Consider the following 57671-nt stretch of genomic DNA (forward strand, 5'->3'; position numbering starts at 1 on the left):
CACCTATATGCAAAAATAGTTTAATAGATAGTTGTACGAATCATCCCCATATTTTAACATAACTAGTAAGATGCTTCTAAAACAGGAAGAAGGACGTGGAAAGAACTTGTTGGATACGATCGAGGACTTCTTTGAAGACTTGGAGAGGAAAAGAAAACAGGCTGAGTACAACCGGGATGCAGATGAACTTGAAGCGTATCTTGCTGCCATCAAAAATGCCATGGGCACGTTTGATGACGGGGTGTTTCATTTTGAAACGAGCCATCAGCAGTATGCAGATGAATGGACAGGGCAGGCAAAGCTTGCCTATGAAAGCATCCATGCGGAAATCCGTTCTGTTGCTTTTCAAATAGATGATGTCAAAGATGAGCTGTACCAGGAACTGAGAGGGGAAATTGCAAGACTCAGACATCTTGCAGATACTTTCGCATAAAGAAAGATCCGCATTCACGGGATAAAGGAGAGGTAGCTATTCATGGAAATAAAAATCAGACCGGAAGAACTTGAAACATTCGCAAGCCGAATTGACAGGTCCCGCTCTTATACCGGTGATGCATTGGATCTTTTAAGCTGGGAATCAGCAAGGCTGCGCTTCACATCTGTCGCCAGAGTGAGCACAGCTCTCGATCTTCAGGAAGAAATCAGGCACTTGGTCAATCGTTTTCATACATTAACCGAAGATGCCAAGAAACATATTGAAAATACTGCGTCGGGCATGAGGGAAGCAGATGAGGCCGCAAAAGCATCTGCTTCTTCGGGCTGGGGCGGTTTTTTCTCGGGGCTGTGGGACGGAGCAAGCAACGGCCTCACAGATGCATGGGACGGGCTTGTGTCCCTGTTTGAATGGGAAACGTACGAAGCGATGTGGGAGGCGATTATCCATCCCCTTGAAACCCTTGAAACGATGTGGAACACGCTGACTGAAGCGTGGGAGACAAAAGTGATCAATGGAGATGTGTACAGCCGGACGGAATTTTTTACATATGGGATTGTCTCCATTGGGCTTGGTCTTCTTGGAGGAAAAGGAATTGACAAGCTCGGCAAAGCCGCCAAGCTTACTAAAGTGCCTGACGAGGCGCCGTCTGCCCCCAAAGTTACAACTGTCACTCACGGCATGGACACAAGTTTTGATTTTGCGAAGCTTCCGCAGGGAAAAGGGTTTGCTGCAGAGATTGGCGAGGTGCTGGATGAGGCTGGACTGACGAAGGATGAGTTTTTAGACCTACAGTCATCCTACTATAAAGATCTTACGCCTGAAGAACTGGACAGCATGCATCGTGTGCGGGAGGCGGTTCCGCCTGTCACAAGCACGACTGTCCTGCAAAAAGTCATTGACGGGGACAAGCTTGCTTTATATTTATCCGGTGATATAACAGATGTCGGCGGATGTATTGCCAAAATGGAAGATGTCAGCGATATAGTTTCATCTGACGATATGTACCATTCTCTTAGAATGGACTATCCGAATACTCCGTTTGCGCCGGACAAAGAATATGCCGTTATCCGATTTACAACGGATCAAAGCGACCGGCTCAAGATACCTTATGCGGAGGAAATGAACAGTCCTCATGCAGCCAAACCGAACGAATACATCAGCTATCCGCAGACAGGCCATGGATTTACAGCTGCCGAGAACGGGAAAATAGTGCCTGAATACGAAACCATTTACGGCAATAATGCTCGTCCAAGCGCCGCAGAAATTTATATTGTAAGGGACGGCACAGAAGAACTTGTCGGCATGTACGATAAATATGATCAGCGATTTTATAGCATAGAGGAGTTAACCAGCGATGATTAAAAAAGGAGAATACGGGATTTACAAAGGCGAGGAATACTCGATTATTCCCGAAGGAAGCGGAAAAGTGACTCTTCGGACGCGTGATAAAGCTTCTGCTCAGAACGGATTTCAGGCAGCGGGGCTAAAAAAGAACGTATTCATTAAGCAAATTGACCAGTCAGAGCTTGAAAATGCGTATGAATACAAGCTGTCTGCCAACTACCGCGGCCAGGAATTTGCGATTGAAGGTGTAAACGAAGAGAACGGAACGATTATCCTCAAGTCGATGGACCCTGAGTCTGTCGACAAACTCGGCTTTTCTTCGTTAGGCAAATATGAATACATCAAAAAAGTAAGCGTGGATGACGTCCAGATTCAAGAAAAGAAAAGTCCGATTCTGGGATTCGGCGAAAAATGAGCACACCATTCAACACCTTAGAAAAAGCATTGATCGATGCCATGAGCAGCAATGAGAAAGTCGCCGGTTTTTACGACGTTTTAAAAGACAGCAGCGTTTGGCTTGTCCAAAAGCAGGGCCTCCAAAAGAACAGTCCATTTTCCCTGGATCACGTCCACATCATGGAGAAGAAACAAAAAAAACTTCTTCCGGTCTTCTCATCGGAATTCCCCATCCGGAAAATGTTTCAGAAAAACATGGCTGTTCAGGTTCCGTTCAGAGAGCTTCTGCAGATGCTTGATGATCAGACGGGAATCATCCTGAACCCTGATACTCCCCTCTCAAAGCTTCTCATTCCGCAGGAACTCGGAATGATGAAGAGAGGGCAAAACTATTTTAAATAGCATTCAGCCAAAAGAGAGAGGAATCTCTCTTTTTGTTTTTATAAGAAAACGGCTAAAACAAAATAAGTCTTTCGTATGATGATCTTCACAAACGGCAAAACAATTCAGCGGGTATTTTCTAATTTCAGCCAATTATGTCGGCGTAAAACCCGTATTCATCGTATTTGCTGTGCTGTTTTTGGATGAATATCCCACTAACTAGATCGATAGTCGGTGTGAAACCCTCAGAAAAGGGGTAACACAAACTAAGCCATATAGGAGAAAGTTTTGATAGAATAGATCATTATATAAGTTTCTAGCGTACGTTAGGTGGAGGATACTATGACAAACGATAAACAGCTGATTCATAAATCATATTTCGAACGTTTTATGGAAGACAGAACGGAACAGCCTGTTCAGGTTCTCGGTGAGCTTCACTTTGAGGAGCAGGCAAAAGAAGTGATCGATCTTTCCTATATCCGTTATGCCCAGGGCGAGATTTATTTTCATAACAAAGACTATGAAACAGCGATTTTTAAATGGGAGAACATCAGCAATGAGCTTGAACCGTGGGCGAGAAAAAATATTGCCGATTCCTATTATGCGCTAGGCCATCTTTCTGCAGCCGAAGATATTTATACGGGCATTAAAAGCGACTCCAAGACGTTAAAGATGGAGGTCGCGCTGGAGCTGTTTTCTCTCTATCTTCTGAGAGAGAAGATCGAGCTTGCCTATAAGGTTATTAAAAAAGCTCTTGATCTGGATCCCGATTATCCGAATGTCACCGATCTTGCCCGGTCGTTTTATGAAGACCAGCAGGACTGGAAAATGGCTGCAGAGCTTGCTGTTAATGAAGGCCTGCGGACAGAGGAGCCGGAATGGTTCGAACTGCTTGATGAATATGTTCAGGCGGGCTACACAAAATCATTCGACCCGGAATTTTTCTATCAGCCGCTCATTTCTCTTTACCGCAAAAACCAGAAACTGTTCCAGCGTGTCACTGCCTCTCTTTGGGACAGCTACCGGAACGGAGAGTTTTATCTTTCATGGCTGAAAACGGTCAATACGATTTTCCTGAACGTGGAGGTTCAGCCGTTTGAGAGCTGGTCAAAAATGTCTGATATTCATCAGAATACCTATTTAAGCATCATAAACGGCACGTATCTTGTGAAAGAACTGGAGGATATCGTCCCTGTTCTTCTTTCAAACTGGCAGAAGCTTGCCAATCAGTCGAAAGCTTTGTTTGCAGCTACGGCAGTGCTTGCCTGGAACGAGATTTTCCCTGCCTCCATGGATGCAGAATCACTGAAAAGAGCAGAAACATTAATCTTTGATTCAGAGCACGACAGCGTCAGATTTGACTACAGCCTTGATTTGTTCAAGTCACTCGTGGCCTGGGCTGAAAATAACCACTTAGAAGTCGGATATCAGAGTAAATGGCTTATTTCCGAGCTTGCAGATTTAAACACCTCTCATGTTCTTGTCAGCGGAACACCTGAAGGCGAAAAAGCTGCATTGATTAACCGCATCCTTGGCGAAAACCTTGTAACAGAAACACGTTCACCGGTTTTCGTCCGCTCGGAGGGTGATCTGGCTGAGATGAACCAGATTACAGACACCGGAACAGAAAAGCGCTCCGATCAGTCGGAGCTGATTGATTCCCCGGATGTCTGGACTGAAGTGAAGTGGCCTGCAGAACTGCTTGAAGACAACCGTCTGGCTCTCCTGCATACAGCTGAAATCAGCCGGAACAGCGACATCGCACAAACGGCAGAGTTTCTGCCGCTTTCAGATGGAATGCTGTTTGTTCTTGACAGAAACACGCCTTTTAATGAGCAGGAGCTTGAAATTTTAAGGCAGCTTCAGGAATATGCGCTTAACACGCCGTTCCATTTTATCCTGAATACGGCCGAATGGAGAGCTGCAGAGGATCTTCAGGGGACCATTCATCAGTTTTTCCCTCAGTCCCAGGTATTCGCCTTTTCATCCGGAAATATGAAAGGACTGGGTGAATTCCTTTCAACTGTATTCAGCGCTCGCGGAGCGAAGCATGAAGAGAAACGCACAGCGAAACTGCTGCATTATATCCGCAGAACGCTTACTGACCTCTTGAACAAGCGTGTGCAAACAGAAAACCACCTAGTGGAAACCGTCAAGTGGAACGAAGATATTTTAGTGAGACTTAACGGATTTATGAATCATTTAAGAGACGTCGAGCAGGAAAAAGCAGCAGCAATTACGGCTTCATACCGCGAAGCAACAGCTGAAATGAAGCATGACCTGAAGCTCGAACTTCCAAAAATCCTGCGCGGCTGCTCAGCTCACATTAAAGAGGACAGCGACTTCAGCCAGCTTCACATTACGCTGAACCGTAAAATGAACGAGGAAATCGGGACATATGTCCATGGCAATCTGATTCCTAAACTACAGACAGCCCTTCGCGAATGGCTTGTCCGTACAAACGAAGAGCTCAATGAAAGCCAGGGCTATCTGAACGAGATGAGCACATCATTTAACGGCCTGTACGGCGAAGAAAAAATGAAGCTTGTCTGTGACTTTAAGGTATTAGAAGACTGGAAAAGGGACCTGAACCGGATGACGAGCAGAGCAGACGTTGAAGAACAAAACATCCTGCTCCGGTTCAAGCCGACAGAATTCCTCCTGAAAAGTGCAGGGAAACTGTTTGCTGCCCTTCCGCAAAACAAATCTATGCTTTACACACAATATAAAAAATATGTGGAAAGCAAAAACTATGAAGAAATCACAGCGGAGATCTCAAAGAAATTCTTCCTGGAATTTGATCTCTTTGAAAAAGCGCTCAAATCCGACATCGTGATCTTCTATCAGGACCCGATTCTTTACGTAGATGAAACAATCCGGGAGTCAGAAACAAGCATCTCAAGCAGCAAAGCTGCGCTTGAAAAAATGAAATCAAATCCGGAAATTTACTACGATCCACTGCGCCTCTTCGAAGTAAGACTGCTGCAGTCTGAGTTTATGGTTAAGGCGAATGAAGAGAGTGCTTATATTATAGGATGAGTGAAAAGAGACCTTCTATTTTAGAGGAGGTCTCTTTTCTTTGGATGAGGATAAGAACCCTCAAAACACGGAAAATAAAGTTGGATGGTACTCAACAAGCGGATAAGAACCATCAAAGAACGGAAATGGAAGTTTGGTGGTCCTAAACAAGCGGATAAGAACCATCAAAGAACGGAATTGAAAGTTTGGTGGTACTCAACAAGCGGATAAGAACCATCAAAGAACAGAATTGAAAGGTTGATGGTACTCAACAAGCGGATAAGAACCATCAAAGAACGGAAATGGAAGTTTGGTGGTCCTAAACAAGCGGATAAGGACCATCAAAGAACAGAATTGAAAGTTTGGTGGTACTCAACAAGCGGATAAGATCCCTCAAGAGACGGAAATGGAAGTTTGGTGGTACTCAACAAGCGGATTAGATCCCTCAAGAGACGGAAATGGAAGTTTGGTGGTCCTAAACAAGATGATAAGAACCCTCAAGAGATGGAAAACAAAGTTTGGCTGTTCCAAACAGGAAGTTCAACCCCCGCCTCCCCCATATTTTCATACAAAAATTGATAATCCCCAAAAACTCAGCTAAACTGGAACCTAACATCAAAACTAAAAGCCTATTGGAGAGAACGGATAGATGGAGACGCAGCAAAATTATTCTTATGAAATTATGGAGGTTTGCCTTCTGGCGGGGAAGATTATGCTGATAAGCGGCGCGGAAACGTACCGGGTGGAGGATACAATGATGAGGATTGCAGCCTCGTACGGTGTAAGGAATTCACACAGCTATGTCACGCCGACAGGCATTATTTTCTCCATAGAAACGGAAGAGCCGACAAAGACGAAGCTGATCCGGATTATGGAACGGACGACGGATCTGGATAAGGTGACGAAGGTAAATGCCATTTCCAGGAGAATCAGCAGCGGCGAGCTTAATGTGGATCAGGCCTATGATCTTTTAAAAGAGATTGAAGAGGCGAGTTCCACTTATTCTCTTGGGCTGCAGGTGCTTGCAGCAGCAATAGCGAGCGGCTGTTTTTTAATTATGTTCCAGGGACAGTGGTCTGATTTTATGCCTGCTGTTTTTGCGGGCGGTCTGGGATTTATTTCTGTGATTTATTTTCACCGCCTTGTGCCGATTAAGTTTTTCTCTGAATTTCTGGCATCCTTCGTGATAGGGTTGTTTGCCTATTTGTTTGTGAAAACGGGTTTTGGCTCAGAGATGGATAAGGTGATTATCGGCTCAGTGATGCCGCTTGTTCCGGGTCTGCTTATTACAAATGCAGTCAGGGATCTGATGGCCGGGCATTTGATTTCAGGACTTTCAAAGGGAGCGGAAGCGTTCTTGACGGCATTTGCGATTGGATCTGGAATTGCGGTTGTATTTTTACTATTTTAAAGGAGCAATGAATGATGTGGGTAATTGGACAGCTGCTGACAGCGTTTATATCGACTGCTGCTTTCGGCATTATTTTTCAGGCGCCAAAACCGTCTCTGGTCAAATGCGGACTCGTCGGGATGTGCGGATGGTTTATTTACATTTCAGTCGTCGGGCTCGGATATGACGCAGTGCCTGCGACGGTCATCGCTGCTGTGTTTGTGGCGGTTGCAAGCCAGATGTTTGCCAAGATCTACAAGACGCCGATCATCATTTTCAGCGTTGCCGGAATCATTCCGTTGGTGCCGGGGGGAATGGCCTATGATGCGATGCGCAATTTTGTGGAAAATGACTACAATACGGCGATTACACTTGCAGCAAAGGCCTTTATGATTTCCGGTTCTATTGCAATCGGTCTTGTCTTCTCAGAAGTGATCAATCAAGTGATTAGAAAATCCCAGCTTCGGACAAAAGTGAAATAACGTTAACCTTCCGTTTTTTGAGCGGGAGGTTTTTTATTGTTTTACAAATATCTTACACTCCCTTCACACAAATCCACATCACCTTCACACGCGCTTTACGTTCGGCAGGTAAGATTGGAGTTGTGAAGGACAAGTGAATAAACTTCGGTTGAGAATATGAGAAACCATAAAAAAACATAGGTGTTTTTAGAGAGCCCGCGTTTTTTTATGGTTTTTGTTTTGCCTATAGATGAAAAAGGGAGCTGAAAAAGCATTGGATACGCATCAGGAATTTATCAGCCGGCTGCATGAAGACAGGCTGATTGCAGCTATTAAAGATCCCAAAAGCTTTGACCGCTTCCTTGAGACGGATATTCAGTCTGCTTTTCTGCTGATGGGGAACATCAGTGTCATTAAGCGGTATGTGGATCTTCTGAAAAAAAACAATCGTCATGTCTTTTTGCACCTTGAAAAGATACCCGGGATCAGCTATGACCGGGAAGGGCTGAGGTTCATTGCTAAGTTTGTCAGGCCTACAGGAATTGTGACGACGAAAAGTTCTTTGATTCAGCTGGCTAAGAATGAGGGACTGCTGACCATTCAAAGGCTGTTCCTGATTGATTCAGACGCACTGGCAAACGGACTGAAAGCGGTGAATGAAATTGAGCCGGATGCACTTGAGATTATGCCGGGACTGATCCCTGAAATGATCAGAAAAGTAAAGCATGAAACAGACGTCCCCATCATTACGGGAGGCCTGATCCAGAATGCGGGGCATATTGAAGAGGCGCTTGAAAGCGGAGCTCTTGCGGCCTCAACGGGCAGAGCATGGCTTTGGAAGAAATATGCGCAGAAGGAAAGGATGACGGCAGATGAAAAAAGTTGAACTGAAAAACGTCTCGAAATCTTATGATTCGAAAACGGATGTTATAAAAGAAATCAGCGCAGTGATTGAACCGGGCGAATTCTTCGTCCTTGTCGGTCCGTCCGGCTGCGGGAAAAGCACGATGCTAAGGATGATTGCAGGGCTTGAAGATGTGACAGGCGGAGAGCTTGTCATTGGCGGGAAAACGGCGAATGCTCTTCCGCCGAGCAAGCGGGACCTGTCGATGGTCTTCCAGAATTATGCGCTGTATCCCCATCTTTCGGTTGAAGAAAACATCACCTTCGGTTTGCACACGAAAAAAATAAAAAAGGCGGAGCAAAAGCAGCGATGCCTTGAGGCTGCCGAGATGCTCGGGTTATCTGACCTGCTTAAACGCAAGCCAAGACAGCTGTCTGGCGGTCAGAGGCAGCGTGTTGCTCTTGCAAGAGCAATTGTAACGCATGCGCCTATTTGTCTGATGGATGAGCCTCTGTCCAATCTCGATGCCAAGCTGAGAGCGAAAATGCGGTCAGAGATCCGCCAGATTCAGCGCAAACTTGGCATTACGATGATTTATGTCACGCATGACCAGACAGAAGCGATGACGATGGCAGATACGATGATGATTTTAAATAACGGAGAAATTCAGCAGGTTGGCAGGCCGCTTGAGATCTACAACAATCCTGCAAATGAATTTGTGGCATCGTTTATCGGTGCGCCCCCTATGAATCTCGCGCCGGCAGATATCACGGGCAGTGCGATCATGATTGAAAATCAGCATACTATTCCGGTTACAGGCAGTCTTCCGGCTTTTGAGCGCAAGCTGACTGCGGGAATCAGGCCGGAGCATATTCAGCCTGCTTCAGGTAAAACGACCTTTTCTGCTGAAGTGGCAAATGTCGAAATTCTCGGCACGGAAACACTTATTTCATTTTTTATTGGCGGAAGCAAGCAGTGGCTTGCGAAATGGAATGGCCAGTGGGACGTCAAAGTGGGAGAGAAGCTTCCGTTTTATGTGTCTGAGCAAGATGTGTTTCTTTTTGACAGACAATCCGGTGAATGCCTCCTTTCACATCCGAGGGAGTCTGGCCGGGTGCTTGGACAGGAGGCCTTCATATGAACGTGAATGAAGCTCCCGCTGCTTTAGCGCGCGGGGAAGTCCGGCAGGAAAAGAGGATTCAGCTGCGTTCATTTGGAGAGGGCATGCTTTATCTGCTTCCTTCCATTGTGCTGTTTTCGGTGTTCTTGTTTTATCCCATGTTCAGAACGATTTATTTAAGCTTCTTTTTGACAGACGGACAAGGAGTGCCGATAAGCTTTACCGGACTTGAGAATTATGCGTATCTCCTGCAGTCTCCCGCTTTTCAGAACAGCATGAAAGCAACGCTTCTGTTTGTGGTGTACACCGTGCCTGCCGGGGTTGTTCTTTCCCTTTTTCTGGCGCTGATCGCCAATGAAAAGCTCAGGGGCATCGGCTTTTTCAGAACGCTCTTTTCTTCGACAATGGGAATGAGTGTGGCCGCGTCTTCTGTCATTTGGATGTTTATGTACAATCCGGCCATCGGGGTGATCAACAAAGTTGTCGGGACTCTTGGTTTTACAGAGGTTCAATGGCTGCTTGATCCCAAATACGCCCTGCTTGCCGTCTCGGTATCCACCATCTGGATGAATGCCGGTTTCTCTTTTCTCATTCTATTGGGAGGCCTTCAGAATATCGATGAGCAGCTTTACGAGAGTGCGAGAATATCAGGGGCGGGCTATTTCTATCAGCTCAGAAAAATCACAATTCCAATGCTTTCTCCAACGCTCTTTTTCGTCATTACGGTTTCGTTCATTAATGCTTTTCAGACATTTGGACAAATCGATATTTTGACGAAGGGGGGACCGATGGAATCAACAAACGTGATTGTGTATTCCATCTACAAGGATGCTTTTATTAATTACAACATCGGCTCAGCGAGTGCCCAGGCGGTTATTCTCTTCCTCGGCATACTTGCCATGACAATTCTTCAGTTTAAGATCGGTGAAAGGAAGGTGCATTACAGATGAGTGCAGCTAAGAAATTCCTCATGTATGCTCTGCTGATTCTGGCAGCCCTTCTGATGATGTTTCCGATCATCTATGCCTTTTTAATCAGCTTCATGCAGGGAGGAGAAGTGCTTCAGGGCAAGCTGCTGCCGGAAAAAGTGACGCTTGATAATTATACGGCAGCCTTTGAGAAGGTTCCGCTTCTTCAATTCCTCTGGAACAGCTTCTTTGTTTCGGTCATTGTCATGATCGGCCAGCTTGCTGTTTCGAGCCTTGCCGCTTTTGCCTTTGTGTTTATTCCCTTTAAAGGGAGAAATCTGCTGTTTATGGTCTTCATCTCAACGATGATGATTCCGTGGGAAGCTACGATGGTCCCGAACTTCTTAACGGTTCAGAAGCTTGGATGGATCAATGAGTACTCGAGTCTGACGATTCCGTTTTTTGCGCTTGCTTTCGGTACGTTTCTCCTTCGGCAGCAATTTAAAACCATTCCTCTTGAGCTCTATGAAGCATCCCAGGTTGCAGGCATCAGCCGGTTCCTTTTTTTCTGGAGGGTCGTTCTGCCTGTATCTAAAACAAGCTTGATCACGCTTGGGATCTACAGTTTCTTAACAACATGGAACATGTATCTGTGGCCGCTGCTTGTGACAAACAATGAAAAAGTCAGAACCGTTCAAATCGGGCTGAAGCAGATGCAGTCGCAGGAAATCTCGTCTCAATGGGGGGTGGTGATGGCAGCAGCCGTAGTCGTGATTCTGCCGACGCTAGTACTGTTATTTGTCGGGCAAAAGCATTTCCAGAAAGGCTTAACTCAAGGTGCAATCAAATAAAAGGAGCGAGTAAATTGAAGAAACTGGCAGTTATTTTATCCTCTATTCTCTTAATCATTCTTGGTGCATGTTCCAATTCTGCAGGTACAAACGGCGAAGGCAAAGCATCTGGTGAGAATGAAGCCGGCAAAACGGAAGTGATTTTCTGGCATGCCATGAGCGGAGAGCTTGAAACGGTTTTGAACGATTTAGCCGCAGATTTTAATGAATCACAGGACGAGGTAGAAGTAAAACCTGTGTTTCAGGGAACGTATGAAGAAGCACTGACAAAATTCAACACAGTTGCGGGCACAGAAGAGGCGCCTTCCATTATGCAGACATTTGAAGTTGGAACGAAATACATGATCGACAGCGGGAAAATCCAGCCTGTCCAAAAGTTTATTGATGAAGAAAATTTTGATACAGCTCAATGGGAAAAGAATATCTCAAATTACTACACAGTTGACGGCACGCAGTATTCAATGCCGTTTAACTCTTCCACACCTGTTCTTGTTTACAACAAAGATGCCTTTAAAAAAGCAGGCCTTGATCCTGAAAAAGCACCGATGACGTATGACGAGCTGAAAGCTGCTGCTGAAAAACTGACGGTTAAAGAAGGTTCAAATACGTCACAGTATGGATTCTCAATCTTGAATTACGGATGGTTTTTTGAAGAATTGCTTGCTGCACAGGGCGGCGAATACGTAGACAATGAGAATGGAAGAAGCGGAGATGCTGTAAAAGCAACGTTCAATGACGAAAAAGGCTTAAACGTATTTAATCTGATCAAAGACATGTACAAAGACGGAACGTTCTACAATGCCGGACAAAACTGGGACGATATGAGAGCGGCATTCCAGTCAGGCAAGATGGCTATGTTCCTTGATTCTTCAGCAGGCGTTAAAGCCCTTGTTGATAATGCGCCGTTTGAAGTCGGAGTTTCTTACCTGCCTGTACCGGATGAAGCAGAACGCGAGGGTGTTGTCATCGGCGGTGCTTCTCTTTGGATGTCTAAAGACATAAGCGAAGAAAAGCAAAAGGGTGCATGGGAATTTATGAAGTATCTTTCTACACCTGAAGTACAAGCGAAATGGCACGTTGAAACAGGATACTTTGCAATAAACCCTGCAGCTTACGAAGAGGAAATTGTGAAAGAGCAGTGGGAAAAATACCCGCAGCTGAAGGTGACAGTTGACCAGCTTCATGACACGAAAGCAAGCACAGCTACACAGGGCGCGCTCATTTCCGTTTTCCCTGAATCAAGACAAAAAGTCGTTTCCGGAATGGAAAGCCTGTATCAGGGCATGGATCCTCAAAAGGCGCTGGACCAGGCAGCGGCTGAGACCGACCGTGCGCTTGAAACAGCAGGTAAAAAGCAAGGGAAATAAGGGGAGAGAACTGATGATTGCATGCAGAATCATCAGTTCTTCTTTTCCGTTTTATTATAGAGACCGCAGAAGGGAGCAGAAAGGTACATGGAGATTTTTGCACACAGAGGCTGCAGTGGAGAGCATCCGGAAAACACGATGGCGGCATTTCGGGCTGCCTGTGCAGCAGGAGCAGACGGAATAGAGCTGGATGTTCAGCTCACTAAGGACGGCGAAGCGGTTGTGATTCATGATGAAAGAATCGACAGGACGACAAATGGCATCGGTTTTGTCAAAGACTTCAGGTATAAACAGCTGAAGCTGTTTGATGCCGGGAGCTGGTTTAACAGACGCTACTCCAGAGAGACTATCCCTGCCCTTCGGGATGTTCTGGACTATATTAAATCCGAAAGGCCGGATATGAAAGTGAACATTGAGCTTAAAAACGATGTGTTCCCATATGAAGGGCTTGAGGAGAACGTGCTGCAATGCATTGAAAGATCGGGTATGGAGAAATCGGTGATCCTTTCATCTTTTCAATTCAGCAGCATGGGGAAAATCCGTGATTTCGCTCCTGATGTTGAAACGGCGCTCCTCTTTCAGGGGATCCCGTCCAACATGATGGAAGAAGCAAAAAGAGTGCGGGCGAGCGCCCTTCATTGTGAAAGCGCGTATGCAGCGTCTCCGGCAGGCAAGCGCGCGGCAGAAGCGGGGTACGCGCTGAGAGTTTATACGGTAAATCAGACAGATCAGCTGGAGGCCTTTAAAAAAGCCGGTGTTTCAGCCATCATAACCGATTACCCCGATCTATTTCTCGGGAACAAAAGTGTGCCTTTATAGGCGCACTTTTTTAAATGACGTTAATGTAAGGTTTTTTAACATCGTGTGTAAGAAAAAATAAGCCATTTTTACAAGGTTGTTTCCGCTTACAAGAGAATTAAGCACTACATATGGCACATATTCTATCAAAATAGTGATTGTACAGTCCTGGTTTATCCCTTATAATCTAAAAAGAAAGAAAATTCTGTTTTAAAGAGGGGGATTTTGATTGCAGGCGTTTGTTGATAGCTTAAACAGTGTTCTGTGGAGCACACCCGTGATTTACATTTGTTTGGCTGTAGGATTGCTTTTCTCCATCTTGACCCGATTTTTGCAGGTGCGGCATATCAAGGATATGGTGCTTCTGATGTTTCAGGGCAAAAGCTCTGAAGCGGGAGTTTCTTCTTTTCAGGCTTTATCGATTGCATTGTCCGGCCGCGTAGGTACAGGTAACATTGCCGGTGTTGCAACGGCTATCGGTTTCGGCGGACCGGGTGCTGTTTTCTGGATGTGGGCGATTGCCTTCATCGGAGCTTCAAGCGCTTTTATCGAGTCCACTCTGGCTCAAATTTATAAAGTCAAACAGGACGGACAGTATCGAGGCGGTCCGGCTTACTATATTGAAAAAGGGACAGGAATGAAATGGTACGGCATTACTTTTGCATTTGCCGCCCTCCTTGCAATGAGCCTGCTCATGCCTGGTGTACAGGCCAACTCCATCGCTCTTGGTCTTGATAATGCATTTGGAATTAACCCTGTCATAACAGGACTTGGACTTATTGTACTTTTAGCCCTTATTATTTTCGGCGGTGTAAAGCGGATCGCTACTGTTGCACAGGTTGTCGTCCCTTTCATGGCAGTTGGCTATATTCTTGTTTCACTCGTTATCATTGCTTTTAACATTACTGAACTGCCGGGTGTCATCGCCCTTATTTTCAAAAGTGCCTTTGCACTTGATTCTGCTTTTGGCGGAATTGTCGGTATGGCGATTGCATGGGGTGTAAAACGCGGAATTTACTCCAATGAAGCTGGTCAGGGAACAGGTCCTCACCCTGCAGCGGCTGCAGAGGTTTCCCACCCTGCGAAACAAGGTCTTGTCCAGGCTTTTTCTGTTTACATTGACACGCTGTTTGTCTGTTCTGCGACTGCCTTCATGATTCTTTTCACAGGCATGTACAATACGCAGGCACCTGATGAAACGTTTATCGTCAATCAGCTTGGTGCAGATGTTGAGCCGGGGCCGGTGTTTACACAGGCTGCCGTTGAGTCGGTTATTCCGATTCCTGGTTTTGGTTCGGGGTTTGTGGCCATCTCTCTTCTATTCTTTGCTTTCACAACGATTATGGCTTACTACTACATCGCTGAGACCAACATTGCGTATTTAACAAGAGGAAAGAGCAACAAGATTCCTATGTTCCTTGTAAAAGTCGTCCTTCTTGGAGCAACGTTCTATGGATCTGTTAAAACGGCAACCCTTGCATGGGGACTCGGTGACGTTGGGCTTGGAATCATGGTCTGGCTGAACCTGATCGCCATTCTAATTCTGGCAAAGCCGGCCCTTCTTGCTCTAAAAGATTACGAAGAGCAGAAGAAGCAGGGTCTCGATCCTGTTTTTGACCCGGTTAAGCTCGGAATAAAAAATGCGGATTTCTGGGAGCATGAATATAAGCACGAGGACTCTCCGAATCCTTCTGTTTTAGGTAAAAAAGATCAAAACCTGAATTCTTAATCATTGGGACTTCCCGTCAATGCGGGAGGTCCTTTTCTGTGCCGTTTGTCCTTTGGGGTTACAATAATTTACAAACTTATAGGGCGGGTTTAAAATAAATACTATCTTTCTATCGACTAAATATTCAAAATGTTAGGATTTAGGAGTAGAATTAAATGAATAGAATTCGAGATATTAGATAAGCTAAATGATTTGCACCGCAGGGAGGCAACTGTATGTCAAACGTCTTTTCTTTACTTAAGCCATACCGCATAGCAGTTGGTGTGGCCTTAACCCTCATGCTGATTGAGCTCGGGGTGGAGCTGCTTCACCCTTTTCTGATGGCGAAAATCATTGATGAAGGCATTTTGAAAAATGATTTATCTGTTGTGATTTATTGGGGGAGCATCATGGCGGGTATTTCACTTGCAGCATTCGCAGCAGGTGTGACCAATTCCTTTTATGCAGCTCACGTCAGTCAAAGCTTTGGATTTGATATCAGGAAAAAGCTTTTTGAGAAGGTCCAGTCCTTTTCTTTTGCAAACTTCAGCCTGTTTCCGGCATCTTCTCTCATCACCAGGATGACAAATGATGTGACACAGCTGCAAAACACCATTTTCATGAGTCTTCGGATCATGCTCAGGGCGCCGCTGCTGATCATCGGAGGCACCATTATGGCTCTGATCGTTAATTTCAGGCTTGCTCTCATTCTGCTTATTTCTATACCGCTGCTTGTTATCTTTTTGCTTTGGATGATGAAAAAGGGCGGCGGGCTTTTTAAAGCGGTCCAGGAGCGCCTTGACTCAGTCAATGGTGTCATGCAGGAAAATCTGACAGGCATGAGAATCATTAAGGCTTTCTTGAGACGGAATCACGAAATGACCCGCTTCTCAAAATCAAATGAGGAGTTGAGGGAGGACACAGATTCAGCTCTCAGGCTGATGGAAATTGTGATGCCGATTCTGCTTTTCGTCATGAATATCAGCATTCTGTCCATTCTCTGGTTCGGAAGTGTGCGGGTCGGATCAGGTGATGCGAAAGTAGGCGAAATTGTCGCCATCGTCAACTATGCTCTGCGGATTTCATCTGTTCTCTCGATTTTCTCCTTTATTATTATGGCGTTTTCGCGTGCGAAAGCATCTGCAGGAAGGATAGGAGAAGTGCTTGAGACAGAAGCCAATTTGACGGATACGGCCGGTTTCTCAGAGAAACACGTGATTAAACAAGGAGAGATTAAATTTCAGAATGTCTCTTTTTCATATCCCGGATCGGATGCGAATGTGCTGAGAAATGTATCTTTTCAAGTTTCCCCGGGGCAGACTGTCGCGCTTATGGGAGCGACCGGCTCCGGAAAATCGTCCATCTTCACATTAATACCGAGACTTTATGACGTATCGTCCGGGGCAATTACGATTGACGGAGTAAACCTGCAGGATATGAAGCTGAAAAGTTTAAGGGGCAAAATCGGCTTTGTTCCCCAGGAGTCGCTGCTGTTTACAGGCTCGATCAGAGAAAATATTGCCTGGGGGAGGGAACATGCGTCACTCAATGAAATAAAGGAAGCGGCGATGCATGCTCAAATTCATGAAACGGTTGAAAAGCTGCCGAACGGATATGACACACGCGTCGGCCAAAAGGGAGTAAACCTTTCAGGCGGACAGAAACAAAGGCTGTCAATTGCAAGGGCCCTCGTCCGGAAACCGAAAATTCTTCTTCTTGATGACAGTACGAGTGCGCTTGACCTGAAGACAGAAGCCAAGCTTTTGAAGGCTTTGAAAACCTATGAATGCACAACCTTCCTGATCACCCAGAAAATCAGCACCGCCATGGAAGCAGAAAAGATTCTTCTGCTTGATGAAGGGGAAATTCTTGCGCAGGGTTCGCATGATGATCTGATGGAAACATCATCTCTTTACAGAAAAATCTTTGCTTCGCAGTTTGGAGAGGAGGCCGTGCAGCATGTTCAAAGAGCTAAGTAAGCCATTCTCATACCCGAGGATTAAGCCGGAAAACGTCCAGCCGAAAAAGAAGCAGGAAAAACCGAAAAACTGGTTTGGAACGATCACGCGGGTATGGTCCTATCTGTCTTTGAAAAAAGGGCTCCTCATACTGGTTCTGCTCATGGTCGTACTGAGTTCTTTTCTTGGCCTGCTGGGTCCTTATCTGATTGGAATGGTTATCGATGATTACATTGTCACGAAGGAAAGCGGCGGGTTTATTCAGCTCCTGATTGCCCTCGCGTTTATCTATCTCATTCAATCCGCCGCGCTGCTTTTGCAGAACGTATGGATGATCGGGATTGCGCAGCATACGGTCTTTACGATGAGAACCCAGCTTTTCAGGCATTTCCACAGCCTGCCGATTTCATATTTTGACAAACGGCAGCACGGGGAGCTGATGAGCAGGGTGACAAATGACATTGAAAATGTGAGTTCTACATTAAACAGCTCAGTCATTCAGATTTTCTCAAGCATCCTGACGCTTGCTGGGACGATAGGCGTCATGCTTTGGCTGAGTCCGCTCCTGACCCTGATTACGTTTGCAATCATTCCAATTATGTATTTTGGAATGAGGTGGATCACAAATCGAACCGGAAAACTGTTTAAAGAGCAGCAGCGCAATCTCGGTGACCTGAACGGGTTTATTGAAGAAACCATTTCAGGGCAGCGGATTGTGAAGACCTTTTCTCAAGAGGAGCGGGTGATTTCCGAGTTTCTTGAAAAAGGGAAACGCCTGAAAGCAGCCGGATTTTGGGCTCAGACGATATCGGGATTCATACCGAAGCTGATGAATATGCTGAATAACCTGAGCTTCGCAGTCGTTGCTTTAGTTGGCGGTATCCTTGCTTTAAACAGTGCAGTGACCATTGGTGTTATTGTTATTTTCACCGAATACTCCAGACAGTTTACCCGCCCGCTGAACGAGCTTGCCAATCAGTTCAACACCATTCTGTCGGCAGTTGCCGGAGCTGAACGTGTATTTGAGATTTTGGATGAAGAGGAGGAAGTCTTCGATGAAAAAGAGGCGGTCAATCTTAAGGATGTAAAAGGAGAGGTCGTATTCTCAGACGTTTCTTTTGCATATGAAGATGACCAGCAGACAATTGAGCATGTGAGCTTCCGCGCTTCTCCGGGGGAAACGACGGCGATTGTCGGTCCGACCGGGGCAGGGAAAACCACGATGATCAATCTTCTGTCCAGGTTTTATGACCCGGATTCAGGCGAGATTCTGATTGATGGAACACCGAGCATTAATATCAGGAGGAGCAGCCTTAGAGAGCATATGGCCTTTGTCCTTCAGGATCCGTTTCTTTTCAAAGGCACCATTATGGAAAACATCCGCTACGGACGCCTCGATGCGTCGGATGAAGAAGTCATGAACGCCGCAAAAGAAGCAAATGCCCATTCGTTTATCATGAAGATGAAAGATGGTTACCAGACTGTTCTTACACAGGAAGGCAGCGGCATCAGCCAGGGACAAAAGCAGCTGCTTTCTATTGCGAGGGCCATTCTTTCAAGCCCGGTGATGCTTGTGCTAGATGAAGCAACAAGCAGCATTGATACCATCACTGAGCTGAAAATCCAGGAAGCCCTGCAGCGGCTGATGAAGGGGAGAACGAGCTTCGTCATTGCCCACAGGCTGAACACGATTCAGAAGGCCGATCAGATTTTAGTGCTCCAAAACGGAGCTCTGATTGAAAGCGGCAGCCATGAATCTTTATTAAAGCAAAAAGGATTTTATTACGGGCTGTATCACAGCCAGCTGAAGGAGGAAACAGGCTGAGCTTAGCGTAGCCTGTTTTTTCATTCCTCAAAAGGACATGCTATACTGATGGTGGAGGTGGTTCGATGCGTTTAGCAAATAAAAAAGTGATTGCTCTTGTCAGTGCAGAGTTTGAGGATCTGGAACTGTGGTACCCTGTGCTTCGCCTGCAGGAAGAAGGGGCAGAGGTGCATCTTGTCGGCGAAAAAGCAAACGAGACGTACATTGGAAAATATGGAGTTCCTGCTACATCGGACTTCGCCTTTGGAGACATCAAATCTGATGATTATGATGCCATCCTGGTTCCTGGAGGCTGGTCGCCTGATAAGCTTAGAAGGTATCCTGAAGTGCTTCAGATGGTTAAGGACATGCACGAAAAAGAAAAGCCGATCGGGCAGATTTGCCACGCAGGCTGGGTGCTGATTTCTGCGAAAATTCTTGAGGGCAGAAATGTCACGAGTACACCGGGCATTAAAGATGATATGGAAAATGCAGGCGCCATCTGGCATGACGTGCCAGTTATTGTGGACGGCCACATTGTCTCAAGCAGAAGGCCGCCGGATCTGCCGCCTTATGTGAAGGCATTTGCGGATGTTCTTGCTGATTGACTTTAAATAAAAAGATAAAAACCTTCCGGAGCTGCCGGAAGGTTTTTTAGCGTTCTTTAAGAAAGAACTTTTGCCTTTGTTTCTTTTCCGAGTACGATAACAGCAAGGACTCCAATCAAGATGGAGGCGCAGAAAATGGTGAAGATGGACGTAATGGATGCTTCGGCAGCCACTAAGTAGCCGACAAGCAGCGGACCCAGAATTCCGCCGATCCGTCCAAACGATGCGGCCATTCCTGCACCGGTTCCTCTTACGGCAGTCGGATACTGCTCTGGAGTATACGCATATAGTGCCCCCCATGCCCCCAGGTTGAAGAATGAAAGGAAAATTCCCGAAGTGAGCAGAAGCGCAAGTGATTCAGCTGTTCCGAAGAAATACGCGCTTATGGCCGTTCCTGTGAGATACGTTGTCAGCACAAATTTCCGGCCGAACCTTTCAATAAACCAAGCTGCGGTAAAATAACCCGGAAGCTGGGCCAGAGTCATGATGAGAACGTACTGGAAGCTCTTGATCAGGCTGAACCCCTTCAGCACCATGACGCTCGGAAGCCAAAGGAACATGCCGTAATAAGAGAAGACGACACAGAACCATAAGATCCAAAGCATGGTCGTCTGACGGACATATTGTTTCGACCAGACCGTTTTCATATTTTCAAGCACAGAAGGACGCTGTTCTTTCTTTATAGCAAGGAATTGCGGCGAATCAGGAAGCTTCAGCCGCAGGTAAAGCGCGTAAAACGCAGGCAGCGCACTTAACAGAAGCGCTGTTTGCCAGCCGTACGACGGTATAACAAAGTAAGAAATAAGGGCAGCAATCAGCCAGCCTGCAGCCCAGAAGCTTTCAAGCAGGACGACGATTCTTCCTCTCTTTTCAGGTGCAACGCTCTCAGACACCAGGGTAGATGCCACTGGAAGCTCGCCTCCAAGCCCCATGCCGACAAAAAAGCGCAGGATCAAAAAGGCAGTAAGAGTCGTTGTGAAGGCAGACAAACCGCTGCCGATAGAAAATAGAAGTAGAGTAATAATAAATACCTGTTTCCGGCCGATTTTATCTGAAAGCAGCCCGAACACGAGGGCGCCCACAGCCATGCCGATCGAATTCATGCTCCCGATCCAGGCCATTTCCTTTACACTGAGTCCCCAGTCAGACTGAAGAGCCGCGATAATGAACGACAGCATGCCGACATCCATTGCATCAAACAGCCACCCGAGACCGGCGATGCCAAGCAATTTCCTGGTCGGAAGGGATTGGTTCTTCTCCATAATATCCTCCTGTAAAAAAACGTAATTCAGTAATCCTTTTTATTTTAGTCTACCTAGCCGAGATTATCTATCTTTGTATGATTCGAAAGATGCTAATTTTAAAAGTTAAGATTTCTGAATTTACATACTTTTCAGGTAACTATATAATGAGAGTGTGAAAATATGGAAGGGAAGGAAGGTTAACGGTCAGATTGTAACTTGAGGAGGAATGTAGCGTGAACGATGGAAAAAAACAAGTTAAAGCAGCCCCATCTGCAGTCGATTACACAAAAATTGTTCAGTCCGAATCCTTTCAGAAGCTGCTTCAAGCCAAGCGGAGTTTTATTCTCCCGATGACCTTATTCTTTTTGGCATTTTATTTTACGCTGCCGGTCCTTACGGCGTATTCCGATGTTTTAAATCAGCCTGCAGCAGGACCCGTCAGCTGGGCATGGGTATTCGCATTTGCACAGTTTATCATGACGTGGGCTCTTTGTATGATGTATTCCCGCAAAGCAAGGAAATTTGACGAGATCGTAGAAACAATCAAATCAGAGTCAACTAGGTAAGGAGGAAACCGAACCATGAATATGCTGGCATTCTCCCTCTTTTTAGGGATCGTCATTATGACCTTATTCATTACTTATTTTGCCTCAAAGCGCACGAAGACAACCAGTGATTTTTATACAGCAGACAGCAGTCTCACCGGGTTTCAGAATGGACTGGCTATAGCAGGAGACTACATGTCTGCGGCGTCTTTTTTAGGAATCGCGGGTATGATAGCGCTTTCCGGATTTGACGGCTTCTTTTACAGTATTGGTTTTCTTGTGGCATATCTTGTCGTGTTATACATAGTCGCTGAGCCGCTCCGCAATTTGGGCAAGTATACGATGGCGGATATGATCGCAGCAAGGTTTAACAACAGCAAGGTACGCGGTGTGGCAGCCCTTAATACCATCTCCATTTCGATATTTTATATGATTGCGCAGCTGGTAGGTGCAGGCGGCCTCATTCATCTCCTGCTTGGCATTGATTATGTGTACTCTGTCCTGATTGTAGGAACGCTGATGACGATTTACGTTGTGTTCGGCGGTATGACCGCAACGAGCTGGGTTCAGATTGTTAAAGCCGTTCTGCTGATGATTGGGACGTTTATTATATCTGTTATTGTATTTGCAAAATTTGATTTCAGCATTGCGAAAATGTTCTCTGAGATGCAGACAGCTACTCCGCTTGGTGAAAGCTTCCTGAATCCGGGGAACAAATTCACAAATCCGCTTGATACGATTTCCCTGAATCTGGCGCTTGTCCTTGGTACGGCAGGACTTCCGCATATCCTGATCCGCTTTTTCACAGTAAAGGATGCGATTACGGCCCGGAAATCAGTTGTGTATGCGACATGGATTATCGGCGCTTTTTATGTGATGACGGTCTTTCTTGGCTTTGGCGCTGCGGCGTTTGTCGGCTATGACAACATTGTGGCTGCTAATGCGGCAGGAAACATGGCGGCACCGCTTCTCGCTGAAGCGATCGGCGGCGACTTCCTGTTTGCATTCGTATCGGCAGTTGCCTTTGCGACGATTCTTGCAGTAGTGGCCGGTCTCGTGCTTTCGGCGGCTTCCGCTTTTGCCCATGATTTTTACAGTCATATTCTCCGCCGCGGGGAGGCAACAGAGAAAGAGCAGGTTGTGGCAGCAAGATGGGCTTCAATCGGTGTGGCTGTTCTGTCCATTCTTTTGGCTCTCTTTGCTCAAAACATGAATGTAGCCTTCCTCGTTGCGCTTGCTTTTGCGGTTGCTGCGAGTGCGAACCTTCCAATTTTAGTTCTGACTATTTTCTGGAGGAAGTTCAACACAGCAGGTGCCGTAACGGGAATGCTGACAGGCCTGTTCAGCTCTTTGTTTCTGGTTGCCATCAGTCCTAACGTATGGTCGCCTGAAGGAGCGGCAATCTTAACGGGAGAGCCGCTGTTCAGCCTCTCAAACCCTGGCATTGTATCCATACCGCTTGGCTTTTTAGGAGCATACATTGGAACGATTGTGTCGAGTAAAAAAGAAGATGCGAAGAAATTTGATGAAATTCTTGTAAAGGCGAATACGGGAATGAAGTGATATAGAAAAATGAAAAGGCGGCAGCCCTTCTTTTATGGAGGGGCTGCCGCCTTTTTTTGGTATTCTATCATAGAGCTGTTTCAAGAATCTATGAAATTACGAAGCTAAGAGCATACATAGGTAAACAAATGAAGGACAGTCCATAAATTTATGCAACCAATTGTTGTGGTGCCTTATCTAATCTATAGAAAAACAAAACAACCGGTAAGGGGGTGCCTGAATGGGATCATTGAAAGCTTTAGTAAAAAAGGCAAAAAAGGGAGATGGAGAAGCATTTGTTTTACTTGTCAGACAATATGAAGATGTATTGTACAGAACGGCGAGCAGATTATTAAACAACGATGAAGATGTGGCGGATGCTATGCAGGATACGATCATCTCGGCTTATGAAAAACTCCATACGTTAAAAAACGACGAGTACTTCAATACATGGATCTGTAAAATCCTGATCAATAGATGCAACAGTCTGCTGAAAAAGAACAAAGGCGCTGCTGTTTTTCACGATCATCTGCTTCCGGCGGAAAAAAATGATGGATACGGGAAGCTTGAATTGGAGGACGCACTTAACAGTTTAAATGATGTGTACCGATTAGCACTTATTTTATATTACATTGTCGGATTGAATGTAAAAGAAATCAGTGAATTTTTAAAAGAGCCGGAAGGGACGATTAAATCGAGACTCTCCAGAGCTAAATCAATTTTGAGAACCACTTATTATAAAACCGAAGGAGTGATGGTACATGAAAGATAATTTCGAAAATGAGATGAATCAGGCGATGAACAAAGAACGGGAGATTCCCGCTAAAGTAAGACAGTCTATAGAGCAGTCTTATGATTTAATCCGCGTCAAATCAAAGAAGAAGAAAGTCAGCTACATTTGGAAACAAGCTGCAGCCGCCGCTTGCGCTCTATTCATTACGGGGGCTGTCCTATCCAATGAGCATGTAATGGCTGGAGTGAACGAATTTTTTTCCTTTGGAGATAAAGGGATCGAGCAAGCTGCAAAACATGGATTTATACAAGAAAATACTAGTGCAGCAGCCGATCAGAACATTAAGATAGCACTGTCCCGCTATTTCTCGGATAAGAATAAAGCAGGAATGAGCTTTGAACTTACATTTGAAGATCCGTCCATTCTGGTTGGCGCACAAGAAGTAACGATGGATTATCGGGTGAAAAACGGGGATGGTGAATATATCGCAGAATTTATTCCGGATACAAAGGCTTTGAAGGGAAACAACAGTCACCTGTTTATATCGGATTCAAGAAATCCGCTGATGGATAAAGAATCAGGGGAAATCCAGTACGATGTCATTGGTGAATCCCATAAGGGGCAGATTCCAGCCTTGAAGGGAGCTGTTGTAGAAGTAGAAAGCGTCAACGTCTTTTACGGAACGAATGATATGAAAAAAATTGACGGGAAGTGGGAATTAGCTGCAGCGGACAGCAATATGCTGAAAGAAAATTTTAGCGTTCAATATGTAATGAAGGACGGGACATCTGCGATTAACGTTTCTAAAGCTGAGACAAATCCAACTTCACTGAATCTGACATTCTCCTTAGAGGGAGTATATGAGGATGAAAATCTTTTTGCGCACCGTATGAAAATGATTGATGAAGATGGAAATGAATACAAGGCAGACAGCGGCTTCAGCATGGATAGACAAACAAACAAAACCATTATTTCAACAAACTTTCCCGTCACTTCTTATAACCAGTCAACCAAACTTAAACTGATTATCGAGGGAATTGGCGAAGCAGACCTGACAAGAAAATAGCTGGAAAAAATCCCGAATCATCTTATTTACGATAAGAATGATTCGGGAATTTTTTATTTGTCGCGGTCAGTGATTACATCACCATCAAATGAGGTTTCTCTCAAACGGCTCTGCTCGTTATTCACTCTTCACTGGAAGATTTATTTTTCGTTTTATGTTTATTCTTCTCATCTTCTGCATTGAGCTTCAGCTCCTGCAGCGGAACGGGGTCTGTGTTCAAATCATTTTTCTGCTCAAGAATGGTCTTACCGTCCCTGCCTGGAATTTGTTCGGGGTTGTCCTGTTTCAGCTTTTCTTTGCGTTGTGTCAAGATCATCACCTCCATATGGTAAAAATACCTGATATAAAGAGAGTTGAAACCTTAATCAAACGTTTGTTTAAAAGAATTTCTGCAGCCTGTAAAGGATTAAGAGCGTTAAATAAAAAAAGCGTCCTATTAAAAAAGGAAAGGAATTTTGCGCTTTTTGTCGAATAACACCATACTATATAAAAAATAATTGGGGAAATTGCGATGCTTGCAGAGAAACTTATGCTTCATATCTTGATTGTGCTGGTTCCGGTCCTGATTTATTCTGTCTTTTTTGAAAACAGGCGGATGGTCACTTCTCCTTACTTTTCAGGAATTCTATACGGAGCAGCATCTTTTTTGTGCATGATTTTTTCATACTATGAATATGGGCTTTACTGGGATCTGCGCTATGTTCCCATGGTGCTTGCGATGCTGTACGGCGGACCGGGTGCAGGTCTTATCGCATTCGGGTTTATTCTGGCCGCAAGAACATATCTCGGAGGAGATGCTCTTTGGTTTGGCTATTTGAGCGCAAGTCTTTCCCTGATTGTTCCTTTCTTATTTTCAAAGCGCTTCAGAAAATATAAGCCCAGAAAAAGAGTGCAGTTATCCATCATTATCGGCTTTTGGCCAACCATGATCCAGCTTTCCATTCTGCTTGCCTATTTGCTTTCAAGCACCATGGAAACCGGAAACGAGCTTTTCATTTATGTATTTATCTTTGGCTTCCTCCAGGTGATGGCGATTGGGGTATCCTCAAAGGTGCTTGAAGCGGGAATTGAACGCAAGATGATGAAGCATGAAATGATTCGTACGGAAAAATTAACGACGATAGGCGAACTGGCTGCATCAATCGCACATGAAGTCAGAAACCCGCTGACAGTTGTGAAAGGGTTCCTGCAGCTGATGGGCAAAAATCATAAAAATGATGAACAGTACATGCACCTGATCATGAGCGAACTTGGAAGGGCCGAGAGTATTCTTACCGACTACCTGAATTTCGCTAAACCAAAGCTTAAGCAAATCGAAGAATTTCAGCTTTCAGAACTGATTATGGAAGTCGTCCGGCTGCTGCACCCTCTGGCAGCTAAGCGAGGTGTCAGGGTTTCCCATCAGCTGAAGCCGGGCCTTTATATCGAAACAGACCGAAGCCAGCTGAAGCAGGCGCTTGTTAATCTCCAAAAAAATGCGATTGAAGCCACACCGGCAGGCGGCAGCGTACGAATTCAGCTATACTCAAAAAATATGAGCGCCTTCACCGTGATTACGGATACAGGGAAGGGAATGAACGCTGATCAGCTGTCAAAGATCGGGACTGTTTTTTATACAACAAAAGACGATGGCACCGGCCTTGGAACCACGGTGTCAATCCGCATCATTGAAACAATGAAAGGCAGGGTCGCCTATAAGAGTGAAGTTGGTCTTGGAACCGAGGTCACGATGATTCTGCCGCTGAAATACATAAAGAGCAAATAGAGCCCCGCTTAGCGCGCATGCGGGGCAAAAACAGGTCAAAAGATATTTAAAAATTCTGAATAAAGCACTTATAATAGAGCTTGTACATAAAAGAGGGGGCGGGTAATAATGAAAGCGCTTAAGTCAATTTTAATCTGGGGGATCGTTTCTGCTCTCGGGGCTGCAGGATTCGGTGTCATTGCCCTCAGCCAGGGAGAAAGCATTAATGCCATTTGGCTGCTTGTGGCAGCGGTTTGTTCATACGGTGTCGCCTACCGGTTTTACAGCAGATTTATGGCAAAAAAAGTGTTTGAGCTTGATGATAACCGCGAAACACCTGCAGAAACGCATAATGATGGAAAAGATTATGTGCCGACAAACAAATGGGTGCTGTTTGGCCACCATTTTGCGGCGATTGCCGGAGCAGGTCCGCTTGTAGGACCGATTCTTGCCGCGCAAATGGGGTACTTACCCGGAACAATCTGGATCATCGTCGGGGTTATTCTTGCCGGAGCTGTCCAGGACTTTATCATCCTGTTCGGATCCATGCGCCGAAAAGGAAAATCATTAGGGGAAATGATTAAAGAAGAAATTGGCCCAATAACGGGAATCATTGCGATGGTTGGAATTCTTGGTATTATGATTATTCTTTTAGCTGTTCTTGCCCTCGTTGTTGTAAAAGCGCTCGTTGGAAGTCCGTGGGGCATGTTTACGATAGCAGCCACCATTCCAATCGCCATTTTCATGGGGATTTATATGAGATATATTCGTCCCGGAAGAGTAGGGGAAGGGTCTATTATCGGAGTGATCCTGCTGCTGCTGTCGATCTACTACGGCCAGCATGTGGCAGAAACGCCGGAGCTTGCAAAGATGTTTACATTCAGCGGTGAAACAATCGCCATTCTTATGATCGGATACGGGTTCATTGCCTCAGTTCTTCCTGTTTGGCTCCTGCTTGCACCGAGGGACTACCTCAGCACGTTTTTAAAGATTGGCACCATCCTGGGCCTTGCTGTTGGCATTATTGTTGTGGCGCCTGATCTGCAGATGCCGTCCGTGACGCCTTTCATAGATGGCACAGGGCCTGTCTTTGCCGGGAATCTGTTTCCTTTCCTGTTTATTACCATCGCATGCGGAGCTGTCTCCGGTTTCCATGCCCTCGTTTCTTCAGGAACGACTCCAAAAATGATAGAAAGAGAGTCACACGCCCGTCCAATCGGCTACGGTGCCATGCTGACTGAGTCATTTGTAGCCGTTATGGCCATGATTGCCGCATGTGTGCTGACGCCGGGTATTTATTTTGCCATCAACAGTCCGCCTGCTTTAATTGGAACAGACGCCGTTCAGGCTGCATCGGTCGTTTCAAGCTGGGGATTCACGATCACGCCTGATGATTTAACCGGACTTGCTGATGATGTGGGAGAAGAGACCGTCCTCTCAAGAACAGGCGGTGCGCCTACTCTTGCCATTGGCATGGCCTATATTTTTTCAGAAGTCATCGGCGGCAAAGCGCTTATGGCCTTTTGGTATCATTTTGCCATTCTGTTTGAAGCCTTGTTTATCCTGACAACTATAGATGCAGGAACCCGAGTCGGCAGATTTATGATTCAGGATCTCCTTGGACATGTGTATAAGCCGCTTGCAAAAACGGATTTCCTGCCTGCCAACATTTTAGCTACAGCCCTGTGTGTGTTTGGCTGGGGATACTTTCTTTATCAGGGAGTGATAGACCCGCTCGGGGGGATCAATACTCTGTGGCCGCTGTTTGGCATTGCCAACCAGATGCTTGCCGGAATTGCGCTGCTTCTTGGAACAACCATCCTGTTCAAGATGGGCAAAAAAGCATATGTGTGGGTCACGCTTGTTCCGACTACATGGATTTTGATCGTCACCATGACAGCCGGCTGGCAAAAGCTTTTTCATGAAAATCCAAAAATCGGGTTCCTTGCCCATGCGGAGCTGTTCAAAGGGGCACTGGATAAAGGCGAGGTGCTTGTACCTGCTGCAAATGCAAATCAAATGAGGCAGGTGCTGATCAACGATTATGTTGACGCAGCACTTTGTGCCATCTTCATGATTGTCGTCATTGCCGTCCTGATCGCTGCTGTCCGCATCTGGATTCAGGTCCTGACCAATAAAAAAACAACCCTTCATGAGGCGCCGTATATTACAAGATCTGATGGAGGAGTGAGCACTCATGTTTAAAAAGCTGACGGAAATGCTGGCACTGCGAAAACAGTTTATCAGTTTGGTAGCAGGGGTTCCAAGCTATGAAACATACGTAGAGCACATGACAAAGCATCATCCGGACCAGCCGGTTCAATCAAGAAAAGAATTTTTCTGCGAAGCGCAGGATGCCCGCTACAATGCAAAAGGAGGAAAAGTGTCGCGCTGCTGCTGATGGAAAACGTGCCGTTCATCTTTGTGATGGGCGGCTTTTTCATTCATACCTGTGCTAAACAGGCGCTTCCGCGGAGTTAAGAACACAAAGTAGAAGGTGAGTCTGAAGGAAAGTGTGCTTAGGCGGAGTTAAGAACACAAAGTGAAGCGTGAGCCTGGAGGAAAGTGCGCTTAAGCTGGGTTAAGAGCACAATGTGGAGGGGGAACCTGGAGAAAAGTGCGCTATAGCAGGTTTAAGAGCACAAAGTGAAGCGTGAGCCTAGAGGAAAGTGCGCTATAGCAGGTTTAAGAGCACAAAGTGGAGGGGGAACCTAGAGGAAAGTGCGCTATAGCAGGTTTAAGAGCACAAAGTGGAGGGGGAACCTGGAGGAAAATGCGCCATAGCAGGTTTAAGAGCACTATGTACAGTACTCCACAGTCAAAACAAAACAGGCGCTTCCGCTTTTCGAGTGATAAAATAATATCAGGTGATAAAAATGAGAGAAATCCGCATTTCAGTCCGGTCTCTTGCTGAGTATGTTTTTCGGGCAGGCAGCATTGATGCCCGTTTTCGGACATCAGCGACGATGACAGAAGGGACGAAAGCCCATCAGGCCATTCAGAAAACATATGATGAGCTCGACCAGAGCGAAGTCATGCTGAAAACGAGTGTAACCCATAAAGACATTGTGTTCCTGCTTGAAGGAAGATGCGACGGCCTGCTTCTGTCAGAGGAAATTCCCGTCATTGATGAAATTAAATCAACTTCACGGGAGCTTTCAGAGATAGAAGAAGACGCGTATCCCGTGCACTGGGCACAGGCTAAATGCTATGCATACATGCTTGCCGAAGACCGCGGACTCCAAGCTGTATGTGTTCAGCTGACATATGTCAGTGTGAAGTCAGGGGAACAGGTCCGCTTCAGAAAAACGTTTTCTGCCGTAGAATTGAGCTCGTTTATTGACGGTTTAATCAGCAGCTATCATCCGTATGCCGAGGCAAGAGCGGAGCATCTGGAAAAAAGGAACGTGTCCATACAGGCATTGAAATTTCCTTTTGAAACATACAGAGAGGGCCAAAGAAAGCTTGCCGGCACGGTGTACAAAGCCATTGATGATAAAACGGATCTGTTTGCACAGGCTTCAACGGGAATCGGAAAAACCATCTCCACTGTCTTTCCTGCTGTAAAAGCAATAGGCGAAGGCAAGCTCAATACGTTTTATTATTTAACAGCCAAAACAATTACCCGAAAGGCAGCAGAGGACACTCTGGCTTTTATGGAGGGGAATAGCCTTCACTTGAACAGCGTAACGATTACTGCTAAAGACAAGGTCTGTTTAAAAGAAGAAACCCGGTGCCAAAAAGAGTACTGCGAGTTTGCGAATGGCTACTATGACAGAATTAATGAGGCTGTTCTCGATATTCTTAAAAGTGAAACAAGGATGACTGCCGATGTCATCCATCACTACGCACAAAAGCATACAGTATGCCCGTTTGAATTCTCACTCGACCTCTCCAATACGGCAGATGCCATCATTTGTGACTACAATTATGTGTTTGATCCGCGCGTTTCGCTCAAACGGTTTTTTGATGAGCAGAAAAGAGGGACGGCACTCCTGATCGATGAAGCCCACAACCTCGTTGACAGGGGAAGGATCATGTTTTCGGCCGCACTGAAAAAATCGGATTTTCTGCAGCTGAAACGGGAGTTTAAAGCGGAAAATACAGGAATCTTTCAATCTGCCAAAAAAATAAATGATTGCTTTATCGCACAAAAGAAGCAGCCAGAGCAGCTGATGAAGGATAGACCGGAAGAACTGCTTGAAATGCTGCAGCCCTTTTCAGAAGAAGCAGAAAGAGAGCTGCTGTCAGGGAATGCCTCAGAACTTCTGCTCGATGTTTATTTTCAGGTACAGGCTTTTCTTAAGATTTCGAATCTGTATGATGAACGCTTTGTAACGACGGCAGAAGCAGATAATAAAGATTTGATCATAAAGCTTGTATGCCTTGATCCGTCTTTTCTGCTGCAGCAGGTGAAAAAACCGTACCGTTCAAGCATCCATTTCTCTGCGACGCTCTCTCCGCTTTCTTTTTATATGGATATGCTGGGGGGCACATCAGAAGATTATCAGGTGAAAATTCCGTCGCCGTTTACAAAGGAGAATCTTGAAGTCTATATCATGCCGGTCTCCACAAGATATCACGACAGGGGACGAAGCCGTATGCCCATTTCGGTGATGATGAAACAGCTGCTTGAGGAGCGGCACGGGAACTATCTGGTATTTTTCCCTTCCTATGCCTACATGAAAGAAGTTTACGAGACCTTTGAGGAGCTGAATCTTCCTATTAAAACGATGCTGCAGCACGCACACATGACAGAAGCGGAACGTGAAGCATTTTTGCACGCTTTTCAGGAAGACAGCAGCGAAACGCTGATTGGGTTCGCCGTTATGGGAGGCATTTTTTCAGAGGGAGTGGATTTAATCGGCAACCGGCTGAACGGAGTGATTGTGGTCGGTGTCGGCCTGCCGCAGATCGGGTTTGAGCGGAATGTCATGAAGGAGTATTTTCAGCAGTCAGGCAGAAATGGCTTTGATTATGCCTACGTTTATCCGGGGATGAACAAAGTTCTTCAGGCAGGCGGAAGACTGATCAGGTCTGAGGAGGATACCGGCACCATCGTGCTTGTCGATGACCGGTTTTTAACTGAGAAATACCAGGCCCTCTTGCCTGATGAATGGAGCAGCTTTTATCTTTTGGACAAGCCATTTATATAGGAAAGAAAGATGCACATGCAGACGGGTGCATCTTTTTTCTGTGCTGAAAGGTTCAGTGTCTCCTAGTCTCATTCTCTCATCTTTCCAAAAACGGCAGGAATCTGACGTAAATTTACAAAAACATCATAAATAGTTAATAATTTCATAGTATTCTCTTTTGGTAATCCATTATGAAGGAGGAAAAAACGTTGCTTAAAAATAAGCCTGCCATTTTACTGATGAAGCTTGTCATGCTGCTTGCCCTGTTCATTCCTGTTCTGCAGACGACTCCATCCCAGGTTCATGCTGCAGACGGTTCACTGACAAATCCATACTCGGTAGCAGAAGCAAATGCCAATCAAAACGGTACGGTCAAATCGGTCAAAGGTTATGTTGTTGGACAGCCGACTGGGACAAATACAGTCATCACAAGCAATTATCCGAACGATTATGCACTTGCACTTGCTGATTCCCCAACAGAAACAAGCACGTCCAAAATGATTTACGTGCAGATTCCGTCTTCTTTCCGCTCTCAATTTGGTCTGATGACGAATCCTTCTTTAAAAGGAACGCAAATCAAAGTAACAGGAAAACTGGCCGCTTATTTTTCACACAGCGGTGTAATCAGCACAACTGCGATGGAGAAAATTTCAGGAGGCGGCACACAGCCTGATCCAGACCCAGATCCGGGTACGGAGCCATCCCCTTATGATGGTACGTACTATCAAACAGCAATCGGCAAAACGGGCTCTTCTTTAAAATCAGCTCTTCATAATATTATCGATGATCATAGAGAGCTCTCTTATGACAATGTTTGGGATGCCCTGAGAAATACAGATGAAGACCCGAATAACCCGAATAATGTCATTCTTCTGTATACAGGCCGCTCACAGAGTGAATTGACAAACGGCGGAAATGTAAACGATTGGAACAGAGAGCATGTCTGGGCGAAATCCCATGGCGATTTCGGAACGGTTATGGGCCCCGGAACAGATCTTCACCATCTGCGCCCTACTGATGTGAGTGTCAACAGTTCTAGAGGAAACAAAGACTTTGACATGGGCGGCACACAGCATTCGGAAGCACTAGGAAATTACACGGATTCTGATTCATGGGAACCGAGAGATGCTGTAAAAGGCGATGTAGCGAGGATGCTGTTTTACATGGCAGTCCGCTATGAGGGAGACAGCGGCGAAGTGGACCTTGAGCTGAACAACAGCGTAAACAATGGAACGGCGCCGTATCACGGGAAAATGTCTGTCCTGATTCAATGGCACAAGCAGGACCCGGTTGATGCCCGGGAAATGAGACGAAACGACATCATCTATAAAGACTATCAATATAACCGCAATCCATTTATTGATCATCCTGAATGGGTGGACGCTATTTGGAATTAATGATGAAAGCCTTCCCGGTTTACGGGAAGGTTATTTTCGTTTAAAGGAAACAGGTAGCCTGCTGCATATGTTTGACCTCCTGGTAAAAAAGGAAATAAACACCTATAAACCATGAATAAAGGAGACGGAGATATGCTTAAAGCTCTCTACTTGAATTGTTCCTTAAAGAAAGGAAGCGAGCCTTCAAACACCGAATCCCTCATGAGACAGTCTCAAAAGCATCTTGAAAACGAAGGAGTACAAACCGAAGAAATTAGGATTTCCGACTACAATCTTGCTTTTGGAATGGCGGAGGATCTGGGGCGCGGAGATGAGTGGCCGCTGATCCTGAAGAAAATTGCCGAGGCAGATATTGTGGTCATAGGAACGCCTCTCTGGCTTGGCGAAAAAAGCAGCATTGCAGCACTCGTCATGGAACGGCTTTATGCATCGAGCAGTGAAACGAATGAAAAAGGCCAGTCTATTTATTATAATAAAGTAGGCGGTGTGGCTGTAACAGGAAATGAGGACGGCGCAAAAGAAGCGTCGCGCTCCATTCTCTACGGCCTTCAGCACATAGGCTTTTTAATCCCGCCGAATGCAGATGTATACTGGGTCGGCGAGGCAGGACCCGGACCCTCCTATATGGAAGCTGGAAAGGAAAATGCCTTTACAATCAAAAACACGAGAACGATGAGCATGAATCTTGTGCATCTTGCAAGGCTTTTGAATGAGCATCCGATTCCAGCGGCGGGAAATACCCTTTGACGGAGTGTGGGAAATGATTTGGAATGAGGCTATACAGCATGTGAGCCTGTCTGTAACAAATCTGCAGGCTGCAAAGCATTTTTATGAGAATGTCCTTTGTCTGACGGAAATCGACAGGCCTCCGTTTGACTCAGAGGGAGTCTGGTATAAAATCGGAAATCAGCAGCTTCACTTGCTGGTGGATGAAAACTCTCAGACACTTAGAAAACAGCATAACCTAGTCTCGACAGAAGGTCACATGGCTCTTAGAATAGCAGATTTCCAGGCTGCTGTTGAATGGCTGACGAAGCATCATATCGAGTTCCGTGAAGATGTCAATGGAGTTAGCGGCTTTGACCAGATTTTCCTGAATGACCCGGACGGCAATCTGATTGAACTGAATGTAGAGCAAACAAGACAGGAAGAGGGCTGAATCAGCCTTCTTTTTTTGATGAAAAAACACCGCCGTTCGACATTTCCGTGGAAATAATTAAAGGGTTTTGCTGATTTCTGTAGAAATCCTGAAAATGGAGGTGGAGAAGATGAAAGTTTATACAGCGCCCAAACTGACAGGATTATTTCTTGGGCCGGCCAGTTTTTTACTCTTATTTTTCCTAATACCCGACACAGAGCTTTCAGATGCTCCGCGTGCAGTGCTCGCAGTTACTTCATGGATTGCGATCTGGTGGATTACAGAGGCGATTCCGATACCGGCGGCTTCACTCATGCCGCTCATTCTGCTGCCGATTACAGGAGGGCTTGATATTGATTCCGCCGCAAAAGCATATGGGAATCCCACTGTCTTTATGTACATGGGCGGATTTATCATTGCCATAGCCATTGAAAAATGGAATCTTCACAAGAGAATCGCTCTTTATATCCTGAAGCTTATTGGCACTCAAAGCCACCGGATCGTTCTTGGAATGATCCTCGCTACTGCGTTTCTGTCGATGTGGATTTCAAATGTTGCGACTGCCCTGATGATGCTTCCTGTTGCTCTTGCTCTTATTAAAGAAGTAAAGGCGAAGGAGATATTAAAAGGAGAGTCCCTTCACAAATTCAGTAAATCGATCCTCCTTTCAGTAGCGTACGCTGCATCGATTGGAGGTCTTGCGACACTTGTAGGTTCGGTGCCCAACGCAGTATTCGCAGCGATGTCACGGGAAATGCTCGATCGTGAAATTATGTTTTTTGAATGGTTCTTATTCGGGTTTCCGATTACGGTGATCCTGCTGGTCATCCTCTATTTCTATTTGACAAAGCTTCAATTCAAGGTGGATTTTGAAACCGGCAAGGAAACGGATTTTATTAAAAAAGACTTAAAAGCACTGGGCTCAATGAGTACAGAAGAAAGATGGGTCGGGGTCATCTTTTTGACAACGGCTTTTCTGTGGATGTTTAAATTCATTCTGCCGTTTGCTGTATCGGATACCGCTATAGCGATATTCGGCGCGCTTTTGCTTTTCTTGATTCCAAGCAAAAAAGGAGAAAGGCTGCTTGAATGGAATGATATGAAGCAGCTTCCGTGGGGACTTCTTCTTCTGTTCGGAGGAGGGCTTTCCCTTGCAGAAGGATTTTCTGCCTCGAAGCTGACGGAATGGATCGGCAGCAAGCTGAATTTATTGGAAGCGTTTCCGTACTTGCTGATCATTATTATTTTGACAGCCGCCATTTTGTTCATGACGGAAATCATGTCCAATACGGCTGTATCCAATATGATCATTCCGATCACTGTCGGACTTGGACTTGCAATCGGGGTCGAGCCATACGGTCTGATGGCTGTTGCCGCACTTGCATCATCCTGTGCGTTCATGCTCCCGATCTCCACTCCTCCGAATGCCGCCGTGTTCGGTGCTGATGTGCTGAAGATATCGGATATGGTCAGGGCAGGATTCTGGTTGAATATTGTATGTATTGTCATCATTGTTCTAGGCGTCTATTTTTGGCTGCCGGTCGTTATTAAGTGAAGGATAGGAGGGCGCCGCGGGCGTTCTCCTTTTTGCATGAAGCAAATCTGCTTTTTTTCTCCCCCGGCCTGCTGTACAATGAAAGGAATGAAATCTTGAATAAGGGCGGAGTTTGGCATGAGCATACTTTCTGTAGAGAATTTATATAAAACATACGGCGAAAAAACACTGTTTGACCACATTTCTTTTTCAATTGCTGAAAAACAGCGGATTGGCCTGATTGGAACGAATGGTACGGGAAAATCGACCTTGCTGAAATTCCTTGCCGGCGCTGAAACGGCTGAAGAAGGGAAACTGATTCACTCCAACTCGTTTCATATCGAGTATCTTCCGCAGCAGCCTGAACTGGAAGAAGAACTGTCTGTCCTGGAGCAAATCTATTACGGCGACTCTCAAATCATGAAAGTGATGCGCGAATATGAGCTTGCCCTGTCAGAACTTGAACAAAACCCTGAGGATGAGAAAAAGCAGTCCAGGCTGCTTGCTCTTCAGCAAAAGATGGATGAACATGATGCGTGGGAAGCAAATACGGTTGCCAAAACAGTTCTTACACGGCTTGGCATTTCTGATTTCGCAAAGCCGGTGCATCAGCTGTCCGGCGGCCAGAAGAAACGGGTGGCGATTGCAAAGGCACTTATCCAGCCTGCAGATCTGCTCATTCTTGATGAGCCTACCAACCATCTGGACAACGAAACGATTGAATGGCTGGAAGCTTTTTTGGCCCAGTATAAAGGATCAATTTTGCTTGTTACGCATGACCGCTACTTCTTAAATCGGGTGACAAATCAGATTTTTGAACTGGAATATGGAAAGCTGTACGTATACGAAGGAAATTATGAAGTGTTTCTTGAGAAAAAGGCAGAGCGGGAGTTTAACGCCGAACAGTCTGAATCCAAGCGCCAGAACTTACTGCGCAGGGAGCTTGCCTGGCTGAGAAGAGGGGCTAAAGCAAGAACAACAAAGCAAAAAGCCCGCATCGGACGTGCAGAAGAGCTTCAAAACCAGGAAGGGCCGGCTGCAAAGCAAAGTGTCGACTTTGCCATCGGCTCCACCCGTCTCGGCAAAAAAGTGATTGAGCTCCAGGAAGTGTCAAAATCATTCCAGGACAGAACTCTCATGGATAATGTCAGCTATCTTGTTGTTCCCGGAGAAAGGCTTGGCATTATCGGGCCAAATGGAAGCGGAAAATCAACACTGCTGAATATCATTGCAGGACGAATTCAGCCTGACAGCGGAACAGTAGAAATTGGCGAGACGGTAAAAATCGGCTACTACACCCAGGATCATGAAGCGATGGATGAGGATCTTCGGGTAGTCGAATATATTAAGGAAGTCGCAGAAGTTGTTCAGACCGTAGACCACCAGACAATAACAGCCGAGCAAATGCTTGAGAGGTTCATGTTCCCGCGCTCTATGCAGTGGACATACATCCGAAAGCTCTCAGGCGGAGAACGCCGCAGACTGTACTTGCTGAAGGTCCTTATGCAGGAGCCGAACGTGCTGTTTCTGGATGAGCCGACAAATGACCTGGATACCCAAACCCTGAGCGTCCTTGAAGACTATCTCGACCAGTTTCCAGGTGTTGTCATTACCGTATCCCATGACCGCTACTTCCTCGACCGCGTGGTAGACCGTCTTCTTGTATTTGAAGGAAACGGAACGGTCAGCAGATTCCAGGGAAGCTATACAGATTTCATGGATTCCCGTAAACAGGTAAAAGAACCTGAGAAAAAGGAAACTGCCAAATCTCAGGAAACCCCTCAAGCCCCGAAGCAGCGCAAAAAACTCTCCTACAAAGAACAGCAGGAGTGGGATGTCATTGAGGACAAAATTGCAGAGCTTGAGGAGAAAAATGAAGCACTTGAAGCCCAGATTGCCTCAAGCGGCAGCGACTACGGAAAAATCCAGCAGCTGATGGAACAGCAGCAGGCCGTCGAAGCTGAGCTTGAAGCCACAATGGAACGCTGGGAAGAGCTCTCCCTTATGGTAGAAGAAATTGAAAAAGCGAAGCAGTGAATGAAAAATGATGTCCCGGGGTTAAGAGCCGGGGCATTTTTTTATTGATGCGGAGTTGGTGGCACTTATCGGACGGATAAAAACCATCAATTCAAGGAAATCAGAGTTTGGTGGTACTTATCGGGCTTATAAAAACCATCAATTCAAGGAAATCAGAGTTTGGTGGTACTTATCGGGCTTATAAGAACCATCAATTCAAGGAAATCAGAGCTTGGTGGAACTTATCGGGCTTATAAGAACCATCAATTCAAGGGAATCAGAGCTTGGTGGAACTTATCGGGCTTATAAGAACCATCAATTCAAAGGGAGCAGAGTTTGGTGGTACTTATCGGGCTTATAAGAACCATCAACACAAAAAAATCAGGGTTTGGTGTCACTTATCAACCTCAATCAATTTCCCCCAATAAAAAAGGCAGTCAGGACTCAGCCTGACTGCCTTTACGATTTATTTCCCCAAATCCTTTTTCGTTTGTTCACTTCGGATATTAATTTCTTTTGAGAACTCAGTGTCCTGCTTTTTATTATTTGGGTATTTGTTTTTAGATTCGCGGTTATCGTTTTTGTTTGTCATGAAAATTCCTCCTTATGATCAGCTGGTTCTTATTTTGCATCCGGAGGGAGGTTTTCATTCGCCTTAGAGAAGGGATTCCGCGCCGTCTATATACACTTCTGTGCCTGTAATGTGGCTTGAAAGGTCAGATGCCAGGAAGTAAACGAGATCTGCGACCTGCTCAGGCGACCCTGCTTTTTGTTCAAGCGGCTGCTCTCCTTCAGGAAATTCAACCGGAACTTCCACTTTCTCAATGTTTTCTTCTTCGGCAAAGGTGTTGCTGTCGATGTTTGTTTCGATTGCTCCCGGACAGATCATGTTGACTCTGATTTTATAGCCCGCAAGCTCGAGGGCGGCCATCTTCCCAAAACCGACCTGTCCGACTTTTGACGTGCTGTAGGCGGAGCGTCCAAATCCTCTGAACATGCGGGTCCCGTTGATAGAGCTTGTGATAATGATGCTGCCGCCTTTTTTCTTCATATAGGGAATCGCATATTTTACGCTTAAAAAGGTACTTCGCAAATTTGTATTGATCGTCTGGTCCCAGTCTTCCGGAGACAGATCTTCAATGGGAGTCCATCTTCCGTTGATCCCGGCGTTTGCAAAAACAATATCGAGCCTGCCCCATGTATCAATGACTTTTTTATAGCTGGTTTCCATTCTTTCGGCATCAGATACGTCGCATTCTAGAATGATGGCTTCACCGTTTATCTCTTCAATTTTCTTTTTGACGCTTTCCGCATTTTCTTCTTTTATATCAAGCAGCGCCACTTTTGCACCCTGTTCGGCAAGCTTGATCGCTGCCGCTTCTCCGATTCCTGAGCTTGCTCCGGTCACAATGGCAACTTTTCCTGAAAGATTCAATGGTTTAGCCTCCCTTTGTTATATGTAATGGAGATATTATCCCCTTTTTTAAAAAGAAGGAAACCAGAAAAAAACAGGCATATGATGTGCCTGCTGTTTAAGCGCCCTTTTTGAGAGCTGAATCCCCGTCTTTTTTTCGGAAAAGAAAGGCGGAAACGTTTGTTGATTTAGCTTTGAATAAAGGATTTAAGATAAATAACGTCAGGAAGTTGGCAGAAAGTCCCCAGAATCCTTCATAAATTCCAAATGAAAGACCTGTACCGTAGACGGTGAATGTTACGCCAAGTCCGACAAGCAAACCGATGATTGTTGCTTCCCGCGTCTGTTTTTGCCAGAAGAGGCTTAGAACGACTGCAGGGAAGATCTGCACCATTCCGGATACTCCAAGCAGCTGAAGCGAAACGAGCGCTGTCGGGAACAGGAGTCCGAATACAAGGGCAAGTCCGATAACCAAAAAGACCATGCTGCGTGTAATCATTGTCAGTTTTGCCGGCTTCACGCCTGGGTTAATCAAATCTCTGTAGATGTTGTTTGCAAACAGGTTGGATGCACCAATGGCCATAATTGAACATGGGATCAGGGATGCAAGAGCAATTGTTGAATAAGCAAGTCCCTGGGCAATGCCGCCGTATGATGTTTGAATCAGTGTAAGCAATGCAAACCGCGGATCTGTTTCGCCCGGCAGTACCAGATAAGCAATAAAGCCAAGGAAAATCACGAGAATTAAAACTACGTTATACAGGGGCAGGAACATAGAATTTTTCCTGATGGCATCTTCGCTTTTTGCTGTAAAGACGCCTGTTGCTGCGTGAGCCCACATGAAAAGTGCCAGTGACGACACGATGGCTGCTGTAGCAAACCACATCATGCCTTTAGGACCTGATTGCGGTATGGTCAAAAGCTGCGGTGCGTCTGTGATGACCTTATCAATCATCGGCGTCCATCCGCCAAAATGGATAATCGGCAGGGAGGCGACCATAAACAGCATGATGGCCCATACAAGAACATCTTTGATGATCGCGGTATAAGTAGGTCCTTTAATTCCGCTGAAAAACGTGTACAGGGCAACAAGGAAAAAGGATGTAATCACGACAACCGTAACATTGATGTAGCCTGTACCTGCGACACGCAGGGTATCCATGATGCCGCTCAGCTGCAGGTCGATATAAGGAATCAGCATCAATACGCCGACAATCGCAATCAGCGAAGAAAGGAGCTTGCTGTCAAAACGATCACGCGCATAGTCTGCAAGCGTCGTGAACTGGAATTCCTTTGCCGTTCTCCAAAGCTTTGGAAGAAAGAAATAGGCGATAAAATAAGCTAAAACGGAATAAGGAATAGCGAAAAAAGCTACGCTTCCAGCTTGAAACGCTGTACTTGTCAGGCCAAGAAATGTATAGGCCGTATATAGGTCAGCCCCGACGAGGAACCAGACGAGAAGCCCTCCGAATTTTCTGCCTCCGACTGACCATTCTTCCACAGAACTTCTGGAAGACTTGTCACGGCCTGCAAGAAAACCGATTAAGACAACGGTTAATATGATACAAATCGTGATGCCCAGTGCTGTTGTATTTCCCTGCTGCATTATTCAAGACCTCCCTGTTTTTTCTGGATTCTGAAAATTGCCCACGTGCAAAGCGGCGTAACCGCAATCCACAGGAAGAGCCAAAATTGAAGAAACGGAAGCCCGAAAATCACCGGTTCAATTTTATTGGCAAAAGGAAGCAAAAGAATCTGTAAAAATGGGATAAAAATTAGAATACCTATTAAATATTTCTTTTTCACTAAAATGCCTCCTGTCTCGTCTTCGTTGAATGTTCACTATGATAACAAGGAAAGAAGTATTGGACAAGAGGGAATTTTTAAAATTGTTTAAAAATTTATTATTTTAGAGTTTTGATAAGAGTATTTTAAATTTGGCTCGCACAACAAATTCATAAGTTAACAGCTATTTTCTCCGCAAAAATCGTAAAGGTCTGTAAGGAGCTAAGCCTCAGGTCTTAGTTCAAATTAAAGCTCAGGCTCGTTATGGGAAAACCGCATGGAAGGTAGGATAGAACTATAGAAAGGAGGAACAGAACATGAAAAAATTCGGGTTACTGATCATTGGAGGGATTGCAGCAATCGTGCTGCTGGCAAACCTTGCCCCAATGCTTGCACTGGCTATCAGCCTGGTCATCCTTTATTACGCATATAAAGGATTCTTGAAAACAGATTCAACCGGAATGAAAATCTTCTGGGTAATCGCAGGAATCATTGCCCTTTGTGCATCAGCTTCGAACCTTCCGGCAATGATCGGCGCAGCAGCAGCATACATCCTTTATGTAGTATACAAAAAATGGAACAACAAAAAAGTGACGGCAGAAAAAGAATCTTCTGATCCATTTACAAACTTCGAACGCCAGTGGGCGGAAATGAAAAAAAACAATTAATAAAATGAGGAGAGATACATGATGAGCAACTTATTGACACGAATCAAAGAAACACTTGCAGCCGACTTCCATGAAATTCTGGACCAAAAAGAAAAGAAGAATCCAATCGCGCTGTTGAACCAGTATTTAAGAGAGTGCGAACAGGAAACTGATAAAGTCCGGAAACTTGTGGAGAGACAGTATTTGCTGAAAGAAGAGTTTACCCGTGAATTAAAACAGGCAGAGGAGCTTGCCGGGAAACGCAAACGCCAGGCTGACATTGCCGCACAGGCAGGGGAAAGCGAGCTGCATGAATTTGCAGTGAGAGAGCATGAACAGTATCAGGAACGCTCAGTGCGAATCACTGAGTCTCTCAAAGAAGTGTCAGGCCAGCTTGCGGAACTTGAACGCAAGTACGAAGAAATGAAGCATAAACTAAAGGACATGTACATCAAGCGCATGGAGCTTATGGGCCGTGAAAATACAGCCCGCGCTTCTCACCGCATGAATAAGGTTCTCGACAGCAGCAGCTATACACAAGGAGCACATACACGCTTTGAAGAATTGGAAAGCTATATTGACCGCCTTGAAAATGAAGTGAATACGGGCTACTACCGCAGCACAATTGACGGAAGGATCGCCCAGCTTGAAAAAGAACTGAAAAAAGAGGATTCTGCCGGCTGAAAACATGGTATCCTATAGAAGGCGCGGGTTTCTGCGCCTTTTTTGGAAGGTGTATTGTACAGATATTAATAGAAAGAATATAGAATTCTGCACACTGTCTAGCTTCAGCGGCCAACTCCTCCGCCAGAACAAAATCCCCCAAAAAGTCAAAAGCGGACTTTTCGTGTGATTTTTTATCTGGCTTCCGGAGCTAAACTGCCGTAATTACTAAGTGAAAGAAAATAGAATTCTGCACACTGTCCAGCTGCAGCGGCCAACTCCTCTGTCAGAACAAACTGCCCCAAAAAGTCAAAAGCGGACTTTTCGGTTCAGTTCTTATCTGACTCCCGGAGCTAAACGGCCGCTTCCGCTTTTCTAATAAGGAGGGTAAGCCCACATGCTCAAAAAAGCAAACGCCGATGTGATTACGTATATTCTTTTAATTGGGGTCGTTCTTTTAATGCTTGAAGTCTTTTTTGATCACGGTGGACTTATCTTTTTTCTGCTTCTGTCGTCTGTCTGTGTTTATTTCGGGAAGAAGCGGCTCAGCAAAAAGACGGGGAAGCTATTGTTTTGGTTTGGGTTGATCAGTTTAATCATCACCGTCATGAATTTGTGGGCAGTGAAGTTTCTGATTTGTGCTCTGGCTATTTATCTTCTTGTTCAATACAGGCAGTCGAAAAAAACACCTGCAGTTGTTGAGCCTCAAGTGAAGGAATCTCTATCTTTGAAAAAAGAAGATGTGCTCTATAAACGGCCGATTCTAGGTAACAATGTATTTGGGCAGCAGTCAACGCCTGAAGATATTTATGAGTGGAATGATATTAATATACAGAATGGCATCGGCGATACGATTGTTGATTTAAGCAATACGGTACTGCCGAAAGAGGAAAATATGATTGTGATCCGCAATTTTATAGGGAATGTAAAGATCCTTGTCCCTTATGAAGTGGATGTGTCTGTCCAGCATTCCTCATTTGCCGGAGCAGTCCGCGTCTTCGGCCATCAAGAGCCCAAATTGTTTAATCAGAGTATCTCCTATCAGACAGCAGGGTATGACGCTTCCGTTCAGAAGGTGAAAATTATTACATCTTCTATTGTCGGAGACTTAGAGGTGAAGCGGATATGAGCAGCATTCTAAGACAAATGGCTCTGGGTGCTGCGATTTCGGTTTCTGTCCTTGTTTTTCTTTCGGCAAGTTACTTTTTCATGTTTCCTCTGAACGACTGGAGCATTCTTTGGGAGAAAGAGATGCTTGATCTTCCGTTTATTTATTTTGTGCCGGCCGTCAGTGTGGCTATTGGGCTTGTGCTGGGGCTTTTTTCTGGCATTTTTCTGCGCAGTGATATTGGACAGCTTTCAGAGGAGATTTCCCAGCTTGCCCGGGGAAAGTATGCTGATGGTGATTTTCCGAAAAAATCAGGTGATTTTGAGAAGATGTGGCATTCCTTGCGCCAGCTGCAGAAGCATTTGACGGAGCAGACAAAGCTGTCGCAAAGACTCGCAAATGAAAAAGCAGAAGAACAGGAAAAACGCATTCAGAAAATCGTCTCCGAAGAACGCAACAGGCTTGCACGCGAACTTCACGATTCTGTCAGCCAGCAGCTGTTCGCAGCATCCATGATGATGTCTGCGATCAACGAATCAAGCGACAGCAGAACGGAGGCGGAAAACAGACAGCTGCAGATGGTTGAGCAGATGATTCATCAATCACAGCTTGAAATGAGAGCGCTCCTGCTGCATTTGCGTCCAGCCGCCCTGAAAGGAAAAACGCTTCAGGAAGGCATGAAAGATCTGCTTCAGGAACTTTCACAGAAGGTGCCGATGGAAGTCAGCTGGAAAATGGAAGATGTACAGCTTGATAAAGGAATAGAGGATCATTTATTCAGAATCCTGCAGGAATCCGTTTCAAATACCCTCAGGCATTCAAAAGCTGAAACGCTTGAAGTGCTGTTTATTGAACGGGATGATCTGGTGCTTCTCAGAGTGATTGATGACGGGATCGGATTTAAAGTAGATGCAGCCAAAACAGGAAGCTACGGTCTGCAGAACATGCACGAACGGGCCGCGCAGCTTGGCGGAACCCTTAAGATCGTGAGTTTTCCCGGAAAAGGTACAAAGCTTGAAGTCAAAATTCCGCTTGTAAGGGGGGAAAAGGATGATTAAGGTATTATTTGTAGATGATCATGAAATGGTGAGGATCGGTGTATCTTCATATCTTGCAGCCCAAAGCGACATTGAGGTTGTCGGTGAGGCGGACAATGGCTTTACAGCAATTGAACTGGCCCTCGAACTGCGGCCAGATATCATTTTGATGGACCTTGTCATGGACGGCATGGACGGGATTGAAGCAACCCGGCAGATTATTGAAAAGTGGCCGGAAGCGAAAATCATCATCGTCACAAGCTTTCTTGACGATGAAAAAGTGTACCCGGCGCTTGAAGCTGGTGCGACAAGCTATATGCTCAAAACATCCAAGGCAAGTGAAATTGCAGAGGCTGTAAGAAAGACATTCCATGGACACTCTGTTCTTGAACCTGAAGTGACAGGAAAAATGATGATGAAGATGAGGCAGAAGCCTGTTCATCATCCGCATGATGAACTGACTGCCCGCGAAATGGAGATCCTGCTGCTCGTGGCTGAAGGAAAAACAAATCAGGAAATAGCGGATGAACTGTTCATTGCGCTGAAAACAGTCAAAACACATGTAAGCAATATTCTCAGCAAGCTGGATGTGCAGGACAGAACACAGGCTGTTATCTACGCGTTCAAGCATTCGCTGGTCAACTAAAACACAGACTCGGGAGTTTGTGTTTTTTGTTTATTCACAAACAATCTTCACCCGGCACATTATATCTATTGACACCTCTAATCGTTTCACGTTTTCTGCCGATATAAGACATGAACTTTCTTGTCCAAGAAGGGAATCTTAAGGTAGAAGGTAAGGAGAACGAACATGCTGACACTTTTTTCAAAGAAACAGACAACGAATACGTTTCAACCTGTTATGGAATTTCCTGAAGACAGCGCAGTCATTGCCACTTCAGAGCTTGAAATAAATGCGAGACTGATTTATATGGGGTTTACGAAAGAACAGCTGGCTGTTTTAAAAGAGCTGAAGCCTGTCGTACTTCCTCTTCTGGATGAACTTCTTGAAAAAGTCCTCACACATCTCTATAAACAGCCGCTTCTCAGCAGAATTGCTTCAGATCATTCAAGCAGAGAGCGTTTAAAGGCTGTATTTGTGGACTATTTCCAAAGTCTATTAAGCGGAGAAATGGACGAACGATTTTTCCAAATGAGAAAACGGATCGGCGGCACACACAGCCAGACGCATCTGCCTGTAACATGGTTTCTTTCTACGTATTCAGCCATCAGCACACACCTGCTTCCAAAAGTTGTGGAGCTGCTGCATCAGGAGCCTCAAAAGCTTTCAACAGCACTGCTTGCGATTACACATGCGATTAATTTAGACTCCCAGCTTGTTGTTGATCAATATATGCAAAAACGAATGAACGAACTGAAAGAATTGAACGAGGAAAATATCAGTCTCCAAAAAGAACTGTCTTCAATAAGCCAGGAAATGGCGGCCTCTGTTCAGCTGACAGATTCCACAATGGATGATACAAGTGCAAAAGCAGAACAAATTCGCGAGGAAATCCAATCTACGAAGAAAACAAGCGAACATCTCCTGAAGCTGACGAATGAAAATGAAAAGCAGATGGATGAAATGGTTTCTGTTTTTGGGGAAGTCTTTTCAAAAGTGGAAAATTCCCTCGAAGGAATTGGAGACCTGAAAAAGATTTCCGACCAGATTACGAGAATGACAAAGGAGATTGAAGGAATTGCAGATCAGACAAATCTTCTTGCCTTAAATGCATCCATTGAGGCAGCAAGAGCAGGCGATCACGGCAAAGGCTTTGCAGTTGTTGCAAGCGAGGTCAGAAAGCTTGCAGAAGATTCAAAGCGGACCAGCAATGAAATAAATGCCCTTACATCAAACAGCAACAAACACATGGATACAATCGTCACCATTATGAGTTCCATGAACGAGTCCACTCAAACCTCCCAGTCCCAAATCCAGCAGGTGCGCAGCGGATTAGTTACAGTAAAAACGGAAATGGAAAACTACATGGAAATGTTTGAACGAAATAAAACAGACCTTGATGCAATCGTCGATTCCATTCAGGAGATTAATAAGACGACTGAGAGTCTGTCAGATTTGGCGAAAGTCCTTCTGGATAAAGCTGAAAGCAAGATGTGAGTCACTTTAAAGGGAGCTTAGTTGCTCTCTTTTTTATATAGTTGGCAATAAAGCAGGTTATTAGTAATGGTTGTCAGTAAATAGATAATTGCTGGCAGTAAACCTGCACTTGGTAGTAAAGGGGCAATAGTCGGTAGTAAATCATTTATTGTTGGCAGTAAATCAGCAATAGTTGGTAGTAAACAGATGATTGTTGGTAGTAAATCATTCGTAGTCGGCAGTAAACCAGCAATAGCTGGCAGCAAACCGGCGGATGTTCGAAATAAATTAGTAAACGGATGCAGATTGGCACGATATTCCGGTGAATTTGTCATGCTTGCGAAAAGAAAAAATCCCCCATAATCCGAAATCCGGACATTTTGGGGGATTTTTTATCAATTATTAGCAATCAAGCAGAAGGATCTGCAACCTTCACAAGCTGCTTGCCAAGGTTTGTGCCCTCGAACAAGCCAAGGAATGCCTGGGGAATGTTTTCAAAGCCTTCTACGATCGTCTCTTCATACTTCAGTCTTCCTTCTTTCAGCCAGCCGCCAAGCTCTCTTGCGCCTTCGCTGAAGCGGGAGGAAAAGTCGCCTACAACAAAGCCCTGCATCAGGACGCTTGATTTAATCAGCGTTGATTCGATGCGAGGACCGACGTCTTTGCCGTCTGAATTGTAGGTGGATATGGCTCCGCATACAGGAATGCGGGCAAATTTGTTCAGCAGTTTATGAACAGCTTCCGAAATTTCTCCGCCTACATTATCATAGTAGACATCTACTCCATTAGGACATGCCTCTTCAAGCGCTTTGCCGACGTTCTGTGTTTTATAGTTGATGGCAGCGTCAAATCCGAGTTCATCAATCAGATAGGAAATTTTTTCGTCCGAACCGGCAATTCCTATAACACGGGCGCCTTTAATTTTTGCGATCTGACCTACAATTGAACCAACCGCTCCTGCAGCACCTGATACGACCACTGTTTCGCCTTCTTTTGGTTTGCCGATTTCAAGCAGTCCAAAATAGGCGGTCAAGCCAGGCATGCCTAGGATGCCAAGGTAAGCCTGAATTGGCGCTAGGGAAGGGTCAATTTGACGCACTTCATTTTCGCCTGCGACTGAGTATTCCTGCCACGGGAGGTTTCCGATGACAAAGTCTCCCTTTTTCAGCCTGCTGCCGTTTGCTTCGACAATTTCGCCGACTACCCCGCCAGAGATTGGCTGGTTAAGCTCAAAAGGAGCAACGTAGGATTTCCCTTCATTCATCCGGCCGCGCATATAAGGATCAACTGACAGATAGAGAGTGCGGATCAGTACTTGTCCTGATTCGGGTGATGGAACAGGAGCTTCCGTATAGCGGAAGGTTTCAGCTGTCGGTTTTCCCGACGGGCGTTCTGCAAGCAGTATCTGTTTTTGGCTCATCTTCAAATTCCTCCTTGGGTTCTGTAAGCTTGCTCCGGTGTCTTTGGGCACTGGAACATTTGTTACTACCGTATCACCTTGTCCGTTACAAGGCAAAGAATAGCCTTCCGTGCGGAAAAAAATAATGCTGGAGGGAACACTATGATTGTCAGACGAATGAATAGACTCCAAAAAGAACAAATAACCCCTCTTTTAGAAGAAAGTAAAAGAGAGGGATTCCGCTTTGTTGAAAGGCTTGTTCATGATTTCCAGACCGGAAAAAACAAGTTCAGTCTGCCGGGAGAAGCGCTGTTTGGCGTGTTTTATAATGATAAATTAATTGCTGTCGGGGGACTGAACCGTGACCCGTACGATCAGGATCAACGAACGTGCAGGATCAGAAGATTTTATGTAGGAAAAGAGTACAGGAGAAAAGGAGCGGGAAGCCTGCTACTAGAAACGCTGTTACGCGAGGCGGTTCCGACCTTTTCAGCGGCTGTACTGCGCACAGACACAAAAGAAGCAGCCAGTTTTTATGAACGTGCAGGATTCAGTAAAATTCAGTCAGACCATGCAACACACCGGCTTACATTAGGAGGAGGAGAACTTCATGATCACAAAAGATGAAATTAGACAAAACAAGTGGCAACGGCTCGAGGATGAAAAGCTGGGAGGCTTTCCGTTTCCGCTGAAGAACCGGATTCCGAATTTCAAAGGGGCCGCCGCGGCAGCTGAACTTGTTTCACAGATGGACATTTACGAAAGGGCTGAGGTTGTGAAAATCAATCCGGACGCCGCGCAGCTTCCTTTAAGAGCCCGTGTGATCAAGGATGGGAAAACCCTTCTCGTTCCGACACCGAGGCTCAAAGCAGGGTTTATCATGCTGAAAAGAGAATGGGTTCCGCCAGGTGAAGAGAGGAAGGCTGTAAGCTTAAAGAATATCAGGCAGTATGGAAAGGAAATCACTCTATCCGAGCTGCCTAAGGTCGACTTGTTTGTCGCAGGATCTGTTGCTGTCCATAAGGACGGGAGAAGGATTGGAAAAGGAGAGGGCTACTCAGACCGCGAGTATGCCATTATGAGAGAGCTTGGCAACCCTGACATGCCTGTTATCTCCACCATTCACAGTATTCAGGTTACAGACGAAGACTTTAAGGTTGATACATATGATCTGCCGGTGGACTATATCGTAACCGAAGAGGGAATCATTGAAACAGATACTCCGTATAAAAAGCCTGACGGCATTCAATGGGACCTTGTAACGGAGGATGAAAAGAAAGAGATGCCGGTTTTAATGGAAGTGTGGAACCTTACGCACAAGGACTGAGACGGACACTGTTTTCATGTATCTGCTTTTTTGTTAAGATAACACGTGCAAGACAAAAGAGCATAGACCATATATGAGGAGAGACGAGCATGAGCAATAAACATAACCATTCGTCTGACCAAAAAGACGAGTTAGCCAGAGGGCTTAAATCAAGGCACGTCACCATGATTGCACTTGGCGGCGCCATTGGAGCAGGCATTTTTCAGGGAAGCAGTTCATCAATTGAGCTTGCAGGCCCCGGTGTTATTATTTCGTACTTGCTGGCAGGCATTATTCTTTATTTTGTGATGCAGGCGATGGCGGAAATGGCTGTGCAGCAGCCGAAAGCAAAAACACTCAGAGATTTAATCGAAAACATTCTTGGACCATTTGCCGGCTTCTTTGCCGGATGGATTTATTTTATCAGCTGGATGCTTGTTATGGCAGCTGAGATGGCTGCTGCGGCCGGTTTCCTGAAATACTGGTTTCCAGATGTGCCGATGTGGCTGCTGTCGCTTGGTGTTTCCATCCTGATTACGGTCATAAATTTGTTTGCAGTGGGTATTTTCGGTGAGACCGAATACTGGCTCGCAGCCCTGAAAATTACGGTTCTTACTCTGTTTATCATTCTCGGCGGTGTCCTGATCTTTACGGGGATCGGCGGGGGAAGTGCAGCCGGATTTTCAAATCTGACAGAGCACGGCGGCTTTTTGCCGTATGGCATATCAGGCATTGCAGCCTCCATGCTTGTTGTCATGTTTTCTTTTGGCGGAACAGAGATGATCGGCATGACGCTCGGTGAAACGGAAAATCCTGAAAAAGTGATACCGAGAGCAGCACGGAGTGTCATAGTAAGGATTCTTGTTTTTTATGTTCTTCCGATTCTGATTATTGTGAGCCTCATGCCGTGGAATATGGTAGGAGCGGAAAGCCCGTTTGTCTCGGTTTTTGACCGGATTGGCATTCCGTATGTTGGAGGCTTTATGAATTTTGTCCTCTTAACGGCTGTTATATCTGCTGCGAATACAGGCATGTATGCAGCCTCAAGACTGCTTTACACGCAGGCGCTGAGCGGGAATGCTCCGTCCTTCTTCTCAAAGCTGTCTGCTAAAAAGGTCCCAGTCAGAGCGCTGCTTGCGAGCACATCCTTTCTCTACATCGGTGTGATCATTGCCGTTTTTGCAGAGGAAAAGACATTTGGTTACCTGATGGTTGTACCGGGCTATGCGATTCTGTCCATTTGGATTCTGCTGACAGTCGCCCACTTGAAGAGCAGGAAGAAGGGGGAAGAGCTTCGGGGCTTTTACGTGAAAAGCTATCCTTACTCCTCCTGGTTCTCCCTGATTGCCCTGCTCGCAATCCTGGCAGGTATTCTAATTACTTCTCCTCCCGCAGGAACCATCATTGCATTTGGCGTTGCCGTGCTGCTGGTTATCCTGTATGCAGGCGGGGCAAAAAAATAATCCAGGGGATTTCCCCTGGATTTTTTACGTTTAATTTGTTTCCTGCTGCGCAGCTGGAGCGCACTGTTTTTTCTTGCTAACATAACGCCAAACAAAGAACAGTAAGATGGCTGCGCCGGCTGTTATCAGGACATACATCTGCATTTCTGACATAAAGGCAGTGACCGTTTTGAGGCTTCCCAGCTGTCCGAGCCAGAGCATTGCTATGTTTAAAGGCAATACTCCAAGAAATGTGAGAGCGGCAAACGGGACCCATTTCACTTTGGAAAGTCCTGAGACATAGGAAATGTAGTTCCCAATTCCGAAAGGACGGGCGAGAGCGATGCTCCAAAGTCCGCATTTCTTAAACCAGCGCTGCGTTTTTTCAAACGTCTTTTTCTTTTTAGTCAGTTTCTTTTTCATTTTGTGCTCTAATTTATAGCCAATCCAATAAGGGATAAAACTGAAAATCGTATAGACAGCACTTCCTAAAAGGGCTATCAGAATGATTTCAATAAATGAAAGCTTCAGCAGATAACCATAGGCAAGGGTGATAAGAGAGCCTGGAAATGGTAGGGAGGATGCTTCAATCGCAAGTCCTGCCATCAATCCCCATATTCCAAATTCCCTGAGTATATTGATCACAAAATCAAGCATACGGTCTCCTTTCACTTCATGAGTCTTCTCTAAGTGAAATACCCGCTTCCAAATTTATCAAACTGGTGTATTAAGGAAATATCAGTCCGGACAGAACTTATCCCTTCTCCTGCAGACGCGCATCGCATTCACTTCTCCACCAAGCAAAATGGAAAAGGCAGTAAAGTAAATCCAGATAAGCAAAATGATTATGCCCCCTAAACTTCCGTATGCAGCATTGAAAGCTTTAAAGTTCTCAACATAAAAAGAAAATCCGTAAGAGCTTAAACTCCAAAGAGATGTTGCCAAAAGTGATCCGAAGTAAATATCAAAAAACTTCAGCTTTTCATTCGGAGCAAAGTAATACAGCGCAAGCAGGACGAGATTAATCATGAAAAAGGAAATGACCCATCTCGCCTGATTTAAAAGCGGATTAACGGCTTCAAGAAACGGTGCATAGCGCGTTAATGTGCTGATGATCACTTTTCCGAATACAGGCAGGAGCAAAGCAATCGTAATCGTAATGATCAGTCCTGCAGCAAGCAGAAGTGCATCTATGCGCACCTTAATAAAGGGGCGCGTTTCTTTAATTTCAAGAGCCCGGTTGAATGCTCTGATTAGAATGTGTGTGGCATTGCTTGCAGACCATAAGGCAGCCAATAAGCCAAATGCAAGGATGTAACTGTTGGTTTCTCCGAACAGGCTTCGGATCTGCTCCGTTAAAAGCTCAGCTGTCTCTGAAGGCACATAATGATTAATCCATGTCAAAAGCGGCGTGACATCAAGCGAAAAATAAGGAAACAGCGCAATTAAGAAAATAAGCAGCGGAAACAGGGATAAAAGTAAATAGTATGCGATAACTGCAGACAGGTCGTTTAATTCGTGCTGGTGAATTCTTCTGAATAAATCTTTCATACATCTGCCTCCCTATAACCTTTATACTTTCCCGGGGGAACGATAGGATAAACGCAAAGAGGAGAAAAAAAGATCACTGTAACATAAAAAAGCTGCCTCTTTTTAAAGAAGCAGCCTTGGTCTTACATGCTGATTTCAGTTTCAACACCGTAATGATCAGAAACAACCGGTCTATTGTCATCATTGAAAATAACCTTTGAAGAATGAACTTTGACTTCCTTATTTACAAGGATCAGGTCAATTCTCAAATCTTTCTTGTTTTCATCCCATCCGGCAATTTTTCCTTTTACCGTGATGCCTGAGTCTTTGTCTTCTGCAAGTTCGTACGTGTCATACAAATCATGTGACAGAAGATAATCATACCCTTCATCTCTAATTTCAGCACTGTTGTTGAAGTCTCCCATTAAGAAGGAAGGCTTATCAAGGTCAACCTTTTGAAGAAGAGAGTCGAGCTGGTATTTGCATGGTTCTTCTTCATCGTGCCACCAGCCGAGGTGACAGGAGTAAAAAGAAATTTCCTGTCCGTTATAGTCGATATCCGCACGGACGATGGAACGCGTTTTCCAGTAGTCAGTGTTTTTGCCTTTTGTGACGGAGAACACTTCTGAGTCAACGACCGGATGCTTTGTCAGAATGGCCAAGCCTTCTTCAAAGCCCGGATAGCCGATATGGGCAAATCCCCATACCAGCTCATATCCGGCAACACCAAGTTTTTTCAGTTCATCAAGCAGCACTAACGCATAATTGTTTTGTTTGACTCCGTCATACAGGACGGGCTCTTCCACCCGCTGGCTTACCTCCTGAAGGGCAATCACATCATAAGATTGTTCTTTGATGGCAAGCGCGAGTGTCCTGATTTTTTCCATCTGATTTTCTTCTTGCCAGGAATGACAATTAAGCGTTAATAATTTCATCGTTTAAGCTCCTAACGTATCTTGAATGTCAGATTTTAAAACATCTGCTTTCGGTCCGTAGATGGCTTGAACGCCTTTGTCTTTAATAATTAAACCAAGCGCGCCGTTTTCTTTCCATTGCGCTTCATTTGCAACAACTGAAGGGTCTTTAACTGTTACACGAAGACGTGTCATACAAGCATCTACATCTTCAATATTACCAGAACCTCCAAGCAAAGTAATAATTGCAGAAGCCTGTGAGTCTTTGTTTACTTCACCTGTTGTTGTTTTTGCAGCAGGCTCTTCAGAATCGATGTAGTTTCCGTTGCGTCCCGGAGTCGGGAAGTTGAAACGTTTGATCAGGAAGTTCGCAATTCCAAAGTTCAGTCCGAAGAACACGGCACATGCAAGGAAGAAGTTGACAAGGTCAAGCCATAATCCTGCTTTAATGATCATCGGTGTACGTGTCAGAAGCTCAATAAATCCAAATGAGTGAACGCGGATGTCGATAATATCGACGATTGCGAATGCAAGACCAGTTGTGATCGCGTATACAACATATAGAAGTGGTGCAGCGAACATGAACATGAATTCGATTGGCTCAGTTACACCTGTTAAGAAAACGGCAAGACCTGCAGAAAGGAACATTGATTTGTATTTTGAACGTTTTTCTTTATCAACATTGCGGTACATCGCAAAAGCGATACCGATAAGAGAAGCAGTTGAAAGGATCATTTGTCCAACTTTGAAACGGGCTGGAGTTACTTCTTCAAGCAGCTTGTTGTAGCTTGCAGTATCACCTGCAGCAAGGAAGTTGTTCAAGTCAGCAATCCAGGCAAGCCAAAGCGGATCCTGTCCTGCAACTGTTGAACCGGCGCTTCCGCCAGTAAGGATTTGATAAGTTCCGCCTAGAGACGTATAGTTCATCGGTACAGTCAGCATATGGTGAAGACCGAAAGGAAGAAGCAGACGCTCAAGGGCACCGAAGATAAATGGTGCAACAACTGGAGCCGTGTTGCGTGATGTTGCAATCCATTGTCCAAAGTCGTTAAGCAAACCTTGGATAAACGGCCATACTAGTGAAAGAACGATAGCAGTTACAACTGAACCTCCGATTACTGCGAAAGGAACGAAGCGTTTACCGTTAAAGAATGAAAGTGATTCAGGAAGCTTGCTGTAGTTGTAATATTTATTGAACAGGTTTGCACCAAGGAAACCTGCGATGATTCCGACGAACACGCCCATGTTCAGTGCAGGAGCGCCAAGTACAGAAGTAAAGTAATCTTTAACAATCAGTTCTTGTCCGAAAAGAGAGTTTACTGTTGCTTCAGGATCTGCAAGCATTGCAGCGTTAACTCCGAAGATAGCACCAGTGATGCGGTTAATCAGTACGAATGCGATGAGAGCTGCGAACGCTCCGCCTGCACGTTCTTTAGCCCAGGATCCCCCGATGGCTACGGCGAACAGAATGTGAAGATTCGTGATGATTCCCCACCCGATATCTTCCATAACACGTGCAATCGTTTGCACGAGCGTGATGTCTCCGCCTGTCATTGCAATAAGCTTGCCTAGTGAAATCATGATACCGGCTGCAGGCATTACGGCTACTACGACCATTAAGGCTTTACCGAATTTTTGCCAAAAGTCGAATGATAATAAGTTCTTCATCTTTTTGCCCTTCTTTCTCCTGTAAGTATAATAGGTGTAAACGAATTCATTAAAAGGCAAAATCGCTTACATTATTTTTTAAAGTGTGGTGTGCAACTATGAGTGCAATATGTGCAATCGCTTGCATAAACCTATTTTAATTAAAGGGCTTTCACATTGCAACAAAAAAATATTACTTTTTTCATATTTTTATAGAATACTTTTTCCAGTAGGGCTCAACCCCTTGATGTACATGGTTTTGATGGAAGGCGTCTATAAAATGTTTTTTCTGAATAGAAAAGTTCATGAAAATGTTCGTTGTAGTAAAAGTGTGTGCGGAGTGAGATGCTATACTTTAATAGGAAAAACTGATCTTTTTTCACAAAAATACCGTAAGTCTTTACATAGAAGTCCGGCAATTTAGGAGGCTCTTATGAATACCCAGCTTGATTACATGTCAGAAGCAGAACCATTTATCAGGCAATGCTACCTTGAACTTGAGAAATCAGAAGAAGAAACAACCGCACGCCTGCTGCAAATTAAGTCATTGCATGACCGAAGCAATTTCTATGAACTCACAGCAGAAGAACTTGAGCACGGCGCGAAAATGGCCTGGCGGAACAGCAACAAATGCATCGGCCGCTTGTTTTGGAATACACTCCGCGTTGCAGATGCAAGACATCTTGAAACACCTGAAGAAATAAGGGACGCTCTGTTCTCGCATATAGAATTTGCAACAAACGGCGGCAGAATTCGCCCGCTTATCACCATTTTTAAACCGGAACAAAATGGACAGGCACCGGTTAGAATCTGGAATCATCAGCTGCTGAGATACGCAGGGTATGTGACAGATTCCGGCGTTGTCGGCGATCCCGGCTCAGTCGCGTTCACAAAAGAATGTCTCGCGCTTGGATGGAAAGGAAAGGGGACAGCCTACGATCTTCTTCCGCTTGTTATCCAGGTGGCAGGGGAAATGCCTGTGTGGTACGAAATCCCGGATGAAATCGTCATGCAGATCCCGATTACACATCCTGACTATCCAGAGCTAGAAGAACTCGATGCCAGGTGGTACGCCGTTCCGATCATTTCCGACATGAAGCTTGAAATCGGAGGCATCACATTCCCGGCTGCTCCTTTTAACGGATGGTATATGGGAACGGAAATCGGCGCCAGAAACCTTGCCGATGAAAACCGGTATAACATGCTGCCGAAAGTAGCTGAGCTCCTGGGGCTTGATACGTCTTCACAAGCAACATTGTGGAAGGACCGCGCCCTGGTTGAACTCAACAGAGCCGTGCTGCACTCCTTCAAGGCGGCAGGCGCGAGCATCGTGGACCACCATACCGCAGCCCAGCAATTTAAACGCTTCGAACAGAACGAATCAACAGCAGGAAGAGATGTAACAGGCGACTGGACTTGGCTCATCCCGCCAATGTCTCCTGCCGCAACCCATATCTTCCATAAACAGTACGAGAACAAAATCGTGAAGCCAAATTACTTTTATCAGGAAAAAGCATATTAACCGATCAGCGCATCCGTCATTTTAAAAGACGGGTGTTTTATTGTATTGCGGTGATTTTGATTGTGATAAAATGGAAAATGAAGGTATTTTGGTTAGGGGCACTTAGTGTGAGTCTGAAGTGGGGATAAGTGCTGTAAAGGCAGGATAAGAACATTTTGAGTGACTCTGGAGCGAAGGTAAGTGTTGTAAAAGCGGGATAAGAACACTTAGTGTGTGTCCGGAGCGGTGATAAGTGCTGTAAAAACAGGATAAGTACACTTATGGTGACTTCGGAGCGAATATAAGTGCTGTAAAAGCAGGATAAGGACACTTAGAGTCGGTCCGGTGCGGAGATAAGTGCAGTAAAAAAATCGTGAACTAAGCAATAAGGAAGTGCCAAAGGCTTTCTAGTCTTAAAGAGGTGAACCAAATGAGTCTGCTCCTTTTTATTAGCTTTCACATATTGGCCGGGATTGGCTTTATTTTCTTCAGAGGAAAATTGCCGGAAAAGGCAAAAGTGTTTGCGTTTGTTTTTCTAGCAATGAGTTTTTTGTACTGGGGAAATGTGATTTTACATATATAATGATGGTCGGTTAATACGGTCATGCACAGGGGGAAGCATGGATGATTTTGCATACATATGTATCAGGAGAAGGAGAGCCTCTCGTCCTTATTCATTCTGGGGGAATGACAGGTGATACGGAATACAACGAGCAGAGCGAGTTTTTTTCAGCGGAAAACTTCAAAGTGATCAGACCTGATTTGCGGGGGCATGGTAAGTCGTTTGGAAAGATTGATCACTATTTTGTACAATGCGTGCAGGATTTGAAAGAAACGATTGACCATCTCGGGATTGAGCGGTGTCACATTGCCGGAGTTTCAATCGGAGGGATTGCCGCATTGCTTTTTGCAAAAGAGTACCCTGAAAAAGTAAAATCGCTGAGTTTTTCCGGAGTTCTGCCGAAAGAGCCTGATAACTGGGCTGAATTAATAAAAGAAGAAGAAGAGCATTATGAGCACTTGTTTGCGAATGAAGAAGCCGTTGCGTTCTTGAATGAAATCCACGGGGAGAATGACTGGAAATCCCTGCTGCAATCTTTTAATGAAGCAGACTTTTATCCTTTTCACGCGACAGGTGATGTTTCCGGCATAGAGATTCCGGTTTTATGTATCGTCGGTGAAAATCAGGAGCTGGAAGTCGAGGCTGCTGTTGCGTATAAGCAGCTGCACTCAGCAATCAATATCGCTGTCATTCCATTTGCCGGACATCTTGTACACAGGGAGCAGCCTGACCTCTACTCCCAGACTTTGTATACGTTCCTGAAAAACTCTTAAGATGAAGAGGGAGATTATGAGAAAAAGATTGAAAGTCATTACAACTATTTTTCTGGTGGCTTTATCAGCAGGATGTATTGCCGAAGACTATGATTTCACCCCGCCTTCCGTAACATTATCCAGTTCGGACAGTTCTAAGTCTGAAAAGCTAACGGAAGCAAACATCAAGTGGACGGGTGAAAACAGCAAGCTTGAGGAAAAACGAATTGACGACGTTCTGTCGTATGCAAATGAGCAAGAGAAGCTGACGTTCCAGCCGGGACAGAAAATAGATTTGCTGTTTGACAGTGAGGATTTCACGGTGGAGGATCTTGAAGCTGCACTCTGGAAAAACGGCGTCGAACAGGAATTACCCTTAG

The 57671-nt window shown here is 45.3% G+C and carries 53 protein-coding genes (1 of these 53 cut by a window edge); 42 read left to right on the forward strand and 11 right to left on the reverse strand.

The genetic code is table 11. The features are described from left to right. Positions 1-109: 109 nt before the first annotated feature. The 17 genes from JOJ89_RS02460 (at position 110) to JOJ89_RS02540 (ending at position 19392) form a co-directional block, all read left to right on the forward strand. Entirely contained in the window at positions 110-433 is a 324-nt protein-coding gene (locus JOJ89_RS02460) for a hypothetical protein (protein WP_029285724.1), read from the forward strand. Between the two features lie 42 nt (positions 434-475). Further along, positions 476-1798 (forward strand): hypothetical protein, encoded by a 1323-nt coding sequence (locus JOJ89_RS02465; RefSeq protein WP_051827398.1) that lies wholly within the window; start codon positions 476-478, stop codon positions 1796-1798. Then, on the forward strand, positions 1791-2195 hold the full coding sequence (locus tag JOJ89_RS02470; RefSeq protein WP_029285728.1) for a hypothetical protein: 405 nt from the start codon (positions 1791-1793) through the stop codon (positions 2193-2195). The genes JOJ89_RS02465 and JOJ89_RS02470 overlap by 8 nt, the downstream gene beginning before the upstream one ends. Next, the gene (locus JOJ89_RS02475) at positions 2192-2578 is read left to right on the forward strand and encodes an SseB family protein (RefSeq protein WP_203289484.1); all 387 of its coding nucleotides are present in this window, start codon (positions 2192-2194) and stop codon (positions 2576-2578) included. The genes JOJ89_RS02470 and JOJ89_RS02475 overlap by 4 nt, the downstream gene beginning before the upstream one ends. Before the next feature lie 321 nt (positions 2579-2899). Then, positions 2900-5596, forward strand: coding sequence for a GTP-binding protein (locus JOJ89_RS02480; protein ID WP_203289485.1), 2697 nt, complete (start codon positions 2900-2902; stop codon positions 5594-5596). 628 nt (positions 5597-6224) lie between these two features. Continuing rightward, positions 6225-6986, forward strand: a complete 762-nt coding sequence (locus tag JOJ89_RS02485; protein WP_029567161.1) for a threonine/serine exporter family protein — start codon at positions 6225-6227, stop codon at positions 6984-6986. 14 nt (positions 6987-7000) lie between these two features. Next, entirely contained in the window at positions 7001-7447 is a 447-nt protein-coding gene (locus JOJ89_RS02490; RefSeq protein WP_029285736.1) for a threonine/serine exporter family protein, read from the forward strand. Positions 7448-7676: 229 nt separating this feature from the next. Further along, positions 7677-8312 (forward strand): glycerol-3-phosphate responsive antiterminator, encoded by a 636-nt coding sequence (locus JOJ89_RS02495; RefSeq protein WP_406817991.1) that lies wholly within the window; start codon positions 7677-7679, stop codon positions 8310-8312. Then, complete coding sequence (locus JOJ89_RS02500) at positions 8299-9411, forward strand: ABC transporter ATP-binding protein (protein ID WP_203289487.1); 1113 nt, start codon at positions 8299-8301, stop codon at positions 9409-9411. Before JOJ89_RS02495 ends, JOJ89_RS02500 begins: the two co-directional genes overlap by 14 nt. Then, positions 9408-10340 (forward strand): carbohydrate ABC transporter permease, encoded by a 933-nt coding sequence (locus tag JOJ89_RS02505; protein WP_203289488.1) that lies wholly within the window; start codon positions 9408-9410, stop codon positions 10338-10340. Before JOJ89_RS02500 ends, JOJ89_RS02505 begins: the two co-directional genes overlap by 4 nt. Continuing rightward, positions 10337-11149 carry a carbohydrate ABC transporter permease gene (locus tag JOJ89_RS02510; RefSeq protein WP_029567160.1) on the forward strand — a complete coding sequence of 271 codons (813 nt, stop codon included), beginning with the start codon at positions 10337-10339 and terminating at the stop codon, positions 11147-11149. Before JOJ89_RS02505 ends, JOJ89_RS02510 begins: the two co-directional genes overlap by 4 nt. Before the next feature lie 23 nt (positions 11150-11172). Beyond that, entirely contained in the window at positions 11173-12516 is a 1344-nt protein-coding gene (locus tag JOJ89_RS02515; RefSeq protein WP_407656393.1) for an ABC transporter substrate-binding protein, read from the forward strand. 87 nt (positions 12517-12603) lie between these two features. After that, the gene (locus JOJ89_RS02520) at positions 12604-13335 is read left to right on the forward strand and encodes a glycerophosphodiester phosphodiesterase (protein WP_029285748.1); all 732 of its coding nucleotides are present in this window, start codon (positions 12604-12606) and stop codon (positions 13333-13335) included. A 208-nt stretch (positions 13336-13543) separates the two neighbouring features. Beyond that, positions 13544-15043 carry an alanine/glycine:cation symporter family protein gene (locus JOJ89_RS02525; protein ID WP_051827397.1) on the forward strand — a complete coding sequence of 500 codons (1500 nt, stop codon included), beginning with the start codon at positions 13544-13546 and terminating at the stop codon, positions 15041-15043. Positions 15044-15258: 215 nt separating this feature from the next. After that, positions 15259-17001, forward strand: a complete 1743-nt coding sequence (locus JOJ89_RS02530; RefSeq protein ID WP_203289489.1) for an ABC transporter ATP-binding protein — start codon at positions 15259-15261, stop codon at positions 16999-17001. Next, positions 16982-18805: an ABC transporter ATP-binding protein gene (locus JOJ89_RS02535; protein WP_029285754.1), complete on the forward strand. Its 1824-nt coding sequence runs from the start codon at positions 16982-16984 to the stop codon at positions 18803-18805. The genes JOJ89_RS02530 and JOJ89_RS02535 overlap by 20 nt, the downstream gene beginning before the upstream one ends. Before the next feature lie 65 nt (positions 18806-18870). Next, positions 18871-19392: a type 1 glutamine amidotransferase domain-containing protein gene (locus tag JOJ89_RS02540; RefSeq protein ID WP_029285755.1), complete on the forward strand. Its 522-nt coding sequence runs from the start codon at positions 18871-18873 to the stop codon at positions 19390-19392. A 56-nt stretch (positions 19393-19448) separates the two neighbouring features. On the opposite strand, the gene JOJ89_RS02545 is transcribed toward JOJ89_RS02540, so the two are convergent. Continuing rightward, positions 19449-20654, reverse strand: coding sequence for an MFS transporter (locus JOJ89_RS02545; protein WP_029285757.1), 1206 nt, complete (start codon positions 20652-20654; stop codon positions 19449-19451). A gap of 215 nt (positions 20655-20869) precedes the next feature. On the opposite strand from JOJ89_RS02545, the gene JOJ89_RS02550 reads away from it, so the two are divergent. The 4 genes from JOJ89_RS02550 (at position 20870) to JOJ89_RS02565 (ending at position 24522) form a co-directional block, all read left to right on the forward strand. Further along, complete coding sequence (locus tag JOJ89_RS02550) at positions 20870-21202, forward strand: DUF485 domain-containing protein (RefSeq protein ID WP_029567156.1); 333 nt, start codon at positions 20870-20872, stop codon at positions 21200-21202. Between the two features lie 15 nt (positions 21203-21217). After that, positions 21218-22744, forward strand: coding sequence for a solute symporter family protein (locus tag JOJ89_RS02555; RefSeq protein WP_029285761.1), 1527 nt, complete (start codon positions 21218-21220; stop codon positions 22742-22744). Between the two features lie 220 nt (positions 22745-22964). Further along, a complete protein-coding gene (locus JOJ89_RS02560; protein WP_029567155.1) occupies positions 22965-23495 on the forward strand; it encodes an RNA polymerase sigma factor in 531 nt (176 codons plus the stop codon). Next, on the forward strand, positions 23485-24522 hold the full coding sequence (locus JOJ89_RS02565; RefSeq protein WP_203289490.1) for a DUF4179 domain-containing protein: 1038 nt from the start codon (positions 23485-23487) through the stop codon (positions 24520-24522). The genes JOJ89_RS02560 and JOJ89_RS02565 overlap by 11 nt, the downstream gene beginning before the upstream one ends. Positions 24523-24643: 121 nt before the next feature. Here the strand turns inward: JOJ89_RS02565 and JOJ89_RS02570 are convergent, their stop codons facing one another. Continuing rightward, a complete protein-coding gene (locus JOJ89_RS02570; protein WP_051827396.1) occupies positions 24644-24832 on the reverse strand; it encodes a hypothetical protein in 189 nt (62 codons plus the stop codon). A gap of 201 nt (positions 24833-25033) precedes the next feature. Here JOJ89_RS02570 and JOJ89_RS02575 point away from each other — a divergent pair, with 201 nt between their 5' ends. The 9 genes from JOJ89_RS02575 to JOJ89_RS02615 all read left to right on the forward strand — a co-directional run bounded on the left by JOJ89_RS02575 (position 25034) and on the right by JOJ89_RS02615 (position 37507). Further along, positions 25034-26287: an ATP-binding protein gene (locus JOJ89_RS02575; protein ID WP_203289491.1), complete on the forward strand. Its 1254-nt coding sequence runs from the start codon at positions 25034-25036 to the stop codon at positions 26285-26287. Positions 26288-26395: 108 nt separating this feature from the next. Next, positions 26396-28471 carry a carbon starvation CstA family protein gene (locus tag JOJ89_RS02580; protein WP_203289492.1) on the forward strand — a complete coding sequence of 692 codons (2076 nt, stop codon included), beginning with the start codon at positions 26396-26398 and terminating at the stop codon, positions 28469-28471. Further along, positions 28464-28667, forward strand: a complete 204-nt coding sequence (locus JOJ89_RS02585; protein WP_203289493.1) for a YbdD/YjiX family protein — start codon at positions 28464-28466, stop codon at positions 28665-28667. Before JOJ89_RS02580 ends, JOJ89_RS02585 begins: the two co-directional genes overlap by 8 nt. Positions 28668-29142: 475 nt before the next feature. After that, positions 29143-31422: an ATP-dependent DNA helicase gene (locus tag JOJ89_RS02590; RefSeq protein WP_203289494.1), complete on the forward strand. Its 2280-nt coding sequence runs from the start codon at positions 29143-29145 to the stop codon at positions 31420-31422. Between the two features lie 218 nt (positions 31423-31640). After that, positions 31641-32798 carry an endonuclease gene (locus tag JOJ89_RS02595; RefSeq protein ID WP_029285774.1) on the forward strand — a complete coding sequence of 386 codons (1158 nt, stop codon included), beginning with the start codon at positions 31641-31643 and terminating at the stop codon, positions 32796-32798. Positions 32799-32930: 132 nt separating this feature from the next. After that, the gene (locus tag JOJ89_RS02600; RefSeq protein WP_029567151.1) at positions 32931-33545 is read left to right on the forward strand and encodes a flavodoxin family protein; all 615 of its coding nucleotides are present in this window, start codon (positions 32931-32933) and stop codon (positions 33543-33545) included. A 13-nt stretch (positions 33546-33558) separates the two neighbouring features. Continuing rightward, positions 33559-33957 (forward strand): VOC family protein, encoded by a 399-nt coding sequence (locus JOJ89_RS02605; protein WP_029285778.1) that lies wholly within the window; start codon positions 33559-33561, stop codon positions 33955-33957. A gap of 109 nt (positions 33958-34066) precedes the next feature. Next, complete coding sequence (locus JOJ89_RS02610; protein ID WP_203289495.1) at positions 34067-35491, forward strand: SLC13 family permease; 1425 nt, start codon at positions 34067-34069, stop codon at positions 35489-35491. A gap of 117 nt (positions 35492-35608) precedes the next feature. Next, a complete protein-coding gene (locus JOJ89_RS02615) occupies positions 35609-37507 on the forward strand; it encodes an ABC-F family ATP-binding cassette domain-containing protein (RefSeq protein ID WP_203289496.1) in 1899 nt (632 codons plus the stop codon). A gap of 445 nt (positions 37508-37952) precedes the next feature. On the opposite strand, the gene JOJ89_RS21220 is transcribed toward JOJ89_RS02615, so the two are convergent. From JOJ89_RS21220 to JOJ89_RS02630, 4 genes are all read right to left on the reverse strand, one after another. After that, complete coding sequence (locus JOJ89_RS21220; protein ID WP_267881666.1) at positions 37953-38078, reverse strand: hypothetical protein; 126 nt, start codon at positions 38076-38078, stop codon at positions 37953-37955. A 63-nt stretch (positions 38079-38141) separates the two neighbouring features. Next, positions 38142-38921 (reverse strand): SDR family oxidoreductase, encoded by a 780-nt coding sequence (locus JOJ89_RS02620; protein WP_029285784.1) that lies wholly within the window; start codon positions 38919-38921, stop codon positions 38142-38144. 97 nt (positions 38922-39018) lie between these two features. Further along, a complete protein-coding gene (locus tag JOJ89_RS02625) occupies positions 39019-40506 on the reverse strand; it encodes a sodium:solute symporter family protein (protein WP_029285786.1) in 1488 nt (495 codons plus the stop codon). Next, entirely contained in the window at positions 40506-40706 is a 201-nt protein-coding gene (locus tag JOJ89_RS02630) for a DUF3311 domain-containing protein (RefSeq protein WP_203289497.1), read from the reverse strand. The genes JOJ89_RS02625 and JOJ89_RS02630 overlap by 1 nt, the downstream gene beginning before the upstream one ends. A 296-nt stretch (positions 40707-41002) precedes the next feature. Between JOJ89_RS02630 and JOJ89_RS02635 the strand changes: the two genes are divergently transcribed. The 6 genes from JOJ89_RS02635 to JOJ89_RS02660 all read left to right on the forward strand — a co-directional run bounded on the left by JOJ89_RS02635 (position 41003) and on the right by JOJ89_RS02660 (position 46259). Further along, a complete protein-coding gene (locus JOJ89_RS02635) occupies positions 41003-41353 on the forward strand; it encodes a lmo0954 family membrane protein (protein WP_203289498.1) in 351 nt (116 codons plus the stop codon). A 21-nt stretch (positions 41354-41374) separates the two neighbouring features. Next, positions 41375-42016 (forward strand): PspA/IM30 family protein, encoded by a 642-nt coding sequence (locus JOJ89_RS02640; protein WP_203290236.1) that lies wholly within the window; start codon positions 41375-41377, stop codon positions 42014-42016. Positions 42017-42392: 376 nt separating this feature from the next. Beyond that, complete coding sequence (gene liaF / locus JOJ89_RS02645; RefSeq protein ID WP_203289499.1) at positions 42393-43124, forward strand: cell wall-active antibiotics response protein LiaF; 732 nt, start codon at positions 42393-42395, stop codon at positions 43122-43124. Next, on the forward strand, positions 43121-44161 hold the full coding sequence (locus tag JOJ89_RS02650; protein ID WP_029285798.1) for a sensor histidine kinase: 1041 nt from the start codon (positions 43121-43123) through the stop codon (positions 44159-44161). The genes liaF and JOJ89_RS02650 overlap by 4 nt, the downstream gene beginning before the upstream one ends. Then, positions 44154-44786 carry a response regulator transcription factor gene (locus JOJ89_RS02655; RefSeq protein WP_029285799.1) on the forward strand — a complete coding sequence of 211 codons (633 nt, stop codon included), beginning with the start codon at positions 44154-44156 and terminating at the stop codon, positions 44784-44786. Before JOJ89_RS02650 ends, JOJ89_RS02655 begins: the two co-directional genes overlap by 8 nt. 165 nt (positions 44787-44951) lie before the next feature. Beyond that, a complete protein-coding gene (locus JOJ89_RS02660; RefSeq protein ID WP_203289500.1) occupies positions 44952-46259 on the forward strand; it encodes a globin-coupled sensor protein in 1308 nt (435 codons plus the stop codon). Positions 46260-46647: 388 nt separating this feature from the next. On the opposite strand, the gene JOJ89_RS02665 is transcribed toward JOJ89_RS02660, so the two are convergent. Then, a complete protein-coding gene (locus JOJ89_RS02665; RefSeq protein WP_203289501.1) occupies positions 46648-47664 on the reverse strand; it encodes an NADP-dependent oxidoreductase in 1017 nt (338 codons plus the stop codon). 135 nt (positions 47665-47799) lie between these two features. On the opposite strand from JOJ89_RS02665, the gene JOJ89_RS02670 reads away from it, so the two are divergent. From JOJ89_RS02670 to JOJ89_RS02680, 3 genes are all read left to right on the forward strand, one after another. Further along, positions 47800-48264, forward strand: a complete 465-nt coding sequence (locus tag JOJ89_RS02670; RefSeq protein ID WP_203289502.1) for a GNAT family N-acetyltransferase — start codon at positions 47800-47802, stop codon at positions 48262-48264. Continuing rightward, entirely contained in the window at positions 48248-48964 is a 717-nt protein-coding gene (locus JOJ89_RS02675) for a 5-formyltetrahydrofolate cyclo-ligase (protein ID WP_203289503.1), read from the forward strand. Before JOJ89_RS02670 ends, JOJ89_RS02675 begins: the two co-directional genes overlap by 17 nt. Positions 48965-49053: 89 nt before the next feature. Further along, a complete protein-coding gene (locus tag JOJ89_RS02680; protein WP_203289504.1) occupies positions 49054-50406 on the forward strand; it encodes an amino acid permease in 1353 nt (450 codons plus the stop codon). A 30-nt stretch (positions 50407-50436) separates the two neighbouring features. Here JOJ89_RS02680 and JOJ89_RS02685 read toward each other — a convergent pair whose 3' ends face one another. The 4 genes from JOJ89_RS02685 to JOJ89_RS02700 all read right to left on the reverse strand — a co-directional run bounded on the left by JOJ89_RS02685 (position 50437) and on the right by JOJ89_RS02700 (position 54497). Beyond that, positions 50437-51042 carry a DedA family protein gene (locus JOJ89_RS02685; RefSeq protein ID WP_203289505.1) on the reverse strand — a complete coding sequence of 202 codons (606 nt, stop codon included), beginning with the start codon at positions 51040-51042 and terminating at the stop codon, positions 50437-50439. 81 nt (positions 51043-51123) lie between these two features. After that, positions 51124-51936: a YihY/virulence factor BrkB family protein gene (locus JOJ89_RS02690; RefSeq protein ID WP_203289506.1), complete on the reverse strand. Its 813-nt coding sequence runs from the start codon at positions 51934-51936 to the stop codon at positions 51124-51126. A 122-nt stretch (positions 51937-52058) separates the two neighbouring features. Beyond that, entirely contained in the window at positions 52059-52850 is a 792-nt protein-coding gene (locus JOJ89_RS02695; protein WP_203289507.1) for an endonuclease/exonuclease/phosphatase family protein, read from the reverse strand. Positions 52851-52853: 3 nt separating this feature from the next. Continuing rightward, a complete protein-coding gene (locus JOJ89_RS02700; protein WP_203289508.1) occupies positions 52854-54497 on the reverse strand; it encodes a PTS transporter subunit IIBC in 1644 nt (547 codons plus the stop codon). A gap of 412 nt (positions 54498-54909) precedes the next feature. Between JOJ89_RS02700 and JOJ89_RS02705 the strand changes: the two genes are divergently transcribed. From JOJ89_RS02705 to JOJ89_RS02715, 3 genes are all read left to right on the forward strand, one after another. Beyond that, positions 54910-55998, forward strand: a complete 1089-nt coding sequence (locus JOJ89_RS02705) for a nitric oxide synthase oxygenase (protein ID WP_029567136.1) — start codon at positions 54910-54912, stop codon at positions 55996-55998. A gap of 603 nt (positions 55999-56601) precedes the next feature. Beyond that, positions 56602-57312: an alpha/beta fold hydrolase gene (locus JOJ89_RS02710; protein WP_203289509.1), complete on the forward strand. Its 711-nt coding sequence runs from the start codon at positions 56602-56604 to the stop codon at positions 57310-57312. A gap of 16 nt (positions 57313-57328) precedes the next feature. Next, positions 57329-57671, forward strand: the 5' portion of a protein-coding gene (locus tag JOJ89_RS02715) for a hypothetical protein (protein WP_203289510.1). It continues 113 nt past the right edge of the window; only the first 343 of its 456 coding nucleotides appear in the window; the start codon lies at positions 57329-57331; its stop codon lies off the right edge, out of view.

The sequence above is a fragment of the Metabacillus sp. cB07 genome (assembly GCF_016839225.1).
Classification (GTDB): domain Bacteria; phylum Bacillota; class Bacilli; order Bacillales; family Bacillaceae; genus Bacillus_P; species Bacillus_P indicus.

Bases quoted from the DNA above. Each gene is read 5' to 3' on its own strand.
- JOJ89_RS02520 (WP_029285748.1), top strand. From the start codon at position 12,604: ATGGAGATTTTTGCACACAGAGGCTGCAGTGGAGAGCATCCGGAAAAC.
- JOJ89_RS21220 (WP_267881666.1), bottom strand. From the start codon at position 38,078: ATGACAAACAAAAACGATAACCGCGAATCTAAAAACAAATACCCAAAT.
- JOJ89_RS02480 (WP_203289485.1), top strand. From the start codon at position 2,900: ATGACAAACGATAAACAGCTGATTCATAAATCATATTTCGAACGTTTT.
- JOJ89_RS02605 (WP_029285778.1), top strand. From the start codon at position 33,559: ATGATTTGGAATGAGGCTATACAGCATGTGAGCCTGTCTGTAACAAAT.
- JOJ89_RS02685 (WP_203289505.1), bottom strand. From the start codon at position 51,042: ATGCTTGATTTTGTGATCAATATACTCAGGGAATTTGGAATATGGGGA.
- JOJ89_RS02500 (WP_203289487.1), top strand. From the start codon at position 8,299: ATGAAAAAAGTTGAACTGAAAAACGTCTCGAAATCTTATGATTCGAAA.
- liaF (WP_203289499.1), top strand. From the start codon at position 42,393: ATGCTCAAAAAAGCAAACGCCGATGTGATTACGTATATTCTTTTAATT.
- JOJ89_RS02700 (WP_203289508.1), bottom strand. From the start codon at position 54,497: ATGAAGAACTTATTATCATTCGACTTTTGGCAAAAATTCGGTAAAGCC.
- JOJ89_RS02495 (WP_406817991.1), top strand. From the start codon at position 7,677: ATGAAAAAGGGAGCTGAAAAAGCATTGGATACGCATCAGGAATTTATC.
- JOJ89_RS02535 (WP_029285754.1), top strand. From the start codon at position 16,982: ATGTTCAAAGAGCTAAGTAAGCCATTCTCATACCCGAGGATTAAGCCG.
- JOJ89_RS02640 (WP_203290236.1), top strand. From the start codon at position 41,375: ATGAGCAACTTATTGACACGAATCAAAGAAACACTTGCAGCCGACTTC.
- JOJ89_RS02575 (WP_203289491.1), top strand. From the start codon at position 25,034: ATGCTTGCAGAGAAACTTATGCTTCATATCTTGATTGTGCTGGTTCCG.
- JOJ89_RS02585 (WP_203289493.1), top strand. From the start codon at position 28,464: ATGTTTAAAAAGCTGACGGAAATGCTGGCACTGCGAAAACAGTTTATC.
- JOJ89_RS02655 (WP_029285799.1), top strand. From the start codon at position 44,154: ATGATTAAGGTATTATTTGTAGATGATCATGAAATGGTGAGGATCGGT.
- JOJ89_RS02545 (WP_029285757.1), bottom strand. From the start codon at position 20,654: ATGGAGAAGAACCAATCCCTTCCGACCAGGAAATTGCTTGGCATCGCC.
- JOJ89_RS02565 (WP_203289490.1), top strand. From the start codon at position 23,485: ATGAAAGATAATTTCGAAAATGAGATGAATCAGGCGATGAACAAAGAA.
- JOJ89_RS02695 (WP_203289507.1), bottom strand. From the start codon at position 52,850: ATGAAATTATTAACGCTTAATTGTCATTCCTGGCAAGAAGAAAATCAG.
- JOJ89_RS02490 (WP_029285736.1), top strand. From the start codon at position 7,001: ATGTGGGTAATTGGACAGCTGCTGACAGCGTTTATATCGACTGCTGCT.
- JOJ89_RS02510 (WP_029567160.1), top strand. From the start codon at position 10,337: ATGAGTGCAGCTAAGAAATTCCTCATGTATGCTCTGCTGATTCTGGCA.
- JOJ89_RS02650 (WP_029285798.1), top strand. From the start codon at position 43,121: ATGAGCAGCATTCTAAGACAAATGGCTCTGGGTGCTGCGATTTCGGTT.
- JOJ89_RS02590 (WP_203289494.1), top strand. From the start codon at position 29,143: ATGAGAGAAATCCGCATTTCAGTCCGGTCTCTTGCTGAGTATGTTTTT.
- JOJ89_RS02705 (WP_029567136.1), top strand. From the start codon at position 54,910: ATGAATACCCAGCTTGATTACATGTCAGAAGCAGAACCATTTATCAGG.
- JOJ89_RS02470 (WP_029285728.1), top strand. From the start codon at position 1,791: ATGATTAAAAAAGGAGAATACGGGATTTACAAAGGCGAGGAATACTCG.
- JOJ89_RS02560 (WP_029567155.1), top strand. From the start codon at position 22,965: ATGGGATCATTGAAAGCTTTAGTAAAAAAGGCAAAAAAGGGAGATGGA.
- JOJ89_RS02710 (WP_203289509.1), top strand. From the start codon at position 56,602: ATGATTTTGCATACATATGTATCAGGAGAAGGAGAGCCTCTCGTCCTT.
- JOJ89_RS02475 (WP_203289484.1), top strand. From the start codon at position 2,192: ATGAGCACACCATTCAACACCTTAGAAAAAGCATTGATCGATGCCATG.
- JOJ89_RS02660 (WP_203289500.1), top strand. From the start codon at position 44,952: ATGCTGACACTTTTTTCAAAGAAACAGACAACGAATACGTTTCAACCT.
- JOJ89_RS02600 (WP_029567151.1), top strand. From the start codon at position 32,931: ATGCTTAAAGCTCTCTACTTGAATTGTTCCTTAAAGAAAGGAAGCGAG.
- JOJ89_RS02615 (WP_203289496.1), top strand. From the start codon at position 35,609: ATGAGCATACTTTCTGTAGAGAATTTATATAAAACATACGGCGAAAAA.
- JOJ89_RS02595 (WP_029285774.1), top strand. From the start codon at position 31,641: ATGAAGCTTGTCATGCTGCTTGCCCTGTTCATTCCTGTTCTGCAGACG.
- JOJ89_RS02530 (WP_203289489.1), top strand. From the start codon at position 15,259: ATGTCAAACGTCTTTTCTTTACTTAAGCCATACCGCATAGCAGTTGGT.
- JOJ89_RS02580 (WP_203289492.1), top strand. From the start codon at position 26,396: ATGAAAGCGCTTAAGTCAATTTTAATCTGGGGGATCGTTTCTGCTCTC.
- JOJ89_RS02670 (WP_203289502.1), top strand. From the start codon at position 47,800: ATGATTGTCAGACGAATGAATAGACTCCAAAAAGAACAAATAACCCCT.
- JOJ89_RS02680 (WP_203289504.1), top strand. From the start codon at position 49,054: ATGAGCAATAAACATAACCATTCGTCTGACCAAAAAGACGAGTTAGCC.
- JOJ89_RS02505 (WP_203289488.1), top strand. From the start codon at position 9,408: ATGAACGTGAATGAAGCTCCCGCTGCTTTAGCGCGCGGGGAAGTCCGG.
- JOJ89_RS02555 (WP_029285761.1), top strand. From the start codon at position 21,218: ATGAATATGCTGGCATTCTCCCTCTTTTTAGGGATCGTCATTATGACC.
- JOJ89_RS02540 (WP_029285755.1), top strand. From the start codon at position 18,871: ATGCGTTTAGCAAATAAAAAAGTGATTGCTCTTGTCAGTGCAGAGTTT.
- JOJ89_RS02625 (WP_029285786.1), bottom strand. From the start codon at position 40,506: ATGCAGCAGGGAAATACAACAGCACTGGGCATCACGATTTGTATCATA.
- JOJ89_RS02465 (WP_051827398.1), top strand. From the start codon at position 476: ATGGAAATAAAAATCAGACCGGAAGAACTTGAAACATTCGCAAGCCGA.
- JOJ89_RS02635 (WP_203289498.1), top strand. From the start codon at position 41,003: ATGAAAAAATTCGGGTTACTGATCATTGGAGGGATTGCAGCAATCGTG.
- JOJ89_RS02690 (WP_203289506.1), bottom strand. From the start codon at position 51,936: ATGAAAGATTTATTCAGAAGAATTCACCAGCACGAATTAAACGACCTG.
- JOJ89_RS02610 (WP_203289495.1), top strand. From the start codon at position 34,067: ATGAAAGTTTATACAGCGCCCAAACTGACAGGATTATTTCTTGGGCCG.
- JOJ89_RS02675 (WP_203289503.1), top strand. From the start codon at position 48,248: ATGATCACAAAAGATGAAATTAGACAAAACAAGTGGCAACGGCTCGAG.
- JOJ89_RS02485 (WP_029567161.1), top strand. From the start codon at position 6,225: ATGGAGACGCAGCAAAATTATTCTTATGAAATTATGGAGGTTTGCCTT.